We start from the raw sequence: 54,564 nt of genomic DNA on the forward strand, positions 1-54,564 counted from the left end.
GACCGGGGCTTCCCAATTGCCGGCCAGCCCGCTACTTCGGTCGCAGACAAACCGGGGGAACCTGCATGCCAATACGCCCGATCCTTCGCTTTCCCGACGCACGGCTGCGCGCCCGCTGCGCAACCGTGACGCAGTTCGACGACGCGCTCCAGGCGCTGGCGAACGACCTTGCCGAGACGATGCGCGCAGCTCCCGGCATCGGCATCACCGCCGCCCATGTCGGCGAACTGCTGCGGCTGGCGGTGATCGAACTCGACGGGCCGACCTCGACACGCATCTACGTCAACCCCGAGATCGCGTGGTTCTCCGGGGAAACCCGCCGGCACGTCGAGGGCAGCGTGTCGATGCCGGGCCTGACCGAGGAAGTCGAACGCCCGGCAAGGATCAGGATCAGCTACCAGTCTCTCTCGGGCGATCATCTGACCGAGGAAGCCGACGACCTCCTGTCCGTCTGCCTCCAACACGAGATCGACCAGATGGACGGCATCTTCTGGATCGACCGGCTGTCGCGTCTGAAGCGCGAGCGCATCGTCAAGAAGTTCCGCAAGCTGCATCCCTGAGCGTCGGGAAGAGACCAGCCGGCCGCTTCGATTCTCGATGTCAGTTTAGATTTTTAGCAAAACTACTGATATCTATTACTTACTGCCAATTCATCCTGCAAGTTCACGGCCGCGCTGCTCACATCGACCGGCAAGCACGCAAGCGGTCGGCGAAGATGGTGCCAGGCCCGGACTGTCCGGCTAATCCGGCATCCCGCCCCTACGTCAAAATCCCGGGGACTACCTCCAGGTGTACAACTCCTGATCGAGGCCGTGCATATGACCGGGGCCTGCGGGCAGAATGCAACCTACGCACTAAGACGAATCCCGCCTACGACCATTGTTCGGTTAGACGCGACTGACCTTTGTGCGCAGAAAATATATTCTTTCTTTGTCAAGTATTGCCCCCGCTTCAAGAGGTGAACTCATGAACATGGCAGGCGTTGTAAACAGAGTCATGGCCCACGATTTGTCTTATGTGCTCGGGCGATTTCGCACCGTTCGCAGCGCCTACGGATCCGTCCGTCGTGCACTGGAATCTATACAGCCGGCATCCCGCGCCATATCGCGGAATGCTTCAACCCTCTTTCCCGATGCCGACGTGAACGGCATCATCCGCGCTATTCGCGAGGAGGCCGTGTTCATCGGCCTCGACCTGCCGCCCAAAAGCATCGAGGCGATCAAGGCCTTTGCGCTGACGGAGCCCCTGCATGCGATCTACGATCCGAAGGGGCCGACCTTCCGCTATGCGGACGTCTCGAACGGCGTGGCGGCCGACGGGCGGAAGATGCCGATCGGTGGCATTGCCGATCCGGCCCGCTGCCCCGAGGTTCGGGAGATCATCAACGATCCCGTCCTGCGCGCGATCATTCGCGGCTACCTCGGACACGAGCCGCGCAAGATAACGACGATCCTCGACTGGAGCTTCGGCTCCTCGATGAGCGACGAGGAGCGGCGCCAGCTGAAGCATCACGTCATCGACTATCACTACGACGTCGGCGGCTTCGATTTCCTCTACGCCAGCTTCTACATCACCGACACCGATCGCCATTCCGGCGCCCATGTCATGATCAAGCGTTCGCACAAGAGCAAGCCGCTCAGGATGCTGCTGGGCTCCGCCCGTGCGAGCCAGGAGGCCGTCTACAAGGAATTCGGACGCGAGAACGAACTCGTCATCGAGGGGCCGGCCGGAACCGGCTTCGTCGAGGACACCTCCTGTTATCACCGCGCATCCCCGCCCACCCGCAGCGATCGGTTGATGCTGGCAATTCGCTTCATCAATTGAGACCCGCCGATCGCCGCAGCACGCCTACGGGAGATGCGGACTTCTACGGAAGATGCGGACTGGCAGATCCTGCGCGAGCAACCTGCCTGCGATCGACCTGATCGAACCGCAAGGCCGGTGGCGGGCATGCCCCGGTGTCGCAAGGGCAGGACCGGATCGCGCGCGTACGGCCCGGCCTGTCGCAGGCCCAAGTGACGGCCTGTCTTTGGCTGGCTGCCGCCTTCTCCCGGCGGATGCGATCGCACACGAAAGGTGATATCGTCACCCCATCATGAGACTACCGGCGCCCGTTGAGGACATCACATGGCGAAGGGCTATTTCTCCAAGCGCAGGAATTTTCTCTACTACAGATACGTCGAACAGATCGTGTCTGTGCTGGCGTCCGACGCAAGGTCCTATCTCGATGTCGGCAGTTCCAATGCCGAGTACATCGAGCGTTTCCGCTGGATTCCCGTCCGCCACACGATCGACATCCGCCATCCCTATTCATCGCCGAATGTGGTCGGCTTCGAGCAGGACTTCTTCACCTTTCAACCGGAGGAGAAATATGACTTCGTGTCCTGCTTCCAGGTTCTCGAGCATATTCCCGACGCGACCGCCTTCGCGCAGCACCTGATGCAGATGGCGGACCGGGTGCTCGTATCCGTCCCCTTTCTGTGGCCGAAGGGCAGCTGCAGGCATCATGTGCACGACCCGGTCGATCTTGAGAAACTGAGCCGCTGGTTCGGCCGGACGCCCGACTACAGCATCGTCGTGGAGGAGCCGCTGCGCAAGCTTGCCAAGGGCCGGCGCCTGATCGCCTACTACCACAATGCCGGAGAGATGCCGACCTATGCCGATCTGCGCAAGAACCAGCGAAAGGCCACAACCCGTAAGTATCCCGCGGCGGCGGCAAAAACGGAAGCGTAGCCGGGGCGCAGAGAGCCATATCGGGCCGCCAACCAGCCTGCGCGAAAGCGCGCGCCTCCGCAAGGAGACAGCAAACTTCAAATCGCTGAATAAAAACAAAAAACCCGGCGTGAGCCGGGTTCTTGGTGCGGTCGAGAAGACTCGAACTTCCACGGGTTGCCCCACAGCGACCTCAACGCTGCGCGTCTACCAATTCCGCCACGACCGCATCGTGGTAGGTGCCGATTTGCGCCGGCGGGGCTGCATGTAGCAAAAGCCCTGTGGGTGCACAAGGCCATTGCAACAGAAATCTGACTGCAAAGACAACAATTTCAACAGCCCCTCCGAACGGGCGATTTCAGCCCTCAAAACCTTGCATCGGTCGGCCTATATTGGCAGAGAAGTGCCTGAAGGACCGCACCATGCAACGCGCAGAACTCGAAAGATCCATGCACGCCGCGAAAGGCTCGCCGCCGATCCGCTGGCGCATCGAATCCGGGCTCGTCCCCTACGACGTGGCCGTGGAGACGATGGAGCGCGAGGCCGCGGCCATTGCCACAGGCGAGGCCGACGAACTCGTCTGGCTGGTCGAGCATCCGCCGCTCTATACCGCCGGAACCAGCGCCGATGGTGCGGACCTGGTCGATCCGGATCGCTTTCCCGTGTTCCAGACCGGGCGCGGCGGCGAATACACCTATCATGGCCCGGGGCAAAGGGTCGTCTACGTCATGCTCGACCTGAAGCGACGGCGGCAGGACGTGCGGGCCTTCGTGGCCGCCCTCGAGGAGGTCGTCATCGAGACGCTGGCGCAGATGAACGTCAGGGGTGAGCGCCGCGAGGACCGCGTCGGCGTCTGGGTGCGGCGTCCGGAGCGCCCGCCCCTGCCCGACGGCTCGCCGGCCGAGGATAAGATCGCGGCGATCGGCATCCGCCTGCGCCGCTGGGTCAGCTTCCACGGCCTGTCGCTGAACGTTGATCCGGAGCTGGACCATTTCGGCGGCATCGTCCCCTGCGGCATTCGCGGCTACGGCGTCACCAGCCTCGTCGACCTCGGCCTTCCCGTCACGATGAGCGACGTCGACTTCCTCCTGAAGGGCGCTTTCGAGACGGTGTTCGGCCCAGTGGCCGAGCTTCCCCCGCACGGCCGGTAGTTCGCCCCACGACGCGGGCGCAATGGGCGAGGCGCTCCTGCCCCTGCGCCGTCACGTCGCTTACCTCAAGGGTGCGCAGGATCGGGTTTCCCGTCCTGTCCACATGCGATAGGCCTGCCGGACCCGGCCATCGCCGGTCCGCGTGCTGGAAAGGACGGAGTGGTGCCAGTCCGAACATCTGCCTCAATCCGGCGCAGCCGGACCGGCATTTCTCGCGGCCGTCCGCTCCCGCCAGATGATGAACAGGCCGGAGCCGACGATGATGGCGATGCCGACCCATTTCCAGAAATTGGGAAAATCGCCGAACAGGGCATAGCCGAGGATCGTCGCCGAAATGATCTCGAAATACTGGAATGGCGCCAGCAGCGAAAGCGGCGCCATCCGGAAGGCGCGCACGACCAGAAGGTGGGCATATCCGGAAAGCGAGCCGAGGATCAGCAGCAGTCCCAGCGCCAACGGCGTTTGCGGCAGCGACAGCTCGAAGTTCTGAAGCCCCGCGCCGTTTCCGACCGCAAGCGCGCCGGCCATGAACATCATGCCGCCGAAGCCGGAGATTGTCTGCATCGTCAGGGGGGAATCGCCCTCCCCGATCGCCCGGTTCAGGAACAGGTAGAGCGAATAGAGAAAGGCGCAGGCGACCGGCAGCAGCGCGGTCAGGCCGAAGATCGCAAAACTCGGCTGGATGACGATCAGCGCGCCTCCGAAGCCGACTGCGATCGCCAGCCATCGCCGCCAGCCGACACGTTCGCCGAGGAAGACGGCCGACATCGCCGTCAGCATGAACGGCTCGACGAAGTAGATGGCAAAGACGTCCGCGAGCGGCATGTACTTCACGGCGACGAAGAACAGGAGGCTCGCCGCCCCGTGCAGCACCCCGCGCAAGAGGTTCATCCATGGCCGCTTCGCCCGGAACGCATCGCGTCCCATCACCGTCAGCAGCAGCGGCAGCGTGCACACGAGCTGGAAGAAGAACCGGTAGAACGTCACCTGCCCCGGCGACATGCCCTCGTAGGTCGCCATGTACTTGGCGATCGCGTCCATGCCGGGAAGGATCGTCATGGCGAACGCCATCAACGCCATCCCCTGCATCGTGTGCTGCCTGAAATGTTCCGTCGTTGACGATTGCATGGATGAACCCTGGAGCGACGCGACGGGGCAACGTGTAGACGCAACCGGTGCCGGAATCGCGTGCGCGATTTTCGGTCTGTTTCAACAGCATCGCACGCCGCACGGTCAAGTGGTCCCGGGCGCTGCGGCGGGACGCGACGCAATTGGGGTAGCCAGGCGGCGCATCCATCCTTAGGGTCAGGACCTGAGGTTTCGCTGAAGAAAACGGAGGCCGTCATGGCAAAATCCGGTGACGACAACACCATCCCATTCCGCTCGCCCCGCGCCGATGGCGACACGCTCGGCGGCCGGATCTGGCGTGCGCGCGACGCGCTCGACCTGTCGCTCGGCGAACTTGCGGCACGGATGGGACTTCCGGAGGAGACAGTCGGCGACTGGGAGCGCGACCATGCCGAGCCGCGCACGCAGGCCCTGTTCATGCTGGCCGGCGTCCTTGGCGTGTCGCCGTCCTGGCTGATCGCCGGGATCGGCCAGGCGCCTTCCGAGACAGGCCCGGAGGCGTCCACCCATCCGCTTTTCGAGCGGCTGGAGGAGATCCGTCGCTTGCATATCCAGACCGGCGAGGCGATCGACGCGCTCGAGGCCGAGATCGCCCGGCTGGGCCTCCGCGGTCGTCGAAGCGACGATTGAACACGCCCGGCCTTGAGATGGACTTGAGTGCCCGCCCGGGCTCTGCAATGGTCCGCATCGAATCAGATTCCGTTGGAAGTTAAGGAGAGAGATCATGGACGTACGCGCCGCTGTCGCCGTTCAGGCTGGAAAGCCGCTGGAAGTCATGACCGTGCAACTCGAGGGCCCGCGGGCCGGCGAGGTGCTGGTCGAGGTCAAGGCCACCGGCATCTGCCACACCGATGATTTCACCCTCTCCGGCGCCGATCCGGAGGGCCTGTTCCCCGCCATCCTCGGCCACGAGGGCGCCGGCATCGTCGTCGACGTCGGCCCCGGCGTCACCTCCGTGAAGAAGGGCGACCACGTCATCCCGCTCTACACGCCGGAATGCCGCGAATGCTATTCCTGCCTGTCGCGCAAGACCAACCTCTGTACCTCGATCCGCGCCACCCAGGGCCAGGGCCTGATGCCGGACGGCACGAGCCGTTTCTCGATCGGCAAAGACAAGATCCACCACTACATGGGCTGCTCCACCTTCGCCAATTTCACCGTTCTGCCTGAAATCGCACTGGCCAAGGTCAACCCCGACGCGCCCTTCGACAAGATCTGCTACATCGGCTGCGGCGTCACCACCGGCATCGGTGCCGTCATCAACACCGCCAAGGTCGAGATCGGCTCCACGGCGATCGTCTTCGGTCTTGGCGGCATCGGGCTCAACGTTCTGCAGGGTCTTCGTCTGGCCGGCGCCGACATGATCATCGGCGTCGACCTCAACAACGACCGCAAGGAGTGGGGCGAGAAGTTCGGCATGACGCATTTCGTCAATCCGAAGGACGTCGGCGACGACATCGTGCCCTATCTGGTCAACATGACCAAGCGCAACGGCGACCTCATCGGCGGCGCGGACTACACCTTCGACTGCACCGGCAACACCAAGGTCATGCGCCAGGCGCTGGAGAGCTCGCATCGCGGCTGGGGCAAGTCGGTGATTATCGGCGTCGCCGGCGCGGGCCAGGAAATCTCCACCCGTCCGTTCCAGCTGGTCACCGGCCGCAACTGGATGGGCACGGCCTTCGGCGGCGCGCGTGGCCGCACCGACGTGCCGAAGATCGTCGACTGGTACATGGAGGGCAAGATCCAGATCGACCCGATGATCACCCACACCATGCCGCTCGAGGACATCAACAATGGCTTCGAGCTGATGCACAAGGGCGAGAGCATCCGCGGCGTGGTGGTCTATTGACAGCTTCACCCGCCTATACGGTCGACGTGCGGAGGCTGGAGGCGTTCTCCGCCGTCGATCTCTACGCAATGCTGAAGATGCGCGTCGACGTGTTCGTGGTGGAGCAGAGCTGCCCCTACCCCGAGCTCGACGGCAGAGATCCGGACTGCCAGCATCTGCGCCTGCTCGACGGCAAGGACCTGCTCGCCTGCGCAAGGCTCTGGCGCCCGGTGGCCGATGCGCATCCGCGGATCGGGCGCGTCGCCGTGTCGCCGGACCATCGCGGCAAGCGCCTGGGCGAGGCGCTGATGCGCGAGGCGATCACGGCCTGCGAGCGCCTTTACCCGAACGAGGCGATCGCGCTGTCCGCGCAGAGCCACTTGATGCACTTCTACGAAGCCTTTGGCTTTTCTCCGACTTCGGAGGAATATCTGGAAGACGGCATCCCGCATGTCGACATGCTGCGGCCGCCGTCGCCCGGAAACGCCTGAAGAACACCAGAAGCCAGTAAGCCATGATCTACGTCGATGCCGATGCCTGCCCGGTCAAGCCGGAAATCCTCAAGGTCGCCGAGCGCCACGGGATCGGGGTCACCTTCGTGGCCAATTCCGGGCTCAGGCCGTCGCGCGACCCGATGGTGAAGAACGTGATCGTCTCGGGAAGCTTCGACGCCGCCGACGACTGGATCGTCGAGCACGTTGAGCCCGCAGACATCGTCGTCACCGCCGACGTGCCGCTCGCAGGTAGGTGCGTGGGCAAGGATGCCTTCGTCACCGGGCCGACCGGGCGGATCTTCGACAAGACCAACATCGGCATGGCGAGCGCCATGCGCGACCTCGGCCAGCACCTGCGCGAGACCGGTGAAAGCAAGGGCTACAACGCCGCCTTTTCGCCGCGCGACCGCTCGGCCTTTCTCGAAACGCTCGACCGCTTGTGCCGCCGCGCGAAATCTTCGGGCGCAGCACAATGAGCACGCAGGCGGCAAAGACAACGGCGGGGCACAGCCGCCATCGCCCGTTCTACATTGCCGCCATCGTCGCCCTTCTGGTCCTGCCCGCGGCCCTCTGGCTGCGGATGCGGGTTGCAGCACAGCTGGGCGGCATCACCTTCTTCACGCTCTACCTGCTGATGATCGGACAGCGCCTGCCCTATCTCACCGGCGGCTACCTCAAGAAGCATGCCGTCGACACCGATACACCGGCACCGATCATCCTGCTGGTGACGGTCGGCGCCTTCGCCATCTCCCTCGCCTCCCTCTTCATCGTCCTCAACGAGGGCGACGTGGTCGAGCCACTGGACCTGATCCTCTCCTTCGCATCGGTGGTGCTCGGCTGGTTCACGATCCACACGATGGCCGCGGTCCACTATGCCCATGTCTACTGGCGCCCGCATGGCGGCAAGCCGCTGCAGCCCGAAGAGCGCGGGCTGGACTTCCCGCAGGCCGACATGCCCGGCATCTTCGATTTCCTCTACTTCGCCTTCGTCATAGGAATGACCGCGCAGACCTCGGACGTGGCCGTCACCACCACGCAGATGCGCAAGCTCAACCTCGTGCATGCGATCATTTCCTTCTTCTTCAACACCGTGCTCGTCGCAGCCGCCGTCAATGCGGCGGTGGCGCTTGCGTCGTGACCGCCACCACCTCGATGGAGTTTCCCATGAAAGTGCTATCCCAGAACCAGGCCTTCGGCGGCATGCAGGGCGTGTTCGCCCATGATTCGCTCGCCACCAATTGCGAGATGACCTTCGCCGTCTTCGTGCCGCCGAAGGCGGTCCAGGAGCCCTGCCCGGTCGTCTGGTATCTCTCCGGCCTGACCTGCACCCATGCCAACGTCATGGAAAAGGGCGAGTACCGCCGCATGGCCGCCGAGCTCGGCCTCATCGTCGTCTGCCCCGACACCAGCCCCCGCGGCAACGACGTACCGGACGAGCTGACCAACTGGCAGATGGGCAAGGGCGCGGGCTTCTACCTCGACGCCACCGAGAAGCCCTGGGCCGAACACTACCAGATGTACACCTACATCACCGAGGAACTGCCGGCCTTCGTCGCCCAGCATTTCCGCGTCGACATGGACCGCCAGGGCATCTTCGGCCACTCGATGGGCGGACATGGCGCCATGACGATCGCGCTGAAGAACCCGGACCGCTTCAGGAGCTGCTCCGCCTTCGCGCCCATCGTCGAGCCCTCGACCGCCGACTGGTCCTCCGGCTCGTTCGAGAAGTACCTCGGCCCCGACCGGGCCAACTGGCGGCAGTACGACGCCTGCGCGCTGGTGGAAGACGGCGCACGCTTCCCGGAGTTCCTGATCGACCAGGGCAAGGCTGACGGTTTCCTGGAAGATGGCCTTCGCCCCTGGCTGTTCGAGGAGGCGATCCAGGGCACCGGGATCGGCCTGACGCTGCGCATGCAGGAGCGCTACGACCACTCCTACTACTTCATCTCCACCTTCATGGACGGTCACCTGAAGTGGCACGCCGAGCGACTCGGCTGACGCACGCCGCACCGTTGCCGACGGAGCGCTCGCATGGCTGGTCTGCGCGGGCGCCTCTTGATTTTCGGGCCGTCTGTTGCGATATCGGGGGAAGGCAGACGACTGCCGCCGCTGAAAATCGGCGGTGACGACCGCGGGGACGGCCCCGCTCCTTTCAAATGGAGCAGGACATGTCCTGGACTTTGCTCGTACTCGCCGGCCTCTTTGAAATCGGCTGGGCGATTGGCCTGAAATACACCGAAGGCTTCACCAGACCGCTGCCCACTGCGCTGACCGTCGGCGCGATGGTGATCAGCATCGCCCTTCTCGGCCTTGCCGTCCGCCACCTGCCGATGGGGACCGCCTATGCCATCTGGACCGGCATCGGCACGGTCGGCACCGTCATCCTCGGCATCGTGCTCTTCGCCGAGCCGGTCACGGCCCTGCGCCTCGGCTGCATCGCCCTGATCGTCACCGGCATCATGGGCCTGAAGTTCGCGGCCTGATCCGATCTCAGCTTCGCCGGTTGTCGAGCGCGAACGCGCCCGGCCCGGCGAAGACGAGATAGAGGAAGATGAAGCAGAACGAGATCGCCGCATCGCCGCGATTGTTCACCGGCCAGAAGTCCATCGGCATGTGCGCCATGAAATAGGCCACCGCCATGAAGCCGCTGAGGACGAAGGCAGCAGGTCGCGTGAACAGGCCGATGAGGACCAGCCCCCCGCCGACGATTTCCAGCAGGCCCGCGACGCCGATCAGGAGCGTCAGTTCGCCGAACGGCTCGGCGGCCGGCGGAAAATTGAAGAACTTCTGCGTGCCGTGCTCGATGAACTGCAGCGCCGTCATGATCCTGAGCGCGGCAAGCGCCTGGGGTCGATAGAGCGACAGGCGTTCGGACATGGACATGTTCGTCTCCCTGCATGATGCGGCGATTCACCCGCCAGTGGCGGGATTATCGCGCCTCGCCGGCCCTGCAATCAAGTTCGCATTGGTCGGGATGTCGATCCGGCCGCAACATACCAGGGATGGTGCAACAGGCTCGCCTGTTGCACCCTGTGCGAATCACAGAATCGTCAGTTGCAGCTCGTGGTCGCCGTGACCACGCAGGGCGCGGGCGTCTTCGCGGCGCTGGCTTCCGTCTTCGGCTTGCGCACGCGCGGCTTGACTGTCAGCGCGGCTTCGCTCGGGATGATCACCGGATCGGCTGCCGGGCCGGAAGCCTGTTCTGCCGCCTGTGGGGCCGTTTTCTGACGGGCTGCGGGCTGCTGCTTCCGATAAGCCTTCGCGCTCCCCCGCGATCCGGCGGATACGGCCCTCACCGGCGCCAGGCTGTAGGTCACGGCGATGCGTTGCGAGATCGCGTTGGCAAGCGCCCTGTCGGCCGCCTTGCCCGTCATGAAGCTGTTGACGGTGAAGCGCTGGCTTTCGACCGGCGCCCCCGACCCGCCGCGAAGCAGCACGGTCACCTCTGCCGAGTTGCGGCCGGCCTGTGCGCCTGCGCCGCGGATCTCATTGGCGAGATGCACTTCCATCGCCACCTTCGGCAGCGCCACCGGCCGCCGTGTCGACCGAGCCGAGCGTTTCAGCTGCTGGCCCGTCAACGCCACCACGTCCTTTGAGACCGAACCGTCGCCGGCAACCGAAACCTTGCGGATATCCTTGAGCGTCCCGGCCTGGGCGGCAAGGCACATCGCCGCCATCGCAAGTGCGACGAGCGGCACGCGGAGAAAGGTCATCAGCATGAAATTGCATCCGTAATTCAATAGTTGCCGGGAAACCGAATCGGCCCGGCCCATGCCATCGCCATGACACGAACCGGAGCGCCGGGGCAACCCCGTGATGCAATCCATGGTAAATGTGACGGCCTGAGGACGCCGCGTGCCTTAGTGCGCGGTCGCGTCGCCGAATACCGCGGCTGCGACCTCGAGCTCCTGCCGGCGCAGTTCCCGGCGCCGGAACGCCTCCTCGTCCGTGCCCCACTGCTCGATCTGCCAGTCCTCATCGACATGGGCGAGTTTCCAGACAGTCTCGGCGTCCAGCCGGCCATGGGCGAAGGCGAGCGCCAGGATGGCCGAACCGGTCAGCGTGGTGACCGTGTGGATGCAGGAGAGTTCGAGCGGCGAGCGGAATTTTTCCAGCGCGGCGGCAAAGGCTGCTATCGCCTGCGACGGCTGCTCTTGGTGGATGACGCCTTCCGCCAGGATGAAGCGCGCGCCGAGCGCACCCGCCGCCCATTCGAGCACCGGATCCCATGCCTCCTGCTGGATCGCCACCAGCCGTTCCGGACTGTCGGCCCGGTAGCAGATCATGTCGGTGCCGGCGAAGCGGACGATCTCGTCCAGGACCGCATCCGCATTGTCGGCGACGCCGTCGAGTGCGGTGTTGACGAGGCGCGTCACCGGCATCTTTGCCGGGTCGATCACGTCTGCCTGCGCGTCCCATTCGGCCCTCAGCCGTTCGGCGAGGCCTGCCGAGGCCACGGCGAGCGGCCGCTTGGCCGGGGTGCGGACGGGACGGCCATCGAGCAGGACGGTCAAACCGCCCTCGCCCTCGCCGATCGAGACGTCCTTGTAGAACCGCTTCGGCAGCGGCCGCTTCATCTGGATCTGCGCCCGGCGTACCGGATCGGGATCGCTCATGGCATCGGAAAGATCTGTGAGAATGTCACGCATCGGCAAGTTCCAGCCATTGAAGCAGTTCGGCCGGCTCCCTGAGAATATGGTCCGCTCCCGCCTCGACGAGTTCGGGCACGCTGGCATAGCCCCAGGCGACACCGACGGCTCGCGCGCCGGCCGCCTTGGCCATCTGCATATCGTAGATCGCATCGCCGATGACAACCGTCCGGGCCGCATCGATGCCGGTCTCGGTGCAACATTCGCTGACCATGGCCGGATGCGGCTTGGACGGGCAGTCGTCGGCTGTGCGCGAAACGAGGAAGGTCTTCTCCAGACCGTGCGTCACCCGGATCGCATCGAGCCCGCGCCGGGATTTGCCCGTCACCGCGCCGATCAGCATGTCGCCCTCACGCTCGAGCCGGCGTATCAGCGGCTCGATCCCCGGAAACAGCGGCTCCTGGTAGCCCGGCTCCGCCCGCACGCCCATGAAGATCTCCTTGTAGCGCGCCGTCATCGCCAGCGCCTCCTCGTCCACATGCGCCTTGCCCCGCAGCCGGGCAATGGCGATGTCGAGGGTCAGGCCGATGATGCTCTTGGTGGCGGCAAGCTCGAGACGTGCATGCCCGAAATCCTCGAACGTACGCGCCATCACCTCGTGGATCAGATGCGCGCTGTCGACCAGCGTGCCGTCGCAATCGAACAGAACGAGCCGCATCACTCGTCCCCTTCCGCCGCCCGCTGGTCGAAACCGAAGACGTTCCAGGTCTGCACCATGTGCTGCGGCAGCGGCGCGGTCACGCGCAGGCGTCCGCCGGAAGGGTGCGGAATGTCGATATGGCGGGCATGCAGGTGCAGCCGGTTCTGTATGCCGCCCGGAAAGGTCCAGTTGGTGTCGTCATCGAAATACTTCGGGTCACCAAGGATCGGGTGGCCGATATGCGCGGCATGGACGCGCAGCTGGTGGGTCCGGCCGGTATAGGGCTCCATCTCCAGCCAGGCGAAGTTCTGCCCGGCCTGCTCGACGACGCGGTAGTAGGAGACCGCGTGATCGGCGCCGTCTTCGCCGTGCCTGGCGATGCGCATGCGGTCGCCGTCAGGCGTCTGCTCCTTGACGAGCCAGGTGGAGACCTTGTCGTCGCGCTTGCGCGGCACACCCTTGACGATCGCCCAGTAGGTCTTCTTCGTGTCGCGCTCGCGGAAAGCGGCCGTCAGCTTCTGCGCCGCGCCGCGCGTGCGGGCGATCACGAGCACGCCGGACGTGTCGCGGTCGAGACGGTGGACGAGGCGCGGCTTCTCGCCCTTCGGGCTGGTCCAGGCCTCCAGCATCTTGTCGATATGCCTGGTCACGCCGGAGCCGCCCTGCACGGCGATGCCGGCCGGCTTGTTCAGCACAAACACCTTGTCGTCCTCGTGCAGAAGCATGCGCGACAAAAGCTCGCCATCGGGAGAATGCTTCAGGTCGCGGCCGCCGATCGGGCCGGACTTGGTTTCCTTCGCGTCCACGTTCATCGGCGGGATGCGCACGGTCTGGCCCGGCTGCACGCGCATGTCGGTCTTGGCGCGGCCGCCATCGACGCGCACCTGGCCCGAGCGCAGCAATTTCTGAAGCTGGCCGAAGCCGAGCCCCGGATAGTGGACCTTGAACCAGCGGTCGAGCCGCATGCCCGCCTCGTCGTGGTCCACCTGCCTGTGTTCGATACCTGCCATCTTCGCCTTCTCTCTTTGGGCCGTGCTTTAGCGCATGTCCCGGCAAAGGGGAAGTTGCAGGGGCGCGGGTCAGAATGCCCGGAAGGTCAGCGTGGTCAGCGAACGGACGATGCCGGGGATCGAGGCGATGTGGTCGTTGATGAACTTGCCGATATCCTCCTCGGCCTCGACATAGACCTTCAGGAGCAGGTCGTATTCGCCGCTGGTGGAATAGAGTTCGGAGATCAGTTCGGTGGCGTAGAGTGCATCGGCGACCTCGTAGGTCTTGCCGGGAGCGCATTGCAGTTGCACGAATATCGGTTTCATCGGCTCACTCCGCGCGCCGCAACAAGCGGCGATTGTCCAGCCGGCCGGGCCCGGCCGTCATGTGCGGTCTTATGGCGGAGATCGCCTCCGCGACGCAAGAGGCACGTAGGATTTTGCCCGGCGCGACCAACGCACACCCGACGAAACACTAAAATTCGATTAAAAACGAACTGCCCGCGTTACATTTTGCGCAAGTCGATTGTGTTAACAAGAGACTGTTGGAAACCAGAAATTGCAAAAGACGACATGGCGCAGATCGTAACCGTATCCCCCGCAACCGCCGCCTATGCCTCGCAGGCATACAAGGCGACCACCCGGCCGACCACGCTCTTCGAACAGAAGATCGAGGCATGGGCGGATGCTGCCCGGATCGGCGACAATTTCCAGCTCCGCGGTTTCCTGACCGTCGTGCAGCCGCCGGCCCTGGCACTCGCGCTGCTGACGATGGAGCGCCAGACCGATACGACCTTCGGGGCGGCGGCACGTTCTTATGCCGAAAACGGCGGCGAGGGTGATCTGGTCGCAGCCCCCGAGGGCATGCCCTCGCGCGAGGACTGACCCGGACCACGGCCGTCCGCCATGCCACTATCGAGGGCTCCCGCGTTTGCGGGAGCCTTTTTCGTTTGGGCCGGTGGAATGGACGACATGACGGCAGGCGACAAATATTTGTTCAGCCGCGACGCTTCGCTCTTGCCAAATTCCGGCCGACGCATTTATGTGGCGAAGACCTCGCTGGGAGAAACCGGTTTCGAACCGGTGCCGAAGGAGCAACCGCCCCCGGAAACTCTCAGGCAAAAGGACCAGCAAGGTGCCGACAGGACTCTGGAGAGTGGCGTTCACGCGCCCGCCGAAGGGATAACAATCTCAGGCGACAAGGACAGAGGGGGCTCATGAAAGCGGCGCGAAAGCGCCAGTGATGGGCCGGCGCGCGAGCGCCACAGGACTGGAGGGGCACCTTGGACGTTTCGTCTGACCTCAAGAAGACACCCTTGCACGACCTCAACGTTTCGCTCGGCGCGCGCATGGTGCCGTTTGCGGGCTATGAGATGCCGGTGCAGTTTCCCGCAGGCGTGATGAAGGAGCACCTGCATACCCGCACGGCTGCCGGTCTCTTCGACGTCTCCCACATGGGCCAGGTGATCGTGCGCGCCCGCTCCGGCGACAACGCCGATGCGGCGCTGGCGCTCGAGCGCCTCGTGCCCGTAGACGTCGCGGGCCTGCCCGAGGGACGCCAGCGCTACGCGCTGTTCACCGCCGGGGACGGCGGCATCCTCGACGACCTGATGATCGCCAACCTCGGCGACCACTTCTTCGTCGTCGTCAACGCCGCGTGCAAGGATGCGGATCTCGCCCACCTCGAAAAGCATATCGGCGACACCTGTGAGCTGACGATGCTCACCGACCGCGCGCTCATCGCCCTGCAGGGACCGCACGCGCAATCGGTGCTGGCGGAACTCTGGGCCGACATCGCCGGCATGCGCTTCATGGACGTGCGCGCCTGCGACCTGCACGACGCCGACTGCATCGTCTCCCGCTCCGGCTACACCGGCGAGGACGGCTTCGAGATCTCCATCCCCGCCGACAGGGCGGAAAAGGTCTGTCGCCATCTGCTCGATCATCCGGACGTGATGCCGATCGGGCTCGGCGCGCGCGATTCGCTGCGGCTCGAGGCAGGTCTCTGCCTCTACGGCAACGACATCGACACGACCACGACCCCGGTCGAGGCCGCCCTCGAATGGGCGATCCAGAAGGTTCGACGCACCGGTGGAGAACGCGAAGGCGGCTTCCCGGGCGCTGAAGCCATCCTCGGCCAGTTCGCTTCCGGTGCCGCCCGCCGCCGTGTCGGCCTCAAGGTCGAGGGCAAGGCCCCGGTCCGCCCTCCGGCCAGGCTCTATGCCGATGCCGAGGGCAAGACCGAAGTCGGCCACGTCACCTCCGGCGGCTTCGGCCCCAGCATCGAGGCCCCCGTCGCCATGGGCTACGTGCCGGTCGCGCTCGCAGCCCCGGGGACCCCGCTGTTCGCCGAGGTCCGCGGCAAGTACCTGCCCGTCACCGTGACCGCCCTGCCCTTCGTCGCCAATACCTTCAAGCGCTGAACCATGTTGACCGCTGCCCCTCACCCGGCTGCCGCCACCTTCTCCCCGCAAGCGGGGAAAGGCCCCGGCAGAGGATGACGGGCACTCGCACAGTTTCTGAATCTTCCAGAGAGGAACAAAAATGTTGAAATTCACCGCAGAACACGAATGGCTCAAGATCGATGGCGATGTCGCCACCGTCGGCATCACCACGCACGCCGCCGAACAGCTCGGCGACCTCGTCTTCGTCGAACTGCCCGAAGTGGGCGGCACCTCTTTCAAGGGCGGCGATGCCGCGACCGTCGAGAGCGTCAAGGCCGCCTCCGACGTCTACTGCCCGCTCGACGGCGAGATCGTCGAGGTCAACCAGGCGATCGTCGACGATCCGTCCCTCGTCAACAGCGACCCGCAGGGCGCCGGCTGGTTCTTCAAGCTGAAGCTTAACAACAAGGCCGACGCCGATGCGCTGCTGGACGAAGCCGCCTACAAGGAGCTCGTCGGCTGATGAACCTGCCCAAGGACTTCACCTTCACCGACTACCAGCCCTACGACTTTGCCAACCGTCGCCACATCGGCCCCTCGCCGGCCGAGATGGAGGCGATGCTGAAGGTGGTCGGCTATGACAGCCTCGATGCGCTGATCGACGACACCGTGCCGCAGTCGATCCGCCAGAAGACGCCGCTTCAGTGGGGTGCGCCGATGTCGGAGCGCGAGGCGCTCGACAAGCTGCGCGAGACGGCCAACCGGAACCGGAAGCTCGTTTCCCTGATCGGCCAGGGCTATTACGGCACCATCACCCCGCCGGTGATCCAGCGCAACATCCTGGAAAACCCCGCCTGGTACACGGCCTACACGCCCTACCAGCCAGAAATCAGCCAGGGCCGGCTCGAGGCGCTGCTCAACTACCAGACCATGGTCTGCGACCTGACCGGCCTCGACATCGCCAACGCCTCGCTGCTCGACGAGGCGACCGCCGCAGCCGAAGCGATGGCGATGGCCGAACGCGTGTCGAAGTCGAAGGCCACCACCTTCTTCGTCGACGAGAACTGCCACCCGCAGACGATCGCGCTGCTCAAGACCCGTTCCGAGCCGCTCGGCTGGACGATCAGGGTCGGCGATCCCATGAAGGACCTGGTCGCCGCCGAGGTCTTCGGCGCGATCTTCCAGTATCCCGGCACCTACGGCCACGTGCACGACTTCACCGACGCCATCGCCGGCCTGCATGCCGATGGCGCGATCGCCGTCGTCGCCGCCGATCCGCTGGCGTTGGCGCTCCTGAAGTCGCCCGGCGACATGGACGCCGACATCGCCGTCGGCAGCACCCAGCGCTTCGGCGTGCCCGTCGGCTATGGCGGCCCGCACGCCGCCTACATGGCGGTCAAGGACGCCTACAAGCGCAACATGCCGGGCCGCCTCGTCGGCGTCTCCGTCGATGCGCGCGGCAACCGCGCCTACCGCCTGTCGCTGCAGACCCGCGAACAGCACATTCGCCGCGAAAAGGCGACGTCGAACATCTGCACCGCGCAGGTGCTGCTCGCCGTCATGGCGTCGATGTATGCCGTCTTCCACGGCCCGCAGGGCATCAAGGCAATCGCCCAGCAGGTTCATCGCAAGGCCGTGCTGACGGCCAAGGGTCTGGAGAAACTCGGCTATACCGTCGAGCCCGACGTGTTCTTCGACACGATCACCGTCCATGTCGGCAAGCTGCAGGGCATCATCCTCAGGACGGCGGTCGCCGAGGAGGTCAACCTGCGCAAGATCGGCGAGGACCGGATCGGCATCAGCCTCGACGAGCGCTCGCGCCCGGTGACGCTGGAAGCCGTGTGGCGGGCCTTCGGCGGCGACTTCAAGGTTTCGGATTTCGAGCCCGACTACCGCCTTCCCGAGAAGATGTTGCGCACCAGTGCCTACCTGACGCATCCGATCTTCCACATGAACCGCGCCGAAAGCGAGATGACGCGCTATATCCGCAGGCTGGCCGACCGTGACCTGGCGCTCGACCGCTCGATGATCCCGCTCGGCTCCTGCACGATGAAGCTGAACGCGACCGCCGAGATGCTGCCGATCACCTGGCCGGAATTCGCCGAGATCCATCCCTTCGTGCCTGCCGACCAGGCGGAAGGCTACAAGGAAGTGATCGACGACCTTTCCGCCAAGCTCTGCGCCGTCACCGGCTACGACGCCGTCTCGATGCAACCGAACTCCGGTGCCCAGGGCGAATACGCGGGCCTGCTGACCATTCGCGACTACCACATCGCCAACGGCAATCCGCACCGCGACGTCTGCCTGATCCCGACCTCCGCCCACGGCACCAACCCGGCTTCCGCGCAGATGGCGGGCATGAAGGTCGTGGTCGTCAAGGCGAGCGACAACGGCGACATCGACATGGACGATTTCCGTGCGAAGGCAGAGCAGTACGGCGAAAACCTCTCGTGCTGCATGATCACCTATCCCTCGACCCACGGGGTGTTCGAGGAGAACGTGCGCGAGGTCTGCGAGATCGTCCACGAGCACGGCGGCCAAGTCTATCTCGACGGCGCCAACATGAACGCCATGGTCGGCCTCGCCCGCCCCGGCGACATCGGCTCCGACGTCAGCCACCTGAACCTGCACAAGACCTTCTGCATCCCCCATGGCGGCGGCGGTCCCGGCATGGGCCCGATCGGCGTCAAGGCGCACCTGGCACCCTTCCTGCCGAAGGATCCACGCACGGCGGAAGCCGGCGCCGTTTCGGCCGCTCCTTTCGGCTCGGCCTCGATCCTGCCGATCTCCTGGAGCTACTGCCTGATGATGGGCGGCGAAGGCCTGACACAGGCGACGAAGGTGGCGATCCTCAACGCCAACTACATCGCGGCCCGCCTGAAGGGCGCCTACGACGTGCTCTACAAGTCCGCCAAGGGCCGCGTGGCTCACGAGTGCATCATCGACACGCGCCCGTTGGTCGACAGCGCCGGCGTAACGGTGGACGACGTCGCCAAGCGGCTGATCGACTGCGGCTTTCACGCGCCGACCATGAGCTGGCCGGTGGCGGGCACGCTGATGATCGAGCCGACCGAATCGGAGACGAAGGCCGAACTCGACCGCTTCTGCGAGGCGATGCTGGCGATCCGCGAGGAGGCCCGCGCCATCGAGGAAGGCCGGATGGACAAGGTCAACAACCCGCTGAAGAACGCCCCGCACACGGTGGAAGACCTGGTCGGCGAATGGGACCGCCCCTACAGCCGCGAGCAGGCCTGCTACCCGCCCGGCGCCTTCCGCGTCGACAAGTACTGGTCGCCCGTAAACCGCGTCGACAACGTCTACGGCGACCGCAACCTCGTCTGCTCCTGCCCGCCCCTGGAGGACTACGCTGAGGCGGCGGAGTAGCCCCTGGAACCCGTGCCGGCGCCTCGCCTTGGGACGCCGGCACAACGACCCGGTCAGGCGTCACCCGGGGGGGGGGGACGCCGTGGGATCCCCAACCTAATTCCCCCGTCAAAGCGCCGCGATGACGTTGTTCAGCCTGGGCTGCAGGGGAAATACATAGGCATAATCGGGCGGCGCGCCGCCGAACAGGATGCCGCACGCGACGATACTGGCGCCTTCGCCCCGGCACAGGATAGCCCCGGAATGACCGGGTGTAACCGCGCCACGAACCGCACGAAGCCCCCAGAAGCCGGTGTAGCGGTACCAATGTCCGTCGACCAGCATCGGCACCGATTGATTGGCAGGCAGCGGCTCCGGTCTCACGCAGGTGACGCGCGCACCCCGGGTCGAGTACCAGTATGTCTCATCGAGATGGGAGGCGAAGCCGCTGAAGGCGGAAATAGGGCTCGCTTCGCCGTAGATGAACCAATCGTCCACAACGAGACCGGGGACTTCCACGACTGCAAGGTCCTCATTGGTGATGGCGCCCTCCGGAAACTGGCTTATGTACCGGACCGGCCCCAAGGGGAAATTCTTCGCCGTCGCCGGTTCCTGAACCGCGAGCGAGGCGTCCAGGCGCCGGGTCCGGACGTCGCCGACCACATGGGCATTGGTTGCAATGAAGCCGGTTCCGTCCTTCCGGAACGCGATGCAGCCGGTCCCGAATTCGCTCGACGTGTAGATCAGATCGCCGCCCCGCACGCCGAGAAGGCGCGGGGCGCTCGGAAGCTCGACGACATCCGTCGCCAGTTCGCGCGACTGCACCCTGACCGACGGCGGGACCTCGTAGGCCCTGCCGACGGCATGCTTCCGGTACACATAGGTGATGAGCGCGCGCTGGCTGGTCGGCACACCACCCTTGCATTTTCGTCCCAGCGTGACGTGCGAGACGTTCGGGAGCTGGCATATGTCGGCAGCGACGTCCGAGACCGCAGAGGCCGTCCTGCTCAGCCAGCGCGCGGATATACGACCCTTGGCCATCCCCTCCGGTTCCCGTCACTTGATCGTTGGCGGAGGGCTGCTGCCCGTCCCAGACTTGTTTTCGGGAACACTCTCAAATTTTCCGCCAACGCCCCCGCCGCTCGCACCGCTGCTGGCAACCGGGATCAGCAGAAGGTCCTTGGCATGCACCAGCGGCACCAGGCTCACGTTGTCGTCAGGAGAAAAGCGAACATCAAAGACCTGGAACGGCACCCTGCCAGAAGCCGAACTGCTGATGACCGGGCTGGACGCTGCTGCACCCGACGGCAATCGGTCTTCGGCCAGCTTCTGGAAGAATGAAATAAGAGCGAGGGGTATCGCCGTATTGTCCATCTCGCTGTCGACCGCGGTCAGCGCCCCGCAGCTGTCGAAGTTGGTCTTGAAATGATGCTTGGCCAGGAACGCACCGAACTGCAGCGCCACGGAGCGGTCGTTGTTGCAAACCCACATGACGGAGACGTTTGAGCCCATGACGACGATCAGCGGCTTTCTCTCCGGCAGCCTGATGCCCTGGACCGTGTCGGCGTTCCTTTCGGTGACCGGAATTGCGGTGACATTGGCGCATCCCGCCAACGAGACCGCGCACCAAATCAATAGCATGCACGAGATGTGACGCTTCATGCGGCGTTCCCCGTTATACAATCTAGGATTTATATTTAACAGCGATACACTCTAAAATAGAATATGCTAAATTGTCCAGATGCATTTTCGACCCGGCGAATGTCGAAGCTGGCGGGCCGGATGGGCGCGGTCACGGGCCTGCTCGACAGCATGGTGCCGCTCCGGCAATGGAGCCGTGAGCCCTTCTGCCGTTCTATTGGGAGTGAGGTGGTTTCAGGGTTCGCAACGGCGAAACGACGGAGATCAGGCCCGTGGCAGGGTCACCACGAAACGGGCGCCGTCGCGGTAGCTCGTGTCGAGCGAAACGGTGCCCGAATGGCTTTCGACGATCCGCTTGGCCAGCGCCAGTCCGATGCCGGTGCCGCCATACTGTTTCTCGTCCTGGTGCAGCCGCTGGAACAGCCCGAACACGACCTCCGCATGTTTGGGCTCGATGCCGATTCCCTCGTCCTCGACGACGAACCGCACGCCGTCTGCGGTCGTCTCGCCATAGATCCGCACCCGCGGCGCCCGGTCGGGATGTCGATACTTGATGGCATTGCCGATCAGGTTCTGCATCAGCCGCCGCAGCAGTTCTGGATCACCCTTGACCGAGGGCAGCGGCAGGACGTCGATCTCGGCGTTCGCCTCGCGAACGTGGCCAGCCAGCACCGTCATCGCGTCGCCGATGACGGCGTCGAGGGAGACCGGCTCCACATGCCGGATCCTGTAGGCGATCTGCGCATATTCCAGCAGGCGTTCGACCAACCGTTGCATGCGCCGGGCCGCCTGCCGCACATAGTCGGCATGCATCGCGAGATCGTCCAGTTCACCACGCTGCACGTCCTCGGCGATCATCTCGGCGAACGAGACCATGTGCCTGATGGGCGCCTTCAGGTCGTGCGACACCGTTGCCGTGAACTGGTTCAGCGCCTCGTTCTTGCGCTGCAACTCGAGCGCCTGTTCCTCCAGACGTTCATGCTGCCGCCTGGCCTCGGTCACGTCGCGACCGACAGCGACGAACTCCACCGGCCGAGCCCCTTCGAAGGTCGCGGTCGCAGTCCACAGGATCCAGCGTTCCTCACCCTCTGAATCCGGCATCCTGAACTCGCCCGTCAGGACTGGAACCTCCGGCGTGATCCGCATGAGTGCCCTGAGAGCAGCGCTCTGGTTTTCTTCCTCCGCAATCTCCCTCAGGCTGCGCCCGATCAGCGTCTCCGGCGTCGTGCCGCGAAAACTGGCATACCGTTCATTGCAGAACCGGATGATCATGTCCTTGTCGGCGCGCACGATCTGGTCCGGAAGCAGCCGCAGCAGTTCCGCGTACTGGCGTTGCCTTGCGTCGAGCGCCTGTTCGATGGCCTTCAGGTCGGTAACGTCGATTCGCAGCCCGATCACCTCGCCACTGTCGGTCGCGTGGCATTCCGAGCGGATCCAGCGCCCGTCGCCCGTCGCAAAGATCGTCGGCGCGCCGCTCTGCTCGCGGTGATGGGCCAGGCGGGCCTGTACCACCGCCTCGGCTTCCGAGGTGCCTTCCTCTATGCCCTTGTAGATCCCCTCCCTGACGTTGGCCCTGAGGATGTTCTCTAGGGTGACGCCGACGCGCACGGCATACTTTGCGGCACCGCAACTCTCGCGAAACGCGCGATTGAAGACCACCACTCTTTCATTGTTGTCGTAGATCACGACGCCCTCGGGAATCTTGTCCAGCGCGGAATATATCCGGCTGCCGAGCATGACCTGCTCGCCATGGCTTCCGCCGGTGGACAGGCTTCGCAACAGCAGCGCAAAGCCGCCTACCCGATCGGCTCCGTCGAGAGCGATCACATGCGCCGACGCCTCGAACTCGGAACCATCGGCCCGACAGAACGGCATAGTATGGCTATGGCCGCGGCCGGAGACGGCAAGGCCCTGCAGCAGTTGCGCGACGTCGTCACTGCACAGCACCGTGGACAACGCCTCGTGCTCGCCCCCCTTGCCCTCCCATCCGAGCGTCCGGCGCCCTGCCTCGTTGAGAAAGAAGCGCGCAGCTTCAATATCCGTGACGATGACCGGGAAGGGCAGGAGTTCGTAGAGCGATTCGGAAAAGTCCCGAGGCGATTGCATGCTGGTGGATGCCACCTCCCGATATCGTCGAAATATCGCAAGAAAAGCGCGCCGGCGGCGGGCGGTCAAGGGCTATGAATGGGGTCTTTTCGCTAGCGCTCGTTCAACTCGACCATGGCGCCGCGCTGCCCGCATATCCGCTGCAGCTCAGGCAGAATATCCATGGTCCGTGCTGTGCGGCTTCAGCCGACCCGCACCGTCGCGCCACCGGCAGCCGCCAGCGCCGCCAGGTCGGCGGGCTTCAGTTCGACCGATTCGCCGCAGCCGCAGGCAGATGTCTGGTTGGGGTTGTTGAAAGTGAAGCCCGAGCGCAGCGTCGTCACCTCGAAATCCATCTGCGTCCCGAGCAGGTAGAGCACCGCCTCCGGCGCCACCCAGACGCGGGCGCCCGCATGCTCGACGAGATCGTCCTTGGCGTTCGGCTCGGTGACGAGATCAACGGAGTACTCCATCCCCGCGCAGCCGCCCTTCTTGATGCCGACGCGGATGCCCCTGGCGTCGCCGCCGGCATTGTCCACGATCGCCTTGACGCGATCTGCGGCGGCATTGGTGAGCGTCATTACTGCAAAGGCCATGGGCCGTTTCTCCTTCGCCGACCGGGTTCAAGGCCCGGCGGTTTCCGACTCCAATGTAATGGGGGCGTCCGGCGCGATCAATAGCGCGATATCGCAAGCGATCCGGTCAGTACCAGCCGACGGCGACCTGCGCCTCTTCCGACATGCGGTCCGGCGTCCACGGCGGATCGAAGACCATCCTGACCTCGACGCCCGAAACGCCCTCGACCGCGCCGACGGCGTTCTCCACCCAGCCCGGCATCTCGCCGGCGACAGGGCAGCCGGGTGCCGTCAGGGTCATGTCGATCTTCACCATCCGGTCGTCCTCGATGTCGATCTTGTAGATCAGCCCGAGCTCGAAGATGTCGGAGGGGATTTCCGGATCGTAGACCGTCTTCAGCGCGGCGATCACGTCGTCGCTGAGACGGGCCAGTTCGTCGGCGGGGATGGCCGAGTGGACGATCCCTTCGCGGACATCGATCTTGTCTTCGGTGGCTTCGACAGACATTTCAAACTCCTCAGGCGAAGAACTTGCGGGCATGGTCGAGCGCGTCGGCCAGCACATCGACTTCGGCGCGCGTATTGTACATGCCGAACGATGCCCGGCATGTGGAGGTCACGCCGAAGCGTTTCAAGAGCGGCTGGGCGCAATGGGTGCCGGCACGGACGGCAACGCCGGACCGGTCGATCACCATCGAGACGTCGTGGGAATGGATGCCCTCGAGTTCGAAGGCGAAGATCGAGCCCTTGCCGGGCGCCGTACCGAAGATGCGCAGCGAGTTGATGGAAGACAAACGCTCGAGCGCATAGGCCGCCAGGTCTGCCTCATGGGCCGAAATCGCCGCGCGGCCGATCTTTTCCATGTAGTCGAGCGCATAGCCGAGCCCGATCGCCTGGACGATCGGCGGCGTGCCTGCCTCGAAGCGGTGCGGCGGGTCGTTATAGGTGACGATGTCCTCGGTCACTTCCACGATCATCTCGCCACCGCCCTGGAACGGCCGCATCTCGCGCAGCCGCTCCTTCTTGCCGTAGAGCACGCCGATGCCGGAGGGACCGTAGAGCTTGTGGCCGGTCATCACGTACCAGTCGCAATCGATGTCCTGCACGTCGACCGGCAGGTGCACGGCCCCCTGCGAGCCATCGACCAAGACGGGTATGCCGCGTTCGCGAGCGATGCGGCAGATCTCCTTGACCGGCACGATCGTGCCGAGCGCGTTGGACATGTGCGTGATCGCGATCAGCTTCGTCTTCTCCGTCAGGCACTTGACGAAGTCCTCGACATGGAAGGCGCCGCTGTCGTCCACCGGCGCCCAGACGAGCTTCGCCCCCTGCCGTTCGCGGATGAAATGCCAGGGCACGATATTGGAATGGTGCTCCATGATCGACAGCACGATCTCGTCGCCCTCGCCGATCTTCGGCATACCGTAGCCGAAGGCGACGGTATTGATCGCCTCGGTGGAGGACTTGGTGAAGACGATGTCGTCGACCGAGGGAGCATTCAGGAAGCGCCGCACTTTCTCGCGCGCCGCCTCGTAGGCTTCCGTCGCCGCATTGGAAAGGAAGTGCAGGCCGCGATGCACGTTCGCATACTCGTTGGAATAGGCCTGCGAGATCGCGTCGATCACCACCTGCGGCTTCTGCGCCGAGGCACCGTTGTCGAGATAGACCAGCGGCTTGCCGTAGACCTGCCGCGACAGGATCGGAAAGTCCCGCCGAATCGCTTCGACGTCGTAGGCGGAAACCGGCTTGATCTGGTTCATCTCGACAATCCCATTACGCGTGTGTTTCCAGCCAGTCGGAGATCACGCCTTCCAGCGCTTCGACCAGCGTCTCGTCTTCCAGTTCCTCGACAATCTCGGCGACGAAGGCATTGACCAGCATCGCGCGCGCCTTGTTCTCCGGAACGCCGCGCGCCATCAGGTAGAACAGCTGCGTATGGTCGATGTCGATCACCGTCGCACCGTGGCCGCACTGGACGTCGTCGGCGAAGATCTCCAGTTCCGGCTTGGCGGAGAATTCCGCATCGTCGGAGAGAAGAAGCGTGTTGCACGACATCTTCGCGTCGGTCTTCTGCGCATCCTGCGCAACCCGGATCTGCCCCTGGAACACGCCGCGGGCGCGGTCGAACACGACGTTGCGGATGACCTCCGTCGAGGTGGTGTGCGCAACGTCGTGGCCGACGTTGAAGGTGACGTCCGTATGGCTTTCGCCGCCGAGCAGGTTGATGCCGCGCAGCGTCAGGTCGGAGCCTTCGCCGGTGACGGCAACATCGATCTCCTGGCGCACCAGCTTGCCGCCGGCGTTGATGACGTAGAGCCTCAGCCTCGCATTGGCCCCGAGTTCGGCCTTGAACTGCGCCAGGTGCGTGTCGGCCTCGCCCTCGGACTGGAAGATGATCCAGGTGACCTCGGCGCCATCGGCAAGCGTCACGTCGGTGACGGAGGTGACGAGCGCCGCCTCCTTGCCCACGGCGAGATGCCGTTCGATCACGGTCGCCTTGGAGCCCGCGCCGAAGCGGACCGGAAAGCGGGTGTTGACCTGGCCGCAATTCTGCACCGACTGGATCTCGACCGGCGACTCGACCACGAGCCCGTCTTCAAAGTCGATCGAAAGCCCGTCGCGGACGAAGGAACCGTTGATGCGGCCGATCACGTCGTCGCTGTCACGAGCCACGAGGTCGCCCGCAGCCGAACCATCGAGCAGGGCCTCGCCGTAGGAGCGGACGGTGATGCCTTCCTGCATCACGCGGGCATGCGCCTTGCCGTTGACGACCGACAGCACGGCCGAGCCCGGCACGATCGGATCGACGCGGCCGGCATCGGCGCCGAGCACGAAGGCCGGTACGGCCCTGAGCAGCGCCTTGAGGTCGGTGTAGTGCCAGGCCTCGATCCGGCGGGTCGGCAGACCGGCCTTCTTCAGGTCGCTGAGCAGCGTATCGCGGGCGAGCAGCGTCGCGCCGTCGCCGGGCAGATCGCCCAGTTGCTCGTTGTAGGTGTCGACCAGCGCCGCTTCCGCCGCCGTCAACTTGATCCCTGCTTGCATGTTCATGGATCGCGTCCTTCCCGGCTCAGGCGGCCGCCTCGATGATGTCGGCATAGCCGTTGGCTTCGAGCTCGTGCGCCAGCGTCTTGTCGCCCGACTTGATCACCTGGCCCTTGTAGAGCACGTGGACGGTGTCCGGCACGATGTAGTCGAGCAGGCGCTGGTAGTGGGTGATGACGACGACGGAGCGGTCCGGAGAGCGCAGAGCGTTGACGCCGTCGGCAACGATCTTCAGCGCATCGATGTCGAGGCCGCTGTCGGTCTCATCGAGAACGCAGAGCTTCGGCTCCAGCAGTGCCATCTGCAGGATTTCCGCACGCTTCTTCTCGCCACCGGAAAAACCGACGTTGAGCGGACGGCGCAGCATCTCGGGCGAGATCTGCAGCCCGGCTGCGGCTTCCTTGACGCGGCGCATGAAGTCCGGCGTCGAAAGTTCGTCCTCGCCGCGCGCCTTGCGCTGCTCGTTCATCGCCACCTTGAGGAACTGCATGGTGGCGACGCCCGGGATTTCGACCGGGTACTGGAACGCCAGGAAGATGCCCTTGGTCGCGCGCTCGGCCGGATCGAGCTCGAGGATACTCTCGCCGTTGTAGAGGATGTCGCCTTCGGTGACTTCATACTCCTCGCGGCCGGCGAGGATATAGGACAGCGTCGACTTGCCGGAACCGTTCGGCCCCATGATCGCGGCGACCTCGCCGTCGTTGACGGTCAGATTCAAACCACGGATGATCTCGGTGCCGTCCTCGGCGATGCGTGCGTGCAGGTTTCTGATTTCAAGCATAGATGTATCCTTTGAAGGATCGAATGGGACATGGCGCGCGCAGGCACGCCCGATTTCTCAACAATGGCGCTAGCCGACCGAACCTTCCAGCGAGATGCTGATCAGCTTCTGCGCCTCGACGGCGAATTCCATCGGCAGCTCCTGGATCACTTCCTTGACGAAGCCGTTGACGATCAGCGCGATCGCCGCCTCTTCCGGAATGCCGCGCTGCAGGCAGTAGAACAGCTGGTCTTCGGAGATCTTCGACGTGGTCGCCTCGTGCTCGAACTGGGCAGACGCGTTCCGCGCCTCGATGTAGGGCACGGTATGCGCGCCGCAGCGGTCGCCGATCAAAAGCGAATCGCACTGGGTGAAGTTGCGCGCGTTCTCCGCCTTGCGATGGGTCGAGACCTGGCCGCGATAGGTGTTCTGTGAGACGCCCGCGGCGATGCCCTTGGAGATGATGCGGCTCGACGTATTCTTGCCGAGATGGATCATCTTGGTGCCCGAGTCGATCTGCTGGTGGCCGTTCGAGACCGCGATCGAGTAGAACTCGCCGCGCGAACCGTCGCCGCGCAGGATGCAGGACGGATACTTCCAGGTGATCGCCGAGCCGGTTTCCACCTGCGTCCAGGAGATCTTGGAGTTCTTGCCGCGGCAGTCGCCACGCTTGGTGACGAAGTTGTAGATGCCGCCCTTGCCTTCCTTGTCGCCCGGATACCAGTTCTGGACGGTGGAATACTTGATCTCGGCATCATCCAGCGCAACCAGTTCGACGACCGCCGCATGCAGCTGGTTCTCGTCGCGCTGCGGCGCGGTGCAGCCTTCGAGGTAGGACACGTACGCGCCCTCTTCCGCGATGATCAGCGTGCGCTCGAACTGGCCGGTGTTCTTCTCGTTGATGCGGAAATAGGTCGAAAGCTCCATCGGGCAGCGCACGCCCTTCGGCACGAACACGAACGACCCGTCGGTGAAGACCGCCGAATTCAGCGTCGCATAGAAATTGTCGGTCGTCGGCACGACGGTGCCGAGATACTTCTTCACCAGCTCCGGATATTCGCGGATCGCCTCCGAGATCGACATGAAGATCACGCCGGCCTTCTTCAGTTCCTCCTTGAAGGTGGTGACGACCGAGACGGAATCGAACACGGCGTCGACAGCGATCTTCGACGTCTTGACGCCGGCCAGGATCTCCTGCTCGCGCAGCGGAATGCCGAGCTTCTCGTAGGTCTTGAGAATTTCCGGATCGACGTCGTCGATCGACATCGGACCGCTCTGGTTCTTCGGCGCGGCATAGTAGTAGAGGTCGTTGAAGTCGATCTTCGGATAGTCGACGCGCGCCCAGGTCGGCTCCTCGAGCGTCAGCCAGCGCTGGTAGGCCTCGAGCCGCCACGCCAGCATCCACTCGGGTTCGTTCTTCTTGGCCGAGATGAAACGGATGATGTCCTCGGAGAGGCCCTTCGGCGCCTTCTCCATCTCGATCGTGGTCTCGAAGCCGTATTTGTACTGGTCGACGTCTATCAGACGGACCTGATCGATCGTTTCCTGCACAGCAGGCATGTCGTTCTCCAATCTCGCCGGATCCAAGGTCCGGCAGCTTGTCAACGTGTGGCGGGTATCCGCCGGTTATGTAGTCGCCAGAAGGAGCTTTTCACACCTTTTGGCAAGCAGAAAACTTGCGCTTTCGCAACTTTCCGTCAGGCGGCCGCGACGCCCTGCCGCCGCCGTCCCGCAATCCGGCCGAAAGCCTGAAGGAAGCGCTCCACCTCGACTTCCGACGTCGCCGGTCCGAGCGAGACGCGCAACGCCCCGAGCCCGGCATCGAAACCCATCGCCGTCAGCACGTGGCTGGCGCCCACCTTGCCCGACGAGCAGGCGGAGCCGGCCGACAGCGCGATACCCTCGAGGTCGAAGGCGATCTGCCCCGTCTCCGCCTTCAGTCCCGGTAGACTGAAAAAGGTCGTGTTGCACAGGCGCGAAACGTCGCGGCCGTGAATGATGACGTCGGCAGCGATCTCCGCCATCCGCGCCTCCATCCGGTCGCGCGACTGCGCGATCGCGGCATTGCGCGCCGCCATGTCCTCGATCGCCGTTCTCGCTGCCGCGGCAAAGCCGGCGATCGCGATTGCGTTCTCCGTGCCGGAGCGGTGGCCCTTTTCCTGCCCGCCGCCATGGATCAGCGGCCTCGGCATCAGCACCTCGCCGCGCGACACGAGCGCGCCCGCGCCCTTCGGCCCGCCCATCTTGTGCGCCGACAGGATGAGGAAGTCCGCATCAAGTCCGGCCATCGACAGCGGCAGCCGGCCCGCACCCTGCACGGCATCGACGACCAGGAGCCCGCCGCGCTTGTGCACGATCGCCGCCGCCTCGGCCACCGGCTGGACGATACCGGTTTCGTTGTTGGCGAGCATGAGGGCGACCATCGGCAGGCCGGATGACGTGTCGTGGGCGTCCAGCAGTGCCTCCAGCGACGAAAGATCGACGACGCCTGCCGGCGTCACCGCGATCTCCGCGACCTGGTCCTTGGTGAACCTGCCGCCTTCGCGCACCGCCGGATGCTCGATCGCCGAGACATAGAGCCGGCCGATCGAAAGCGGCGTGCGACCCATGCGGAAATCCGGTGTCAGCACCGTGTTGGCCGCCTCGGTCGCGCCGCTGGTGAAGGTGACGTGCGCCGCCTCCGCGCCGGACAGTGCGGCGATGTCGCGCCGCGCGCCGTCGATCAGCGCCCGCGCCGCCCGGCCCTCGCCGTGGACGGAGGACGGATTGCCCTGAAGCTCGAGCGCGGCCAGCACGGCCTGGCGGGCGGCAGCCGAAAGCGGCGCCGTCGCGTTCCAGTCCAGATATGTCCTCACCCTTTCAGGCATGATCGAAATGGCTCCGATAGCGTCTTAGGCAGTGCGGCGAGCATTTTTCTTGAAATTTCCGCCGGGCTTGCCGTATGAGACGAACCTCAGGCACGCAGACAGCGTAGCAAAGTTTCGAACGGTTCTAAACTGGTTTCTAGAAAAGCTGACTGGTTTCGTCAAGACTTCCAGCGCCATCGAAACAGTTTTTGATCCTCAAAAGAACGTCTCGGAGTACGAATGCCCGAAATCATCTTCAACGGACCCGCCGGTCGCCTCGAAGGCCGCTACCAGCCTTCCAAGCAGAAGAACGCCCCGATCGCGATCGTCCTGCACCCGCACCCGCAGTTCGGCGGCACGATGAACAACCAGATCGTCTACCAGCTGTTCTACATGTTCCAGAAGCGCGGCTTCACCACGCTCCGCTTCAACTTCCGCGGCATCGGCCGCAGCCAGGGCGAATTCGACCATGGCGCGGGCGAGTTGTCGGACGCGGCCTCCGCGCTCGACTGGGTCCAGAGCCTGCATCCGGATTCCAAGAGCTGCTGGGTCGCCGGCTATTCCTTCGGCGCCTGGATCGGCATGCAGCTCTTGATGCGCCGTCCGGAGATCGAGGGCTTCATGTCGATCGCCCCGCAGCCGAACATCTACGACTTCTCCTTCCTCGCCCCCTGCCCGTCCTCCGGCCTGATCATCAACGGCGACAGTGACAAGGTCGCACCGGAGAAGGACGTCAACGGCCTGGTCGAGAAGCTAAAAGCCCAGAAGGGTATCCTGATCACCCACAAGATCGTCCCCGGCGCCAACCACTTCTTCAACGGCCAGACGGAGGACCTGATGGCCGAATGCGAGGACTACCTCGACCGCCGCCTCGCCGGCGAACTGACCCCGGAGCCGGCCGCCAAGCGGATCCGGTAAGCGTCAGGCGCCCGCTTACACACACGGTCGTCATCCTCGGGCTCTACAACAAGCCCGAGGATGACGAAAACATCGGGCGCCCGTGGTCAAAGCAGCCGGCGCCGACATCTTCACCACAGTTGGCGATGCCGGATGAGCGCCGCGCGTTGTAAAAATTGTCCGGCTGGCTCATGGTTCATCTCGGAAGACACGCATTGCGGAGAAGGTGAATGCCGAAATCTCCTGTCACCGTGCCCGAGCCGCTTGCGGGTGACATCGAACGATCTGCGAGCGTGGATATTACAGAGCGCGAGAGCGCTGCTGAGCAACTGAGCGTCCTTCTGGCCGAGGCAGAGGCGACCGGTGTCAGCGACCGCACGCTGGACGAAATCCTTGCCCACATCCGTAGCGGCCAACTGCGCCCACCAGCCGACATCGATCTTCTCAGGCGTCGCTGACCGCACCTCGTTCGGCCTTCGCCACCACCCCGCCGCTCACCGGCGCCCGCACGCCCGTCGTTCCCGGAAACGTCAGCGGCAGACCGTCCAACGCGCGCACCGCCAGATAGGCCCAGGCCTCCGCCTCCAAGCTGTCGCCGTCCAGCCCCGCGGCTTCCGCCGGGATCACCTTCGCGCCTCGATCCGAAGCCAGCCCGGCGAGATCGCCCATGATGACCTGGTTCAGCCGCCCGCCACCGCAGACCACATAGGTCTTCGGGCGCTCCGGCAGGTGGCCGGCGGACTTCAGGATGGCGGCTGCGGTGACATGCGCCAGCGTCCGCGCCCCGTCCTCCAGCGTCGCCTCCCCGCCCGCCGGCGGCGAGAAGTCGTTGCGATCGAGCGAGCGGCGCTCAGGCGCCGTGAAGAACGGATGGTCGAGATAGCGCGCCGCAAGGCCGGCAACGGCCCGGCCCTCGCTCGCGATCATCCCCCCCTGGTCGAAGGGAATGCCGGCCTGCGCCTCGACCCACTGGTCGATCAGCGTGTTGCCGGGACCGCTGTCGAAGGCGACGATGGCGCCGTCAGGTCCAATGTAGGTGAGGTTCGAAATCCCGCCGATATTGACGAAGACGACCGGAAAGGCGCAGTCGGCCGGCAGGTTGCGGGCGAGTGCCGCATGATAGACGGGAATGAGCGGCGCGCCTTGTCCGCCATGGGCCATGTCGTTTGCCCGCATGTCGTAGACGACGTCGATGCCGCTCTCGCCTGCAAGCAGCCCCCCGTCGCCGAGTTGCACCGTCAGACCCTGTTCCGGCCGGTGCAACACCGTCTGCCCATGGAAGCCGATCACGTCGACATCGGCTTTCGTCAGGCCGTTGGCGTCGAGGAACGAGGCGATAGCCGCCGCATGGCGCAGCGTCAGGTCGCGCTCGACATCGGCGAGATCGCCCGGGCGCTCCTCTCGGCGCGCGATCGTCTTTGCCGTCTCCAGCGCCGCCTGCAGCCGCTTGCGGAAAGCCGGATCGTAGGCGACGCCCACAGCCGGCCCCCGCTCGACGACACCCTCGCCATCCGTCTTCACCAGCGCGACGTCGATGCCGTCCATGCTGGTGCCGCTCATCAGTCCGATCGCGGTTCGTATCCGTCCCATGGTCAAATTCCAGAATCACTTTTGGAGTGATTATGCGCACAAACAGTGCTAGATGCCCCGCCATTCGTTCGAATACCTCCCCTGTAAGAGAGAAGACCAATGTCGGGTTTCAAGTCAGATTTCCTTCGCACGCTCAGCGAGCGCGGCTACATCCACCAGATTTCGGATGAAACCGGCCTCGACGACCTGCTCTGCAAGGAGACCGTGACGGCCTATATCGGCTTCGACCCGACCGCACCCAGCCTGCATGCCGGCGGCCTGATCCAGATCATGATGCTGCACTGGCTGCAGCAGACCGGCCACCGCGCGATCTCGCTAATGGGCGGCGGCACCGGCATGGTCGGCGATCCGTCCTTCAAGGACGAGGCGCGCCAGTTGATGACGCCGGAGACGATCGCCTCCAACATCGCCTCGATCAAGAAGGTGTTCTCGAACTACCTGGCCTATGGCGAGGGTTCGAAGGACGCCCTGATGATCAACAATGCCGACTGGCTGCTCGGCATCAACTACCTGGAATTCCTGCGCGACGTCGGCCGCCACTTCTCGGTCAACCGCATGCTGTCCTTCGATAGCGTCAAGATGCGGCTGGACCGTGAACAGTCGCTGTCCTTCCTCGAATTCAACTACATGATCCTGCAGGCCTACGACTTCGTCGAGTTGAACAAGCGCTATGGCACGCGCCTGCAGATGGGCGGTTCCGACCAGTGGGGCAACATCATCAACGGCATCGACCTCGGCCATCGCATGGGCACGCCGCAGCTCTACGCGCTGACTTCGCCGCTCTTGACGACCGCCTCGGGCGCCAAGATGGGCAAGTCGCTCTCCGGTGCGGTGTGGCTGAACCCGGAGATGCTCTCGGCCTATGATTTCTGGCAGTACTGGCGCAATACCGAGGATGCCGACGTCTCCCGCTTCCTGAAGCTCTACACAACGCTGCCGATGGACGAGATCGCACGGCTTTCGGCGCTCGGCGGCTCGGAGATCAACGAGGTGAAGAAGATCCTCGCTACCGAGATCACCGCCATGCTGCACGGCCGCGAGAATGCCGAGCAGGCAGCCGAAACCGCGCGCAAGACCTTCGAGGAAGGCGCCCTCGCCGAGAACCTGCCCTCGATTGAGGTCCCGGCCGGTGAACTGGAAGGCGGCATCGGCCTCCTCGCTCTGATCGTCCGCGCCGGCCTAGCCGCCTCCAACGGCGAAGCCCGCCGCCACGTGCAAGGGGGCGCCGTGCGCATCAACGACAACGCTGTCAGCGACGAGCGCATGACGATCGGCACCGGCGAGGTGACGGCCGACGGCGTCGTCAAGCTCTCGCTCGGCAAGAAGAAGCACATCCTGGTCCGGCCTGCCTGAGGCGAGCCTTTCGGCAGCCCATAGTTCCCTCTTCTCCCCTCGGGGAGAAGGTGGCCCGCAGGGCCGGATGAGGGGGTGTCCCAACCTCGAAGTTGGCGGCTGCTGCCCCCCTCATCGCCTCGCTTCGCTCCGGCACTTCTCCCCGATGGGGAGAAGAGGCAAGCCGCCCGCAGACTGCCCTATCGAGCGGACAGAATGAACTGATCGCCGGCGCTTTCGCAGCGCGCTCCGCCCCCGCCCTCAAAACTCGAAGATGTTCCGGAACACGCCCGGCGCGATGATCGACAGCGGGTTGACCATCATCCGCGGCTGCTCGAACGGACCGGTGAGCTTGAAGGTGATGCCGATCAGGCCGCGGTCGCTGCCGTTGCCGAGGATGAAGCCGATCAGCGGCAGCTCCGCGAACAGCCGGTTGAGCCCGTAGGCCGGCATGAAGGTGCCGGTCAATTCCATCAGGCCCTTGGCGTTTCGCACCATGCCCTGGAAGGTGGCCCCGACCGCATCGCCCCGGACCACGCCGTTTTCGACCCGCAGCGTGCCGTCCTTCGAGACGACGAAGGCAAATCCGCGCTCGAACCGCATCGAAGTCGTGTCGATCTCGCTTCGAACCGCCTCGTTGAGGCTCTTTCCGCCGGCAGGGGTCGTCACGATCGAGCGAAGCTTCTCTTCGCCCTCCAGCCGGAACTGGCGGATGTCGACCGGACCGCGCCAGGCGCCGTCGGCCCCGCCCTTCAGCTTCATGTTCAACAGCCCGCCACCCATGTGCCGGTAGAGGTTCGCGAGTCGGGCGACCGCGCCGGCATCGCCGGAAGTCACCTCCAGCGTTTGTTCCGCGCCGCCCTTTTCGAGCTTCGCCACGACGGCCTGGCCGCTGCCGGTCACCCCTGTGAGGTCGAGGCCGGAAAGCCGGGTGCCGTCGTGCGCATAGGCGAGCTTGAAGCTCTTGAGCGCCTCCCCGTTGAAGCCGACGACCCGGCCGATGTCGGCGCGAACGGAGACGGAAACGCCGCCGGATTTTCCACCCGATCCACCCGGACCGGACTTCAGTCGGGCGAGCACGGGCCGCGCATCGGCCATGTCCCCCTCCACCTTGACGACATAGCCCGATCGGGTCCGCTCCAGGTTGAGGGCGTAGCGATCCTGCGCCGAGAGGCGAACCTGGTCGAACCGGGCGGCACTGAGACCGCCGCCCTTGAGCGAAAGATCGCCCGTGACGGCAAAGCCGTCGCCGGAGAAATCGAAGTCGGAAAGACGCGTCACGCCGTCCTCCGGTTTGCCCAGCGCGAAACTCGCCTTGGCCGGGACGCCCGCGCCCTTCTCCCAGCCGATCCAAGGTAGCTGCACGAGGCTCTTGCCGAGATCCGTCACAACCTTCTGGCTGCCGTCGGGCTGCGTCGTGACGGCGATCCCGACGGGACCGGCGACGAGATCGGCCAGCCCCGGAAACAGCCGTGTCCGGTCCTTCTCCGAGATCGTGCCGGTCACTGTCAGGTCGCGCTTCAAACCGGCCGTCTGGCTGACGGGCTCGACCAGCACGACATCGAGCGGCACCCCGTCGATCCGCGCCTCGGCCTTGAGATCGGCCCGCACCGGAGTAACAACGAGGTTGCCCTCTACCTCCGTGATCGTGCGGCCGGCAATCGGCTTCTTCAGGTCGACGCCGAGCAGGTCGATATCGGCCGTCCATTGCGGCGGCGGCGGGTTCTGGTCGCGCACCATCCCGAACCGCGCCTTGACGTTCGCCTTCACCGGACCGGAAAAGTCGTCGGGTACGAAGGGCGTCTTCCTGAGCACGTCGATCGGCCGGTAGGTGATCAGTTCGGCGATCGCGTCGCCCGCCCCGGAAATGTCGAGGTCTATCTCCGCCATCAGCGGCCGCGAGTAGGTGTCCGGCAGTCGGAACGTGCCGCCGGTGACCGCCACCGACCGGCCCGATCCCATGAAGGCGGTGCCCCCGGTCAGCGCGATATCGAGATGTTGCCCATGCAGTTCGAAGTGGCCCGCCGCGTCGCGCAGTGGCGGGATGTCGCCGGCGATGTTGAGGCGCGTGTCGGTGATGTCGAAGGTGATGGTCAGTTCGCCTTCGCGCAGTTGCAGGCGGCCGTCCGGGTTCGGTTCCCGGTCCGCGGCCATCGACACCTCGATGCGCCCGTTCGTCACAGTGCCGCCGTAGATGTTGGCGATCACCCACTGGCGTGCCCGCCGGCCGAGCCAGTAGGGCCAGAACTGCTTGACGGTGGTGGCGTCCAGCGTGTCGCCGACCATGGCGAAGTTCACGGCGGGACTCTTGCCCCCGAGCGTGATTCCGAGCGAACCGGCAAGCGAACCGCGCGGCGTCGAGATGCCGAGTTCATCGAACAGGATCTGCTTCGTCTGCGGCAGCAGCCGGCCGGAGGCCTTGGCCTCGAAACGGACGGGCGTAGCACCGGTGTCGCTCGGCGCACTGACCGCGTCCTCCACGAGAACGTCGATGCCGAAGCCCTTCCCCGTCTGGCCCGGCAGGCGGTCCAGGTCGATGAGCCCGCCGGTGAAGGGGAAGGAGGAGGCGCCGACATGCAACTCGGACTTGCCGATCTCGACCGCACGACGCTCATAGTCGTAGTAGGCGACGACCCGGCTCGGTTCGACCGCCGCCGCCCCGCCACCGAGATAGAGCGTCCCGCCTTCGGTGGAAACGGCCAGGTCCAGCCGGGGTTTGCTCCCCTCGCCGCCGCGCGTTGCCGACACGGAGACGGTCGCCTGCGCGTCCACGCCGGAGCGGATTTCGCCCTCCGCCGTACGTTGCAGGGTGAAGCCGCCGGTGGGAATGCCTGAGATCTCGCCGCTGATCTCGCCCTTTGGCCCCGTACCGCTGGCGATCAGATCGATCTGGCCTTCCCTGCCGTCGAGTTGATAGAGCCCCTCGATCGACAGGTCTCCACCCTTGTCGCGGGCGAAGGTGAGGCGTTCGATCGCGAGCGTCAGCGGCCGCCCTTCGGCCCCGGTGACCGGCAACGACAGGTTTGTGACGCGGACGCGCGACAGGCCGGAGCCAGCGACCATGGCCCTGAACGTCTCCAGACCCTCGAAGGCCGCTTCCTGGTAGGACGGCACCGCATCGAGCCGCATCGTGGAAAGATCGATCGCGGGCCCCTTGGGCAGCATCGCCGGGTTGAACATCGCCCCGTCTATGTCCAGCCGCGAAGGCGCGATCCGGCCGGTCAGGAGCGCCAGCGGGTCCAGCACGATTCCCACCGCGCTGGCATTGGTGACGTTGTCGCCGCCATCCTTGCGATCGAAGGACACGTTCTCCGCTCGCAGCGCCAGCCCGCCGAAGCTGGAGAAGCGGATCACCGTCTTCTCCACCTCGGCCGTGTAGTTGGGGCCGACCGCGCGGTTGAGGGCTGCCAGCGCCCGGGTGTTGAGCGTGCGGTCGACCAGTCCGCTTTCCACCGTGGCCACGATCAGCAGCAAGACAAGCGCGGTGATGCCGGCGATGCAGGCGAGCAACCGCGTCAGCACGGCGAAATGGCTGGGCCGGTCGGTGCAATGAAGAATGACCGGCTCGTGCGCCTGCGCAGACGGCAGCGCGTGCAGGGACACGATATCGTCCCGGCCAAACCTCACCTTCTCGCCGCGGATGTCGCTCATGTCGCGGTTGTTCCGTTCATCGTGTCGACGCGCCGACTTCACCTCGCCCGCCAAACGCCCCGCCGGCCGAATGCGACTGGACGATTCCTGCTGGCACTATATACCGGGGATCGGCTCCGCATGACCCAAAAACCTGTCCAAAGAAAGGAAATACCATGGCGGAATTGTCTCCGGGCGCGCCCGCGCCGGAATTCGCCCTTCCCGCCGACGGCGGCGGCGAGGTGTCGCTGGCCGGACTGCGCGGAAAGCCGGTGGTTCTCTTCTTCTATCCCAAGGACGACACGGAGGGCTGCACTGTGGAAAACGTCGCCTTCTCCGCGCTGATCGGCGATTTCGAGGACGCGGGCGTGGCGGTTCTGGGCGTCTCGCCGGACCCGGTCCGCAAGCACGACCGCTTCAAGGCCAAGCACGACCTGAAGGTGAGGCTGCTGTCGGACGAGGACCATCACGTGCTTCAGGCCTATGGCGTCTGGAAGGAAAAGAGCATGTACGGCCGCACCTACATGGGCGTGGAGCGCACCACGTTCCTGATCGGCAAGGACGGGAAGATCGCCGAGATCTGGCCGAAGGTGAAGGTGGCGGGCCACGCGGAAGCCGTGCTGGCACGCGCGAAAGAACTTTAGGAAAATGCCATATACTGCTGAAACGATTCCAATTCCTTCAATCGAAAGCCTGCGCGGCGGCGCCACGCTGGCGATCCTCTCTGCCGATCTCGACGCCAAGACGACGCTGACGCAGGAGACGGCGCGGCGCTGGTTCGCCCGCACGCTCTCCGTCCGCTCCCCGCTCGATCCGCCCCTTCCCGATCGCCCCGGCCGGCCGGTGCGGCCGGAACTGGTGCCGCCGAAGAACATGAAGAAGCGTTCGCTGCACACGCTGAAGGGCCGCATCGCGCTCCTGCACGCGCTGGCGCACATCGAGCTCAACGCCATCGATCTCGCGCTCGACATCGTCGCGCGCTTCACGACCAAAGGCGTGCCCCATTCCTTCTTCGACGGCTGGATGCAGGTGGCCTTCGAGGAGGCCAAGCACTTCCGCCTGATCCGCGACAGGCTGCGCGCGCTCGGCGCCGATTATGGCGATCTCCCGGCCCATGACGGGCTCTGGCAGGCCGCCCACAGCACCCGCAACGACCTGACCGCCCGCCTCGCCGTCGTACCGCTGATCCTCGAGGCGCGCGGACTGGACGTCACCCCCGGTGCTGCAGGAGAAGATGCGCGAGACCGGCGACCTCGAGAGCGCCGACATTCTCGACGTCATCTACAACGACGAGAAGGGCCATGTCGCTGTCGGCGCCAAGTGGTTTCGCTTCCTCTGCGCCCGCGAAAGGAAGGATCCCGCGGCGACCTTCCAGCAACTCGTGCGCGTCAATTTCCGCGGTGCGCTCAAGGCGCCATTCAACGACGTGGCCCGTGCCGAAGCCGGACTGACCCCGGCCTTCTATCGCAGCCTTGTTTCCGTCAGCCAGAGTTAACGATCCGCCACCGTCTCGCAAAGCTTTGTTAACCTTAACGGTGTGTAATTCCGGGTAAGGGGCAGTGCACTGGTTGTCGGGGGTTATGGTGGCGGATCGTCCGGAAAATCGCGTCTTCGGCAAGAAGGAGCAGCAGCACATTATCATCCTCGCTTCCGGGGACCGCATCCGTCACATGACTATCCGCCCCTGGATGCTCGCCGTCGCCTTCTGCTTTGCCGGGATGTTCACAGTCGGATACCTGGCCGCCACCTCCTACCTGGTGCTGCGCGACGGCCTGATCGGCGCCACCATGGCCCGGCAGGCCCGTATGCAACACGACTACGAGGATCGCATCTCCGCACTCCGCGCCCAGGTCGACCGGGTGACGAGCCGCCAGCTGCTGGACCAGCAGGTGGTCGAAGAGAAGGTCGAGAAACTCTTCCAGCAGCAACTGGCGCTGACCGAACGCAACGGCAAGCTCGACACGCTGTTGAACAGGGCTGGCGACGCCGGCCTCTCCGGCACGGCCGAACCCGACCAGCAGCCCGCCGAACTGGGCTACGGGCGCCGCGCCGACTCGGCCCCTGGCCTGAAGGCGATCGATCGATTGCTCGGCAGGAGCACGGCCGCAGCCGCACCGCGGCAGGCATCCGCTGCGGCCGTGGCCTATGCGGCACCCGGCGAATCGGTCGCCGACCGCACCGACCGGATGTTCTCCAGGGTGACGCTGTCGCTGAAGGACATTGAACGCCAGCAGCTATCACGAATTACGTCCCTGACCGCGGGCGCCTCCGAGACATCCGACGCGATCGAACAGATCCTGGCCCGCAACGACATCGACGTGCAGGCCGCAGGCGGCACGGAAGCGGCCGTGGACGCGATCGGCGGTCCCTTCGTCGAGCCGGAAACCGGCGACAGCTTCGAGACCTCGCTGGGACAGTTGGATACGGCCCTCAACCGGCTCGAACTGGTGCGTGGAACGGTGCGCCGGCTTCCCTTCGCCAACCCCTCCCCCGGCAGCCAGGTGACGAGCCGCTTCGGCAACCGTACCGATCCCTTCGTCGGCCGCCTGGCCCTGCACGCGGGCATCGACTTCCGGCTTCCCGTCGGCAGCGCCGTCCAGGCCACCGGTTCGGGCACGGTCGTGACCGCGGGCCGCACCGGCGGCTACGGCAATCTCGTCGAGATCGACCACGGCAGCGGCCTGACGACCCGTTACGCCCACCTGTCGCGGGTGCTGGTCAAGGCCGGCGACAAGGTGGACACCGGCGATGCGATCGGCCTTTCCGGCTCCACCGGCCGCTCGACCGGTCCGCATCTGCACTACGAGGTCCGGCGCGACGGTCGCGCCAGCGATCCCGCCCGCTTTCTTTCGGCCGGCCGCAAGCTCTCCACCTACATGAATTGAGGGGGCAGGCGTGAACCTACAGGCGGCCTTAACCGTCGCTTCACCTGCCGATCCGCAAGAATCGGCCGTTTCCTTGACTTTCCGGCGCTTTCGGACTATGTGCGCTGCATCCAGCGGGCATCCCTTCAGCTGAAACCCTAAGCGTTCGCAAGAACCGGAACGGAAACAGATCTCCCTTTGACCACTTTTTCAGATCTTGGCCTGAGCCAAAAGGTACTTTCCGCAGTCACCGACGCGGGCTACACGATCCCCACTCCGATCCAGGAGGGCGCAATTCCGCCCGCCCTGCAGCGTCGCGATATCCTCGGAATCGCACAGACCGGAACCGGCAAGACGGCATCCTTCGTGCTGCCGATGCTGACCCTGCTCGAAAAGGGACGGGCTCGAGCGCGGATGCCGCGCACGCTCATCCTGGAGCCGACGCGCGAACTGGCCGCCCAGGTCGCCGAGAACTTCGAAAAGTACGGCAAGAATCACAAGCTCAACGTAGCACTTCTGATCGGCGGTGTTTCCTTCGACGAGCAGGACCGCAAGCTCGAGCGCGGCGCAGACGTGCTGATCTGCACGCCGGGCCGGCTGCTCGACCATTGCGAGCGCGGCAAGCTCCTGATGACCGGCGTCGAAGTCCTCGTCATCGACGAGGCGGACCGCATGCTCGATATGGGCTTCATCCCCGACATCGAGCGCATCGCCAAGCTCATTCCCTTCACCCGCCAGACGCTGTTCTTCTCGGCCACCATGCCGCCGGAAATCCAGAAGCTGGCCGACCGCTTCCTGCAGAACCCCGAGCGCATCGAAGTGGCCCGTCCCGCCTCCACTGCCATAACGGTAACGCAGCGGTTCGTCGCCACCCATGCGAAGGACTACGAGAAGCGTTCAAAGCTTCGTGACTTGGTCCGCGCGCAGGAAGATCTGAAGAACGCCATCATCTTCTGCAACCGCAAGAAGGACGTCGCCGACCTCTTCCGCTCGCTCGACCGCCACGGCTTCTCCGTCGGTGCGCTGCATGGCGACATGGACCAGCGTTCCCGCATGGCCATGCTGGCGAACTTCAAGGACGGCAACATCCAACTCCTGGTCGCCTCCGACGTCGCCGCCCGCGGCCTCGACATCCCCGACGTCAGCCACGTCTTCAACTTCGACGTTCCGATCCATGCGGAGGACTATGTCCACCGCATCGGCCGCACGGGCCGCGCCGGTCGCTCGGGTGCCGCCTTCACACTCGTCACCAAGCGCGACACCAAGTTCTCCGACGCCATCGAGAAGCTGATCGACAAGAAGGTCGAATGGCTGGACGGCGACCTTGCCAGCCTGCCCGCACTCGTCGAGAGCGACGAGCGCGAGAAGCCGCGCAGGGGCCGCGGCCGTGAGCGTGGCGAGCGTGACCGCAGCGATCGCGGTGAGCGCAGTGAGCGCAGCGCCGAACGGGATCGTGGTGATCGCGATCGCGCAAACAGTCATAAAAGCGACAACCGTCGCGACGACAATGGCAAGGAAGCCATCGTGGCGGACAGAGGGAGCGATGCCGTGAAAGCCGACCGACACAACGACACGAGGCCGAGCCAGCCGGTACGCAACCAGCGCCCTGCCAACGATGACAACCGCGATCGGCGCAGCCGCTATCGCCGCGACGAGGACGACGGCCCGACGCCGGTCGGCTTCGGCGACGACATCCCTGCCTTCATGCTGATCGCCGGCAAGGCCTGATCCGCATCCATGCCCGTTCCAGGCTCCGAAGTTCCCGGTGTCGGCTGCGGCCTCGCCGTGGTCCGTGACGGCAGGCTGCTGCTCTATCGCCGCACGCGTCCGCCGGAAGCCGGCCACTGGAACATCGTCGGCGGCAAGGTCGAGCACATGGAGCATTCGCGCGAGGCAGCCCGTCGCGAGGCCGAGGAAGAGACAGGTCTCACCTTCGGCCGCCTCGATTTCCTTTGCCTGTCGGAACAGATCATCGAGGCGGAAAACCAGCACTGGCTGTCGCTGATCTACGTGACCGGGGACTTTTCCGGCGAGCCGCAGGTGATGGAGCCGGAGAAGCTGCCGGAATTCGGCTGGTTCGCCGTGAACGACCTGCCCCAGCCCCTGTCGCGCTTCACCGCCGCTGCTGCCGCCGCACTCCGCGCGCGGTAATATCGCCTCATTTTTTCGGGCCGGCGCGAACGGCCGCCTCGAGCGCCAGCTTGACCCAGCAGGTCATCAGGTCCGGATCGTCGAAGGCGTCGTCGGGAATGGTCCAGTAGGGCATGCGCAACGGCGCGCCGGTCTTCTTCCCCTCATAGACCCACTGCCGGCAGCCGGAGAGCTCGAATTCGGGGATCGTCACCTCGTCGGCCTTGAGCAGCACCTCTCCGTGCACCTCGAGCGCGACGATCAGGTCGCCGACATAGATCCCCTTGCCGCCGAACATGCGCCTGATGGTCACCGGTCCCAGCGACTGGAACATCTCCTCGATCGCATCATTGTCCATCGCCTATCCCTTCAGGACGCCGCCGGCATCGGCGATCGCTTCCGGCGTGTCCACGTCCAGATGCGCGGCAGGCCCGATCTCGACGTCGATGATGTCGAGCCCGGACGTCTCGATGATCTGGCGAGCACCCACGTCCCCGGAAAGCGCACGGACGGCCGGAAACGTCGCGCGCGGCAGGATCACGGGATTGCCGCGCTTGCCGGCCGAGACGGCCCGCACGATGGCATTGCCGCCGGCTGCGGCAAAAGCCTCCATCAGCCTGCGCAGGTCCGCCGCGCTCACGCCCGGCATGTCGGCGAGATGGACCAGCACGCCGTCGCAATCGGTGCCCGCCGCGTCGAGGCCGGCATTCAGCGACGTGGACATGCCCTCCCCGTACAGCGGATTGCGCACGACGGCAGCCGGCAGGCCGACAACGGCAGCCTCGATCTCCTGTGCCCGATGGCCGGTGACGAGCACGACCCGCGACGGCGCCGCCGCGATGGCAGCAGAAACCGACCTGCGCACCAACGGCACGGCATCGAACTCGGCGAGCAGCTTGTGGCGCCCGCCGACGCCCATCCGTCGCGCCTGCCCGGCGGCAAGGACGACGACCGCGACGTTTTGCGCAGCATCGTTGCCGCCGCGGCGCTCGCCCTTCAGTTCGCGCGGCCGCGGCCGGGTCGGGATCTCGGCCAGCAACCCGCCGACGCCCATGCCTGTCAGTTCCGCCCGTCCCGGCGTCTCGCCGGCCAGGATGCGGGCAAGCACCCAGTCGAAACCGTTCTCCTTGGGACTGCGCGCGCAGCCCGGCGCGCCGATCACCGGTGTCTCGCCGATATGGCCGAGGACGAGCAGGTTGCCAGGATCGACGGGCAGTCCCACCTGTTCGACGCGGCCGCCGGCCATCCGGATCGCAGCCGGGATCACGTCGCCCGTATCGGAGACGGCCGACGCCCCGAAGACGATCACGAGTTCGTTGTCGCGCGACGCCGGCCCGAGCGCCTGGGCAAGCGCAGCCGTCTCGTGCGCCACGCGCACCTCACCGCTGAGCGTGCTTCCCGACGGCGACAGCCGGTGTTCCAGAAGCAGCCTCGTCTTGTCCATCACGCTCGGCTTCAGCGACGGCAGGACGGTGGCGATCAGGCCGACCCGACGCGCCGCAAAGGGCTTGACCAAGAGCGCGCCGACACTGGCGAGCTCCAACGCTGCCCGTTCGACCGCGTCTTCGGCCACCGCCAGTGGAATGATCTTGATCGTCGCCACCATGTCGCCAGGGCGCACGGTCGCGTGATCGGCCAAGGTTGCGATCGTGATCGCGGGATCGATGCGGTTGAAACGGTCGATCACGGCCCGGTCGGCGCTCAAAAGTCCGTCGACGGCGGCATGAATATTGACGCGGCCGGTCGCCGGCGTGGTGAAGGTCAGGTGATCCGGGCCGATCGCTGCGGCCAGCCGGGCGGCGGCGGCATCCTCGTCGAGGTCGCCGGACTCAAGGCGAACGGCGATGACGTTTTCGACGCCCGCCTCCTGCAACTGCCGACAGTCCCCCTCCGAGAGCCTGTGCCCCTTGGAGAAGGAGACGCCATCTCTGCGCACGCCGTGTGCCAGGATCGCTCCGGCCGCCGCCCCGGCGGACATCTCGCCGAAGATCATGCCGACGCCCCCCGATGCAGTTCCCGCCGGCGGAACGCCTGGATGACCTCCGCGAGAATCGCGACGGCAATCTCGGCCGGGCTTGCCGCGCCGATGTCGAGGCCGATGGGTGCGCGGATGCGCTCGATCGCCGCCTGATCGACGCCCACCGCCAGCAGCCGCTCCACGCGCCTGGCGTGCGTCTTGCGGCTGCCGAGCGCGCCGACGTAGAAACAGCTCGCCTCGAGGGCGGCACGGATCGGGAAATCATCGATCTTCGGGTCGTGCGTCACCGCCACCAGCGCCGTATAGGCATCGAGCGGCCGCTGCTTCAGGACGTCCTCCGGCCAGTCGGCGACGAGATCGGCGCCGGCAAAGCGCTCCTCGGTAGCAAAGGCGGTCCGCGGATCGACGATCGACAGATCGAAGCCCGCAACCTTCGCCATCGCCGCCAGCGCTTGGCTGATGTGGACCGCACCGATCACGACGATGCGCGGCGGCGGCAGGTGCACGTTGAGGAAATAGCTGCGGCCTTCGACCTCGACCACGCCCGACTTGCCGGAGCGGAACGCAGCCGCGATCGCCTCGCCGAGCGGCCCGACGACGGCGTCCGCCTCGCGCACGATCCGGTCGCGTCCGTCGCCGAGGTCCGTCAGGTACACCACGGCGCGGCGGGCACGGCGATCGGCGTTGAGCTTGCGAAGAATGTGCGGATCCATCAGCCGAGCCGCTCCAGGTAGACGCGGATGCGGCCGCCGCAGGAGAGCCCGACCCGCCACGCCGTCTCGTCGGCGACGCCGAACTCGAGCATCCTCGGTTCGCCGCTGCCGATCACGTCGAACGCCTCGGTAATGACCGCGCCTTCGACACAGCCGCCCGACACCGAGCCGTGGAAATTGCCCTCGGCGTCGATGACGAGGTGGCTGCCGACCGGGCGCGGCGCCGAGCCCCAGGTCTCGACCACGGTGGCGACCGCGACGTCGCGGCCGTCATCCATCCAGCGCTCCGCCACGGCGAGCGGATCGAGGGTGTCAGTCGCGTCGTCCATGGCAGTCTCCTTCATGTCTGCGCGGCGAGAAACCGCCGTGGATCCGCACGCCCGCCACTTTCGCCGGAAAGCGCTGCGACGAGATCCTCGATGGCTTCTAGATTGTGCACGGCGCGCAGTTCGTCAACATGCGGCAGCATGGCGAGCACACCCCGCGCCCGCGCCTCGAAGCCTTCGAAGCGCAAGAGCGGGTTCAACCAGACGAGACGCCGGCAGGAACGATGCAGCCGGTCGATCTCCGCCTCCAGCGTCCCGATATCCTCACGCTCCAGCCCGTCGGTGATCAACAGCACGACGGCGCCCTGCCCGAGCACGCGCCGGGACCAGAGCCTGTTGAACGCCTTCAGCGTCTCGCCGATCCGCGTCCCGCCGGACCAGTCCTCCACGGCGCGCGCGCACTCCTCGACGGCCTCGTCGGGATCGCGGTGACGCATCTGCCGGGTGACGTTGGTGAGCCGCGTTCCGAACAGGAACGTATGCACGCGCCGCCTGCGGTCGGTCAGCGCATGCAGGAAATGCAGGAAGACGCGGGTGTACTGGCTCATGGAACCGGAAATGTCCGCGAGCACCACGAGTGGCGGATGCACCATCCTGGCCTCGCGGTAGCGCGGCAGGATTAGCGCCCCGCCAGTGCGCATCGCCCGGCGCATCGTCGCACGCGGGTCCACCTTCGAGCGGCCCGTGCTCGGCTGGAAACGGCGCGTCCTGACTGCGTCCATCGGCAAGGTCAGGCCGACAATCGCCCGCTTCGCCCGGCGCAGTTCGGACGCGCTCATCTGCGCGAAATCCATCCGGCGCAGCACCTCGCTGACCGAGGCGGTGAAGCGGGCGTCGATCTCCACGTCCGGCTCCTCGCGCGGCGGTCGCCGGTCCTCGGGCGCGGCGAACAGCGCATCGGCGATCCGCCTCTCCCCCGCCTTCTTGCGCTCCTTCTCCGCCTCCCGGCGCACGACCGGCGACATCATTGCGATCATCTTCTGGACGAGATCGCGCGATCGCCAGAACAGCCGGAACGCTTCGTCGAAGATCGCCTGGTCCTCGTGGCGCGTGACCAGCGTGCAGTGGAGTGCTGTATGAAATTCCGCGCGATCGCCGATGCCGATCGCCTGGACCGCCTCGATCGCATCGGCGACGGCGGCCGGCCCGATGCGCAGGCCGGCCTTGCGCAACGCGCGGGCGAAGTGGACGATGTTGTCGGCCAGCCGGCCGTCTTCGGGTGGCCGCTTTCCGACGCCCTCGTCCGTGCCCGCCCCGGTCATTGTCATGGTCAGCCCGCCGCGCGCAGTTCGGACCTCACCTCATCGAGGAGCTTTCGGCCCTCGCTGCCTTCGATCCGGGCAATGTCGTCCTGGTATTTCAGAAGCGTTCCGAGCGTGTCGGCGATCGTCTCCGGGTCGAGCGCGGTGCGATCGAGCTCGGTCAGCGCCGTGGCCCAGTCGATCGTCTCCGCCACGCCCGGATTCTTGAACAGATCCATCGTCCTCAGTCTCTGGACATAGGCGACGATCTCGCGCGACAGCGCCGCATTGCAGCCCGGCGCCTTTCGCCGGATGATCTCCAGTTCCTGTGCAGCCGCGGGATAGTCGACCCAATGGTAGAGGCATCGGCGCTTCAGCGCATCGTGCACCTCGCGGGTCCGGTTCGTGGTGATGATGACGATCGGCGGTTCGGCCGCGCGGATCGTGCCGAGCTCGGGCACGGTCACCTGGAAATCGGACAGTACCTCGAGCAGGAACGCCTCGAAAGCCTCGTCGGTCCGGTCGAGCTCGTCGATCAAAAAGACCGGCGCCCGCCCGTCGGGCGAGGACAGCGCCTGCAGCACCGGCCTGCGGATCAGGTAGCGGTCGGAGAAGATGTCGGATTCGATGCGATCGCGGTCGGTCGTGCCGGCAGCCTCCGCCAACCGGATTTCCAGCATCTGCGCGGGATAGTTCCACTCGTAGACCGCCGACGAGACGTCCAGCCCCTCATAGCACTGCAGGCGGATCAGCGGCCGGTCCAGCGCCTTCGCCAGCACCTTGGCGACCTCGGTCTTGCCGACGCCGGCCTCGCCTTCGAGAAACAGCGGCCTCTTCATCTTCAAAGACAGGAACAGGACGGTCGCAAGCGCGCGGCCGGCCAGATAGTTCTCCGACGCCAGCATCTCCGAGGTCTCTTCGATCGACCGGGGAACAGATCCCTTCCTGTAGGCTGCCATGCTTCCTCCGCTTTCAGGCGAGGTTACAGCGAGCGGTAGCCCCGGTCCATATAGATGAGGGCCGGTTTCTGCGCACCGTAGACGACCCCGAGCACCTCGCCGAACAGGATCATGTGCGTCGACATCACCTTGACCTCCATCAGGCGGCAATCGAACGATGCCAGTGCGCCTTCCAAAATCGGCGCCCCGGTGACGAGCTCGCCCCATTGGCCCTCGGTGAAACGGTCTCCGGGTATCGAGGGATCGCGGCCGGAGAAGACGTTGGCGAGTTCCGCCTGGTCGGCGGCCAGCGCGTTCAGCGCAAAATGCCCGCTCTTGCGGAAGATCTCGTTGCGAGGGTTGGAAGCGTTCAGGCAGGCCAGCACCATGGCCGGATTGTCGGAAACCGAACAGGCCGCGGTGATCGTCACGCCGCGCTTTTCGCCCTCGAATGCCGTCGTGACGATCTGGACGTGCCCGGCGTATCGGCTCATGGCGTCGCGATAGAGCGGCGGGTCCAGCATCAATCGGTCCAACACAAAGATCTCCCTTGTTGTAAAAGGGAGATAGATGGAAACAATGAAGAAAAATGTAAGCGCCGCAATGGCGTTTTCCAATCTCTTGAACCCGGGGATGGCGACGTCCGCATTGGGTCAGCCACGGAGCCGAACGGAATGGGTGAATGTAATGGGTCCTGACTAGCCTTCAATGCGAAATTTGACCGGAGGCAATCCGGTTGTGCAAACATGCAGCGAAACGACACTGGTGAATTCATGCTCCGCCGCCTTCTTCTCGGCATCCTCCCGCTGATTGCGCTGGCCGACCCCGCTGTGGCCGCCGGCCCCAGGATCGCGGTGGTCGCGCCCGCTTCCGGCCCGCTCGCCATCCTCGGCGAACAGGTCCGCGCCGGTGCACGCGTCGCGGCCAGGGCCAGCGGCGCCGAACTTGTCGAGATCGGCGAGGCCTGCAGCGAGCAGGGCGACAGCGCAATCGCGCCCGCCATCGTCTCGGCAAAGGCTGTGGCCGCGATCGGCTTTCTGTGCACCGAGGACCTCCAGTCCGTCCTTCCCGCACTTGCCGAAGCCGGCATCCCCGTGCTGACCCTTTCCGCACGGTCCGGCGTCCTGATGGAGGACGCGCTGAAGCGGAACTGGCCCCTTTTCCGGCTCGCACCTGCGCCGGGGATGGAAGCGCAGAAGGCGGTCGACGTGATCGCAGCGGAATGGGCGACGGAGCCCTTCGCGCTCATCGACGACGGCACGATCCACGCCCGGGAACTCGTCGAGGCCGTCCGGCTGAAGCTCGAGGAACGCGGAATGAAGCCCGTGTTCGTCGACACTTACCGTCCGGCCCAGGAGCAGCAGATCGGGCTGGTCCGGCGACTGGTGCGGGCCGGGGCGACACGCGTCTTCGTCGGCGGCGACCGCGGCGACATGGCCATCATCCTGCGAGACGCCAGGGCGGAGCGCCTGCCGCTGTCCTTCATGGGCGGAGAGATGCTGATGGCGGCCGATGCCCAGATCAAGCTCGCCAACGGTGCGCAGGCGATCGTTCTGCCGGCGGACGGGGTCACACCGGAAGGCATCGCTCTGGCGGCGGCGATGAAGGAGACGGGCATTATCGCCGAGGGCTACGTCTTCCCCGCCCACGCCGCCGTCACCGTCGTCAGCCGCGCCGCGGCGGCCGCCAGCGCCGCAAACCAGCCGCTGGACGTCCTGCTTCGGCAACAGACCTTTCCCACCGTCCTCGGCGCGATCGGCTTCGGGGAGAACCACGAATTGCGCGACAATCCCTACAGGCGGATGGAGTGGCGGGACGGCCGCTTCCAGCCGCTCGGCAACGCCACGGCAGGCGAGTGAGATGAAGCCCGGACCGCGCAACCTCATCACCGACGTCGGCGGCCTCCTGGTCGGCAACGCCTCGGATGCACGGCTGAAATCCGGCGTCACCGTCGTGCTGTGCGACAAGCCCGCCGTTGCCGCCGTCCAGGTGCTGGGCGGCGCGCCCGGCACGCGGGAGACGGATCTTTTGGAGGCCCACAACACCGTCCAGACGATCGATGCGATCTGCCTCTCGGGCGGCTCTGCCTACGGACTGGACGCCGCCTCGGGCGTGCAGGCGGCGCTGCGCGAGATGGGGCGCGGCTTTGCCGTCGGCCCCCACCTCGTTCCGATCGTCCCGGCGGCGATCCTCTTCGACCTCACCAATGGCGGCGACAAGGATTGGGGGCGGTATCCGCCCTACCGGGAACTCGGCCACACAGCAACGCTGGCAGCCGCAGCCGATTTCGCCACCGGCACGGCCGGCGCTGGGACCGGTGCTACGACGGCGACCTTCAAGGGCGGCATCGGCTCCGCCTCGACGGTGCTCGGAAGCGGTGTCACCGTCGGCGCGCTGGTCGCCGTCAATGCGCTCGGCTCGCCGACCATCGGCCCTTCCCGCCATTTCTGGGCCGCAGCCTTCGAGGAGGGCAACGAGTTCGGCGGGCTCGGCCTGCCGCAGGCGATCCCCGCCGAAGCACGACAGCCGCGGACCAAGCTCGGCGGCGCGACTGCGGCCCCCACCAATACGACGATCGCCGTGATCGCCACGGACGCCGTCCTGACCAAGGCGGAGGCCAGGCGGCTCGCCATCTCCGCGCATGACGGCTTCAGCCGGGCGTTGTGGCCGGCCCACACAGCACTCGACGGCGACCTGGTCTTCGCGATCGCGACCGGGACCAGCGGCAGGACGGTAACGCTGGAGGGTTTCATCGAACTCTGCGCCGCAGCCGCCTCGACGATGGCCCGCGCGATCGCCCGCGGCGTCCACGACGCCACGCCGGAGGCAGGCGACCTCGTGGCCTGCTGGCGCGACGCGAGCGACGGGCAACCGCGCTGATCGGGTTCCGGCCGTGCCCAGCCCCTCGCCTGCCCCGCACGATCCCTCGTTGTCCGATACCGCCGGCAATGCTATGGGCACGGCAGCACAACATGCCTCGGAGCCCGACATGACCCGCCCCATCCGGATCGCCCCCTCCATTCTCGCCGCCGACTACGCCAGGCTCGGCCAGGAGGTGCGCGACGTCGTCGCGGCCGGCGCCGACTGGGTCCACCTCGACATCATGGACGGGCATTTCGTTCCCAACATCTCCTTCGGTCCTGATGTCATCAAGGCGCTGCGCCCGCATACCGACGCCTTCTTCGATTGCCACCTGATGATCGCGCCCGCCGATCCCTATCTCGAAGCCTTCGCCAAGGCCGGTTGCGACGGCATCACGGTCCATGCCGAGGCCGGCCCGCATCTCGACCGCTCCATCCAGGCGATCAAGGCGATGGGCAAGAAGGCCGGCGTCTCGATCAATCCGGCCACGCCGGAAGCGGTGCTGGAGTATCTACTCGACAAGCTCGACCTTATCCTCGTCATGACGGTCAATCCCGGCTTCGGCGGCCAGAAGTTCATTCCGGCGATGGAAGAGAAGATCAGGCGCGTGCGCAGGATGATCGGCGAGCGTCCGATCGAGCTGCAGGTCGACGGTGGCATCGCGCTCGACACGATCGCGCTTCCGGCATCTGCCGGCGCCAACGTCTTCGTCGCCGGTTCCGCCATCTTCGGTGGCGGCCATGTTGACGCCTATCGCAAAACGATTGAAACTCTGCGGGCGAACGCGGAAGGGGCACGCGCTTGACGACAACCGGCAAAATCGCCGCTGTGATAATCGCTGCATGGCTTGCGCCGATGTCGGCATCGGCGGGCGACTTTGCGCAGGTGCGCCCGATCGGCTTTTCCCTCGACGGCAAGATCTTCGCCTACGAGGAATTCGGCATCCAGGACGGTTCGGGATCCGCCTATTCCAACATCTTTTTCATCGACACCGCCAAGGACGAGTACCTCCCCGGCTCGCCCATCCGCGTGCAGGCGCCGGAAAACGATTCCAGCCTGCGCAGGGTGCGCGCCGAGGCGGCGGCCAAGGCGAGCCCCGCGATCGCTCACTACAGTCTCAACGACCGTCCGGGCCAATTGGTCGCACTCAATCTCTACAGCGAAGTCGGCCCGGCCGCCGATACCTTGCGCTACTACGCCTTTCCGGCAGAACCGAGGGTCGGTCAACCCTACACGCTGCGGCTGACCGAAACGCCGGCACCGGTGCCGGCATCATGCGAAGGCCTGGTCGAAAAGGGCGTGGGCTTCACGCTCGCGTTTGCGGAAAAGTCAGGCGAGCCCGCCGACGAGATCGTCCACTCGGAGGAGCGGACGCCGCAGAGCCGCGGCTGCCCGACCGGCTATCGCATCGCCGGCGTCGTCACCTACGACGCGCCGCAGCAGCCGATCCACATGGCGCTCGTCATGGTCCTCCGCCTCGGCTTCGAGGGCCTCGACGGACGGTGGCTCGCCGTGCCGCTGAAACCTTGACGATGGCAGCAGAACGCCGGCGATTGCGGCTCCGGGGCACGGCGTCACCGGTGCCCCTGTTTCCGTCGCTGGCGGCACTCGGGGCCGGTTCCCTCGTCTGGGGCATGTTGATGGCCACTTCGGCGGTCGTATCCCTCTATCTCCGCAACCGGCTCGAGACCGATCATCTCGCCCAATTGCTGGCGCTCTACCTTGCCGGCGGGATGCTTGCCTGGCCGTTCGTCGTTCTCGCCGCCCGTCTCGTCGCCCGAAACGCCCGGCTGGAAACCCGCTTCGCCGCCTGCCTGGTGCTGCTTGCCACAGGCACCGTCGCGATGACGGCCTTCCTGTTTGCCATGGATTACCGGCTCTTCTACGCGCAATGGCACCAGCCGCTGCTGACGAAGACCGGGATACGACAGGTCTTCGGCACGTTTACGTCCGCAGTCTACCAGTTCGCCGTGCTGGGGCTCGGGCTCTATCTCCCGGTCGGCCTGCCCGTGCTTGCGGCCGTGAGCCTATGGCTCGCGAAAGCCATGCGTTGAGCTTTCGGGCCTTTCTTGATAGAGGGGCGCCAACGCCCCCTTGAAAGAAAGATCGAAGCCGATGATCCCCCGCTATTCCCGTCCGGACATGGTCGCCATCTGGTCGCCCGAAACGAAGTTCCGCATCTGGTTCGAGATCGAGGCGCACGCCTGCGACGCGCTGGCCGAACTCGGCGTCATCCCGAAGGAAGCGGCCCGGACCATCTGGGACAAGGGCGGCAAGGCCGTCTTCGACGTCGCCCGGATCGACGAGATCGAGGCGGTCACCAAGCACGATGTCATCGCGTTTCTGACCCACCTTGCCGAGATCGTCGGCCCCGACGCTCGCTTCGTCCACCAGGGCATGACCTCTTCGGATGTGCTCGACACGACGTTCAACATCCAGCTCGTACGCGCATCCGACATCCTGCTTGCCGGCGTCGAGCGCGTGCTGGCCGCACTGAAGACGCGCGCCTTCGAGCACAAGGACACCGTCCGCATCGGCCGCAGCCACGGCATCCATGCCGAACCGACGACGATGGGCCTGACGCTTGCCCGCTTCTATGCCGAGATGGACCGCAACTGCGCCCGTCTCGTCGCAGCGCGCGCGGAAATCGCCACCGGCGCGATCTCTGGGGCCGTCGGCACCTTCGCCAACATCGACCCGCAGGTCGAGGAACACGTCTGCGCCGCTCTCGGTCTCGTTCCCGAGCCCGTCTCCACCCAGGTCATCCCGCGCGACCGCCACGCCATGTTCTTCGCCACGCTCGGCGTCATCGCGTCCTCGATCGAGAACGTCGCGACCGAGATCCGCCACATGCAGCGCACCGAGGTACTGGAGGCCGAGGAGTTCTTCTCCCCCGGCCAGAAGGGTTCCTCGGCCATGCCACACAAGCGCAACCCGGTGCTGACCGAGAACCTGACGGGCCTCGCCCGCCTCGTGCGCATGTCGGTCGTCCCCGCCATGGAGAACGTCGCCCTCTGGCACGAGCGCGACATCAGCCATTCCAGCGTCGAGCGCGCCATCGGCCCCGACACGACGGTGACCCTCGACTTCGCCTTGAACCGGCTCGCCGGCGTCATCGAGAAGCTCGTCGTCTACCCGCAGAACATGGAGAAGAACCTCAACAAGTTCCGCGGCCTTGTTCATTCGCAGCGCGTGCTGCTGGCGCTGACGCAGGCAGGCGTATCGCGCGAGGACAGCTACCGGCTCGTCCAGCGCAACGCCATGAAGGTCTGGGAAGAAGGCAAGGACTTCCTGGAAGAGCTGCTCGCCGATAGGGAAGTGCGCGCAGCGCTTTCGGAAGAGCAGATCCGCGAGAAGTTCGATCTGGGATACCACACCAAGCACGTGGACACGATCTTCAGGCGGGTCTTCGGCGAAGCCTGAGCCGGTCTTGATACGAAGAAAGGCGCGGCCGGGACCGCGCCTTTCTCTTTGTCGGCGTCAAGCGACCGGCCGTGAAGGCGGTCGCAGGACCGGATCTCAGTTGTTCTGCACCTGCTCGATCGCCACGCCGAGCAGCTCGATCATCTGGCGGCGAATGTCGTCTTCGCTTTTGGCGACGCCGCCGGCATCGAAATCCGCCTTGACCTTGCGCACCACGTCCTCATGGCCGGCTTCCTCGAAATCGGCCGCCACGACTTCCTTCGCATAGGCGTCGAGGTCGCTCTTGCCGAGCAGTTCGCCGGCCCACAGGCCGAGAAGCTTGTTGCGCCGCGCCTCCGCCCTGAAGCGAA

55 protein-coding genes, 1 tRNA gene, 1 pseudogene and 1 riboswitch (1 of these 58 cut by a window edge) are annotated in these 54,564 nt (G+C 65.5%); of the genes and pseudogenes, 29 read left to right on the top strand and 28 right to left on the bottom strand.

Annotation, left to right across the window (positions count from 1 at the left end; translation table 11 throughout):
• Window positions 1-65: 65 nt before the first annotated feature.
• The 3 genes from GGQ64_RS00815 to GGQ64_RS00825 all read left to right on the top strand — a co-directional run bounded on the left by GGQ64_RS00815 (window position 66) and on the right by GGQ64_RS00825 (window position 2,733).
• Window positions 66-560, top strand: a complete 495-nt coding sequence (locus tag GGQ64_RS00815) for a peptide deformylase (RefSeq protein ID WP_183797893.1) — start codon at window positions 66-68, stop codon at window positions 558-560.
• A 580-nt stretch (window positions 561-1,140) separates the two neighbouring features.
• Window positions 1,141-1,824: a phytanoyl-CoA dioxygenase family protein gene (locus GGQ64_RS00820; protein ID WP_246422224.1), complete on the top strand. Its 684-nt coding sequence runs from the start codon at window positions 1,141-1,143 to the stop codon at window positions 1,822-1,824.
• A gap of 303 nt (window positions 1,825-2,127) precedes the next feature.
• Entirely contained in the window at window positions 2,128-2,733 is a 606-nt protein-coding gene (locus tag GGQ64_RS00825; protein ID WP_183797897.1) for a methyltransferase domain-containing protein, read from the top strand.
• Between the two features lie 123 nt (window positions 2,734-2,856).
• Here GGQ64_RS00825 and GGQ64_RS00830 read toward each other — a convergent pair.
• Window positions 2,857-2,941 (bottom strand) — tRNA-Leu (locus tag GGQ64_RS00830).
• A gap of 193 nt (window positions 2,942-3,134) precedes the next feature.
• Between GGQ64_RS00830 and lipB the strand changes: the two genes are divergently transcribed.
• Window positions 3,135-3,863, top strand: a complete 729-nt coding sequence (lipB, locus tag GGQ64_RS00835; protein WP_183797899.1) for a lipoyl(octanoyl) transferase LipB — start codon at window positions 3,135-3,137, stop codon at window positions 3,861-3,863.
• Window positions 3,864-4,046: 183 nt separating this feature from the next.
• On the opposite strand, the gene GGQ64_RS00840 is transcribed toward lipB, so the two are convergent.
• Window positions 4,047-4,991 carry a DMT family transporter gene (locus tag GGQ64_RS00840; protein ID WP_183797901.1) on the bottom strand — a complete coding sequence of 315 codons (945 nt, stop codon included), beginning with the start codon at window positions 4,989-4,991 and terminating at the stop codon, window positions 4,047-4,049.
• Window positions 4,992-5,207: 216 nt separating this feature from the next.
• On the opposite strand from GGQ64_RS00840, the gene GGQ64_RS00845 reads away from it, so the two are divergent.
• From GGQ64_RS00845 to sugE, 7 genes are all read left to right on the top strand, one after another.
• Entirely contained in the window at window positions 5,208-5,621 is a 414-nt protein-coding gene (locus tag GGQ64_RS00845) for a helix-turn-helix domain-containing protein (protein WP_183797903.1), read from the top strand.
• A 94-nt stretch (window positions 5,622-5,715) separates the two neighbouring features.
• On the top strand, window positions 5,716-6,843 hold the full coding sequence (locus tag GGQ64_RS00850; RefSeq protein WP_183797905.1) for an S-(hydroxymethyl)glutathione dehydrogenase/class III alcohol dehydrogenase: 1,128 nt from the start codon (window positions 5,716-5,718) through the stop codon (window positions 6,841-6,843).
• A complete protein-coding gene (locus GGQ64_RS00855; protein ID WP_246422226.1) occupies window positions 6,840-7,313 on the top strand; it encodes a GNAT family N-acetyltransferase in 474 nt (157 codons plus the stop codon). The genes GGQ64_RS00850 and GGQ64_RS00855 overlap by 4 nt, the downstream gene beginning before the upstream one ends.
• Window positions 7,314-7,336: 23 nt before the next feature.
• Window positions 7,337-7,792 carry a YaiI/YqxD family protein gene (locus tag GGQ64_RS00860; protein ID WP_183797907.1) on the top strand — a complete coding sequence of 152 codons (456 nt, stop codon included), beginning with the start codon at window positions 7,337-7,339 and terminating at the stop codon, window positions 7,790-7,792.
• Complete coding sequence (locus GGQ64_RS00865; protein ID WP_183797909.1) at window positions 7,789-8,454, top strand: DUF1345 domain-containing protein; 666 nt, start codon at window positions 7,789-7,791, stop codon at window positions 8,452-8,454. The genes GGQ64_RS00860 and GGQ64_RS00865 overlap by 4 nt, the downstream gene beginning before the upstream one ends.
• Before the next feature lie 26 nt (window positions 8,455-8,480).
• Window positions 8,481-9,314 carry an S-formylglutathione hydrolase gene (gene fghA, locus GGQ64_RS00870; RefSeq protein ID WP_183797911.1) on the top strand — a complete coding sequence of 278 codons (834 nt, stop codon included), beginning with the start codon at window positions 8,481-8,483 and terminating at the stop codon, window positions 9,312-9,314.
• Window positions 9,315-9,484: 170 nt separating this feature from the next.
• A complete protein-coding gene (gene sugE, locus GGQ64_RS00875) occupies window positions 9,485-9,799 on the top strand; it encodes a quaternary ammonium compound efflux SMR transporter SugE (protein ID WP_183797913.1) in 315 nt (104 codons plus the stop codon).
• Window positions 9,800-9,806: 7 nt separating this feature from the next.
• Here sugE and GGQ64_RS00880 read toward each other — a convergent pair whose 3' ends face one another.
• The 6 genes from GGQ64_RS00880 to GGQ64_RS00905 form a co-directional block, all read right to left on the bottom strand.
• Complete coding sequence (locus GGQ64_RS00880) at window positions 9,807-10,199, bottom strand: DoxX family protein (protein ID WP_183797915.1); 393 nt, start codon at window positions 10,197-10,199, stop codon at window positions 9,807-9,809.
• 167 nt (window positions 10,200-10,366) lie between these two features.
• Window positions 10,367-11,035, bottom strand: a complete 669-nt coding sequence (locus GGQ64_RS00885) for a hypothetical protein (protein ID WP_183797917.1) — start codon at window positions 11,033-11,035, stop codon at window positions 10,367-10,369.
• Window positions 11,036-11,176: 141 nt separating this feature from the next.
• On the bottom strand, window positions 11,177-11,965 hold the full coding sequence (locus GGQ64_RS00890; RefSeq protein ID WP_183797919.1) for an ATP12 family chaperone protein: 789 nt from the start codon (window positions 11,963-11,965) through the stop codon (window positions 11,177-11,179).
• Window positions 11,958-12,623: an HAD-IA family hydrolase gene (locus tag GGQ64_RS00895; protein ID WP_183797921.1), complete on the bottom strand. Its 666-nt coding sequence runs from the start codon at window positions 12,621-12,623 to the stop codon at window positions 11,958-11,960. Before GGQ64_RS00895 ends, GGQ64_RS00890 begins: the two co-directional genes overlap by 8 nt.
• Window positions 12,623-13,615: an RluA family pseudouridine synthase gene (locus GGQ64_RS00900; protein ID WP_183797923.1), complete on the bottom strand. Its 993-nt coding sequence runs from the start codon at window positions 13,613-13,615 to the stop codon at window positions 12,623-12,625. The genes GGQ64_RS00895 and GGQ64_RS00900 overlap by 1 nt, the downstream gene beginning before the upstream one ends.
• A gap of 69 nt (window positions 13,616-13,684) precedes the next feature.
• Window positions 13,685-13,921 (bottom strand): Lrp/AsnC ligand binding domain-containing protein, encoded by a 237-nt coding sequence (locus GGQ64_RS00905; protein ID WP_183797925.1) that lies wholly within the window; start codon window positions 13,919-13,921, stop codon window positions 13,685-13,687.
• A 246-nt stretch (window positions 13,922-14,167) separates the two neighbouring features.
• Here GGQ64_RS00905 and GGQ64_RS00910 point away from each other — a divergent pair, with 246 nt between their 5' ends.
• The 4 genes from GGQ64_RS00910 (at window position 14,168) to gcvP (ending at window position 19,362) form a co-directional block, all read left to right on the top strand.
• Window positions 14,168-14,479, top strand: coding sequence for a hypothetical protein (locus GGQ64_RS00910; RefSeq protein ID WP_183797927.1), 312 nt, complete (start codon window positions 14,168-14,170; stop codon window positions 14,477-14,479).
• Window positions 14,480-14,644: 165 nt separating this feature from the next.
• Window positions 14,645-14,734: riboswitch (glycine riboswitch) on the top strand.
• Between the two features lie 143 nt (window positions 14,735-14,877).
• Entirely contained in the window at window positions 14,878-16,017 is a 1,140-nt protein-coding gene (gcvT, locus tag GGQ64_RS00915; protein ID WP_183797929.1) for a glycine cleavage system aminomethyltransferase GcvT, read from the top strand.
• Window positions 16,018-16,138: 121 nt separating this feature from the next.
• Window positions 16,139-16,501 carry a glycine cleavage system protein GcvH gene (gcvH, locus tag GGQ64_RS00920; RefSeq protein WP_183797931.1) on the top strand — a complete coding sequence of 121 codons (363 nt, stop codon included), beginning with the start codon at window positions 16,139-16,141 and terminating at the stop codon, window positions 16,499-16,501.
• The gene (gene gcvP / locus GGQ64_RS00925; protein WP_183797933.1) at window positions 16,501-19,362 is read left to right on the top strand and encodes an aminomethyl-transferring glycine dehydrogenase; all 2,862 of its coding nucleotides are present in this window, start codon (window positions 16,501-16,503) and stop codon (window positions 19,360-19,362) included. The genes gcvH and gcvP overlap by 1 nt, the downstream gene beginning before the upstream one ends.
• A gap of 108 nt (window positions 19,363-19,470) precedes the next feature.
• On the opposite strand, the gene GGQ64_RS00930 is transcribed toward gcvP, so the two are convergent.
• From GGQ64_RS00930 to GGQ64_RS00975, 10 genes are all read right to left on the bottom strand, one after another.
• Window positions 19,471-20,382 (bottom strand): hypothetical protein, encoded by a 912-nt coding sequence (locus tag GGQ64_RS00930; protein ID WP_183797935.1) that lies wholly within the window; start codon window positions 20,380-20,382, stop codon window positions 19,471-19,473.
• A 15-nt stretch (window positions 20,383-20,397) separates the two neighbouring features.
• Entirely contained in the window at window positions 20,398-21,003 is a 606-nt protein-coding gene (locus GGQ64_RS00935; protein WP_183797937.1) for a hypothetical protein, read from the bottom strand.
• A 243-nt stretch (window positions 21,004-21,246) separates the two neighbouring features.
• A complete protein-coding gene (locus tag GGQ64_RS00940; protein WP_183797939.1) occupies window positions 21,247-23,088 on the bottom strand; it encodes an ATP-binding protein in 1,842 nt (613 codons plus the stop codon).
• 182 nt (window positions 23,089-23,270) lie between these two features.
• Entirely contained in the window at window positions 23,271-23,663 is a 393-nt protein-coding gene (gene sufA, locus GGQ64_RS00945; RefSeq protein WP_183797941.1) for a Fe-S cluster assembly scaffold SufA, read from the bottom strand.
• Window positions 23,664-23,769: 106 nt separating this feature from the next.
• Complete coding sequence (locus GGQ64_RS00950; RefSeq protein ID WP_183797943.1) at window positions 23,770-24,150, bottom strand: SUF system Fe-S cluster assembly protein; 381 nt, start codon at window positions 24,148-24,150, stop codon at window positions 23,770-23,772.
• A 10-nt stretch (window positions 24,151-24,160) separates the two neighbouring features.
• Complete coding sequence (locus GGQ64_RS00955) at window positions 24,161-25,402, bottom strand: cysteine desulfurase (protein ID WP_183797945.1); 1,242 nt, start codon at window positions 25,400-25,402, stop codon at window positions 24,161-24,163.
• Between the two features lie 13 nt (window positions 25,403-25,415).
• Window positions 25,416-26,690: a Fe-S cluster assembly protein SufD gene (gene sufD / locus GGQ64_RS00960; protein WP_183797947.1), complete on the bottom strand. Its 1,275-nt coding sequence runs from the start codon at window positions 26,688-26,690 to the stop codon at window positions 25,416-25,418.
• A gap of 19 nt (window positions 26,691-26,709) precedes the next feature.
• The gene (gene sufC / locus GGQ64_RS00965) at window positions 26,710-27,465 is read right to left on the bottom strand and encodes a Fe-S cluster assembly ATPase SufC (RefSeq protein WP_183797949.1); all 756 of its coding nucleotides are present in this window, start codon (window positions 27,463-27,465) and stop codon (window positions 26,710-26,712) included.
• Between the two features lie 69 nt (window positions 27,466-27,534).
• Entirely contained in the window at window positions 27,535-29,004 is a 1,470-nt protein-coding gene (gene sufB, locus GGQ64_RS00970; protein ID WP_183797951.1) for a Fe-S cluster assembly protein SufB, read from the bottom strand.
• A 137-nt stretch (window positions 29,005-29,141) separates the two neighbouring features.
• Complete coding sequence (locus GGQ64_RS00975) at window positions 29,142-30,311, bottom strand: cysteine desulfurase family protein (RefSeq protein ID WP_183797953.1); 1,170 nt, start codon at window positions 30,309-30,311, stop codon at window positions 29,142-29,144.
• 219 nt (window positions 30,312-30,530) lie between these two features.
• Here GGQ64_RS00975 and GGQ64_RS00980 point away from each other — a divergent pair, with 219 nt between their 5' ends.
• Window positions 30,531-31,208 (top strand): alpha/beta hydrolase, encoded by a 678-nt coding sequence (locus GGQ64_RS00980; protein WP_183797955.1) that lies wholly within the window; start codon window positions 30,531-30,533, stop codon window positions 31,206-31,208.
• Between the two features lie 209 nt (window positions 31,209-31,417).
• Window positions 31,418-31,645, top strand: a complete 228-nt coding sequence (locus tag GGQ64_RS00985) for a hypothetical protein (RefSeq protein WP_183797957.1) — start codon at window positions 31,418-31,420, stop codon at window positions 31,643-31,645.
• Here GGQ64_RS00985 and GGQ64_RS00990 read toward each other — a convergent pair.
• The gene (locus GGQ64_RS00990; protein ID WP_183797959.1) at window positions 31,632-32,777 is read right to left on the bottom strand and encodes an anhydro-N-acetylmuramic acid kinase; all 1,146 of its coding nucleotides are present in this window, start codon (window positions 32,775-32,777) and stop codon (window positions 31,632-31,634) included. The two genes, GGQ64_RS00985 and GGQ64_RS00990, sit on opposite strands and share 14 nt — an antisense overlap.
• Window positions 32,778-32,876: 99 nt before the next feature.
• Between GGQ64_RS00990 and tyrS the strand changes: the two genes are divergently transcribed.
• Window positions 32,877-34,130 (top strand): tyrosine--tRNA ligase, encoded by a 1,254-nt coding sequence (gene tyrS / locus GGQ64_RS00995; RefSeq protein WP_183797961.1) that lies wholly within the window; start codon window positions 32,877-32,879, stop codon window positions 34,128-34,130.
• A gap of 240 nt (window positions 34,131-34,370) precedes the next feature.
• On the opposite strand, the gene GGQ64_RS01000 is transcribed toward tyrS, so the two are convergent.
• Window positions 34,371-37,760 (bottom strand): YhdP family protein, encoded by a 3,390-nt coding sequence (locus GGQ64_RS01000; RefSeq protein ID WP_183797963.1) that lies wholly within the window; start codon window positions 37,758-37,760, stop codon window positions 34,371-34,373.
• A gap of 155 nt (window positions 37,761-37,915) precedes the next feature.
• On the opposite strand from GGQ64_RS01000, the gene bcp reads away from it, so the two are divergent.
• The 5 genes and pseudogenes from bcp (at window position 37,916) to GGQ64_RS01025 (ending at window position 42,754) form a co-directional block, all read left to right on the top strand.
• Window positions 37,916-38,383 (top strand): thioredoxin-dependent thiol peroxidase, encoded by a 468-nt coding sequence (gene bcp, locus GGQ64_RS01005; RefSeq protein WP_183797965.1) that lies wholly within the window; start codon window positions 37,916-37,918, stop codon window positions 38,381-38,383.
• A gap of 4 nt (window positions 38,384-38,387) precedes the next feature.
• Window positions 38,388-39,234, top strand: a pseudogene (locus tag GGQ64_RS01010) (ferritin-like domain-containing protein).
• A gap of 85 nt (window positions 39,235-39,319) precedes the next feature.
• The gene (locus GGQ64_RS01015; RefSeq protein WP_183799080.1) at window positions 39,320-40,624 is read left to right on the top strand and encodes a M23 family metallopeptidase; all 1,305 of its coding nucleotides are present in this window, start codon (window positions 39,320-39,322) and stop codon (window positions 40,622-40,624) included.
• 177 nt (window positions 40,625-40,801) lie between these two features.
• The gene (locus tag GGQ64_RS01020; protein ID WP_183797967.1) at window positions 40,802-42,331 is read left to right on the top strand and encodes a DEAD/DEAH box helicase; all 1,530 of its coding nucleotides are present in this window, start codon (window positions 40,802-40,804) and stop codon (window positions 42,329-42,331) included.
• Window positions 42,332-42,340: 9 nt separating this feature from the next.
• On the top strand, window positions 42,341-42,754 hold the full coding sequence (locus GGQ64_RS01025; RefSeq protein WP_183797969.1) for an NUDIX domain-containing protein: 414 nt from the start codon (window positions 42,341-42,343) through the stop codon (window positions 42,752-42,754).
• 7 nt (window positions 42,755-42,761) lie between these two features.
• On the opposite strand, the gene GGQ64_RS01030 is transcribed toward GGQ64_RS01025, so the two are convergent.
• Genes GGQ64_RS01030 through GGQ64_RS01060 form a run of 7 tightly spaced genes read right to left on the bottom strand, consistent with a single transcriptional unit; the run spans window position 42,762 to window position 48,468 of the window.
• Window positions 42,762-43,091: a TfoX/Sxy family protein gene (locus GGQ64_RS01030; RefSeq protein WP_183797971.1), complete on the bottom strand. Its 330-nt coding sequence runs from the start codon at window positions 43,089-43,091 to the stop codon at window positions 42,762-42,764.
• Window positions 43,092-43,094: 3 nt separating this feature from the next.
• Complete coding sequence (locus GGQ64_RS01035; protein WP_183797973.1) at window positions 43,095-44,726, bottom strand: NTP transferase domain-containing protein; 1,632 nt, start codon at window positions 44,724-44,726, stop codon at window positions 43,095-43,097.
• Entirely contained in the window at window positions 44,723-45,424 is a 702-nt protein-coding gene (locus GGQ64_RS01040; RefSeq protein ID WP_183797975.1) for an XdhC family protein, read from the bottom strand. The genes GGQ64_RS01035 and GGQ64_RS01040 overlap by 4 nt, the downstream gene beginning before the upstream one ends.
• Window positions 45,424-45,753, bottom strand: coding sequence for an XdhC family protein (locus GGQ64_RS01045; RefSeq protein ID WP_183797976.1), 330 nt, complete (start codon window positions 45,751-45,753; stop codon window positions 45,424-45,426). The genes GGQ64_RS01040 and GGQ64_RS01045 overlap by 1 nt, the downstream gene beginning before the upstream one ends.
• 11 nt (window positions 45,754-45,764) lie before the next feature.
• Window positions 45,765-47,012: a vWA domain-containing protein gene (locus GGQ64_RS01050; protein WP_183799082.1), complete on the bottom strand. Its 1,248-nt coding sequence runs from the start codon at window positions 47,010-47,012 to the stop codon at window positions 45,765-45,767.
• Window positions 47,013-47,020: 8 nt separating this feature from the next.
• Window positions 47,021-47,950, bottom strand: coding sequence for an AAA family ATPase (locus GGQ64_RS01055; protein ID WP_183797978.1), 930 nt, complete (start codon window positions 47,948-47,950; stop codon window positions 47,021-47,023).
• 23 nt (window positions 47,951-47,973) lie between these two features.
• A complete protein-coding gene (locus GGQ64_RS01060) occupies window positions 47,974-48,468 on the bottom strand; it encodes a flavin reductase (protein ID WP_343059378.1) in 495 nt (164 codons plus the stop codon).
• 234 nt (window positions 48,469-48,702) lie between these two features.
• Between GGQ64_RS01060 and GGQ64_RS01065 the strand changes: the two genes are divergently transcribed.
• From GGQ64_RS01065 to purB, 6 genes are all read left to right on the top strand, one after another.
• The gene (locus tag GGQ64_RS01065; protein ID WP_183797980.1) at window positions 48,703-49,788 is read left to right on the top strand and encodes an ABC transporter substrate-binding protein; all 1,086 of its coding nucleotides are present in this window, start codon (window positions 48,703-48,705) and stop codon (window positions 49,786-49,788) included.
• Window position 49,789: 1 nt separating this feature from the next.
• Window positions 49,790-50,809, top strand: a complete 1,020-nt coding sequence (locus tag GGQ64_RS01070) for a P1 family peptidase (RefSeq protein WP_183797982.1) — start codon at window positions 49,790-49,792, stop codon at window positions 50,807-50,809.
• Window positions 50,810-50,918: 109 nt separating this feature from the next.
• On the top strand, window positions 50,919-51,596 hold the full coding sequence (rpe, locus tag GGQ64_RS01075; protein ID WP_183797984.1) for a ribulose-phosphate 3-epimerase: 678 nt from the start codon (window positions 50,919-50,921) through the stop codon (window positions 51,594-51,596).
• 50 nt (window positions 51,597-51,646) lie between these two features.
• Complete coding sequence (locus GGQ64_RS01080) at window positions 51,647-52,321, top strand: DUF2259 domain-containing protein (protein WP_183797987.1); 675 nt, start codon at window positions 51,647-51,649, stop codon at window positions 52,319-52,321.
• A gap of 2 nt (window positions 52,322-52,323) precedes the next feature.
• On the top strand, window positions 52,324-52,845 hold the full coding sequence (locus GGQ64_RS01085; protein ID WP_425488472.1) for a hypothetical protein: 522 nt from the start codon (window positions 52,324-52,326) through the stop codon (window positions 52,843-52,845).
• Between the two features lie 61 nt (window positions 52,846-52,906).
• Window positions 52,907-54,214 carry an adenylosuccinate lyase gene (purB, locus tag GGQ64_RS01090; RefSeq protein ID WP_183797989.1) on the top strand — a complete coding sequence of 436 codons (1,308 nt, stop codon included), beginning with the start codon at window positions 52,907-52,909 and terminating at the stop codon, window positions 54,212-54,214.
• A 96-nt stretch (window positions 54,215-54,310) separates the two neighbouring features.
• Here purB and GGQ64_RS01095 read toward each other — a convergent pair whose 3' ends face one another.
• A protein-coding gene (locus GGQ64_RS01095) for a DUF1476 domain-containing protein (protein ID WP_183797991.1) crosses the window boundary here: on the bottom strand, window positions 54,311-54,564 show its 3' portion. It continues 61 nt past the right edge of the window; the window shows 254 of its 315 coding nt (coding positions 62-315); the start codon falls outside the window, past its right edge — the gene reads right to left on this strand; it ends in the stop codon at window positions 54,311-54,313.

Source organism: Mycoplana azooxidifex (genome assembly GCF_014196765.1).
Classification (GTDB): Bacteria; Pseudomonadota; Alphaproteobacteria; order Rhizobiales; family Rhizobiaceae; genus Mycoplana; species Mycoplana azooxidifex.

What these genes read in the sequence shown, in the direction of transcription:
- GGQ64_RS00815 (WP_183797893.1), top strand. Translation starts at nt 66, where the DNA reads ATGCCAATACGCCCGATCCTTCGCTTTCCCGACGCACGGCTGCGCGCC.
- GGQ64_RS00825 (WP_183797897.1), top strand. Translation starts at nt 2,128, where the DNA reads ATGGCGAAGGGCTATTTCTCCAAGCGCAGGAATTTTCTCTACTACAGA.
- lipB (WP_183797899.1), top strand. Translation starts at nt 3,135, where the DNA reads ATGCAACGCGCAGAACTCGAAAGATCCATGCACGCCGCGAAAGGCTCG.
- GGQ64_RS00840 (WP_183797901.1), bottom strand. Translation starts at nt 4,991, where the DNA reads ATGCAATCGTCAACGACGGAACATTTCAGGCAGCACACGATGCAGGGG.
- GGQ64_RS00845 (WP_183797903.1), top strand. Translation starts at nt 5,208, where the DNA reads ATGGCAAAATCCGGTGACGACAACACCATCCCATTCCGCTCGCCCCGC.
- GGQ64_RS00850 (WP_183797905.1), top strand. Translation starts at nt 5,716, where the DNA reads ATGGACGTACGCGCCGCTGTCGCCGTTCAGGCTGGAAAGCCGCTGGAA.
- GGQ64_RS00860 (WP_183797907.1), top strand. Translation starts at nt 7,337, where the DNA reads ATGATCTACGTCGATGCCGATGCCTGCCCGGTCAAGCCGGAAATCCTC.
- GGQ64_RS00865 (WP_183797909.1), top strand. Translation starts at nt 7,789, where the DNA reads ATGAGCACGCAGGCGGCAAAGACAACGGCGGGGCACAGCCGCCATCGC.
- fghA (WP_183797911.1), top strand. Translation starts at nt 8,481, where the DNA reads ATGAAAGTGCTATCCCAGAACCAGGCCTTCGGCGGCATGCAGGGCGTG.
- sugE (WP_183797913.1), top strand. Translation starts at nt 9,485, where the DNA reads ATGTCCTGGACTTTGCTCGTACTCGCCGGCCTCTTTGAAATCGGCTGG.
- GGQ64_RS00880 (WP_183797915.1), bottom strand. Translation starts at nt 10,199, where the DNA reads ATGTCCATGTCCGAACGCCTGTCGCTCTATCGACCCCAGGCGCTTGCC.
- GGQ64_RS00885 (WP_183797917.1), bottom strand. Translation starts at nt 11,035, where the DNA reads ATGCTGATGACCTTTCTCCGCGTGCCGCTCGTCGCACTTGCGATGGCG.
- GGQ64_RS00890 (WP_183797919.1), bottom strand. Translation starts at nt 11,965, where the DNA reads ATGCGTGACATTCTCACAGATCTTTCCGATGCCATGAGCGATCCCGAT.
- GGQ64_RS00895 (WP_183797921.1), bottom strand. Translation starts at nt 12,623, where the DNA reads ATGCGGCTCGTTCTGTTCGATTGCGACGGCACGCTGGTCGACAGCGCG.
- GGQ64_RS00900 (WP_183797923.1), bottom strand. Translation starts at nt 13,615, where the DNA reads ATGGCAGGTATCGAACACAGGCAGGTGGACCACGACGAGGCGGGCATG.
- GGQ64_RS00905 (WP_183797925.1), bottom strand. Translation starts at nt 13,921, where the DNA reads ATGAAACCGATATTCGTGCAACTGCAATGCGCTCCCGGCAAGACCTAC.
- GGQ64_RS00910 (WP_183797927.1), top strand. Translation starts at nt 14,168, where the DNA reads ATGGCGCAGATCGTAACCGTATCCCCCGCAACCGCCGCCTATGCCTCG.
- gcvH (WP_183797931.1), top strand. Translation starts at nt 16,139, where the DNA reads ATGTTGAAATTCACCGCAGAACACGAATGGCTCAAGATCGATGGCGAT.
- gcvP (WP_183797933.1), top strand. Translation starts at nt 16,501, where the DNA reads ATGAACCTGCCCAAGGACTTCACCTTCACCGACTACCAGCCCTACGAC.
- GGQ64_RS00930 (WP_183797935.1), bottom strand. Translation starts at nt 20,382, where the DNA reads ATGGCCAAGGGTCGTATATCCGCGCGCTGGCTGAGCAGGACGGCCTCT.
- GGQ64_RS00935 (WP_183797937.1), bottom strand. Translation starts at nt 21,003, where the DNA reads ATGAAGCGTCACATCTCGTGCATGCTATTGATTTGGTGCGCGGTCTCG.
- GGQ64_RS00940 (WP_183797939.1), bottom strand. Translation starts at nt 23,088, where the DNA reads ATGCAATCGCCTCGGGACTTTTCCGAATCGCTCTACGAACTCCTGCCC.
- sufA (WP_183797941.1), bottom strand. Translation starts at nt 23,663, where the DNA reads ATGGCCTTTGCAGTAATGACGCTCACCAATGCCGCCGCAGATCGCGTC.
- GGQ64_RS00950 (WP_183797943.1), bottom strand. Translation starts at nt 24,150, where the DNA reads ATGTCTGTCGAAGCCACCGAAGACAAGATCGATGTCCGCGAAGGGATC.
- GGQ64_RS00955 (WP_183797945.1), bottom strand. Translation starts at nt 25,402, where the DNA reads ATGAACCAGATCAAGCCGGTTTCCGCCTACGACGTCGAAGCGATTCGG.
- sufD (WP_183797947.1), bottom strand. Translation starts at nt 26,690, where the DNA reads ATGAACATGCAAGCAGGGATCAAGTTGACGGCGGCGGAAGCGGCGCTG.
- sufC (WP_183797949.1), bottom strand. Translation starts at nt 27,465, where the DNA reads ATGCTTGAAATCAGAAACCTGCACGCACGCATCGCCGAGGACGGCACC.
- sufB (WP_183797951.1), bottom strand. Translation starts at nt 29,004, where the DNA reads ATGCCTGCTGTGCAGGAAACGATCGATCAGGTCCGTCTGATAGACGTC.
- GGQ64_RS00975 (WP_183797953.1), bottom strand. Translation starts at nt 30,311, where the DNA reads ATGCCTGAAAGGGTGAGGACATATCTGGACTGGAACGCGACGGCGCCG.
- GGQ64_RS00980 (WP_183797955.1), top strand. Translation starts at nt 30,531, where the DNA reads ATGCCCGAAATCATCTTCAACGGACCCGCCGGTCGCCTCGAAGGCCGC.
- GGQ64_RS00985 (WP_183797957.1), top strand. Translation starts at nt 31,418, where the DNA reads ATGCCGAAATCTCCTGTCACCGTGCCCGAGCCGCTTGCGGGTGACATC.
- GGQ64_RS00990 (WP_183797959.1), bottom strand. Translation starts at nt 32,777, where the DNA reads ATGGGACGGATACGAACCGCGATCGGACTGATGAGCGGCACCAGCATG.
- tyrS (WP_183797961.1), top strand. Translation starts at nt 32,877, where the DNA reads ATGTCGGGTTTCAAGTCAGATTTCCTTCGCACGCTCAGCGAGCGCGGC.
- GGQ64_RS01000 (WP_183797963.1), bottom strand. Translation starts at nt 37,760, where the DNA reads ATGAGCGACATCCGCGGCGAGAAGGTGAGGTTTGGCCGGGACGATATC.
- bcp (WP_183797965.1), top strand. Translation starts at nt 37,916, where the DNA reads ATGGCGGAATTGTCTCCGGGCGCGCCCGCGCCGGAATTCGCCCTTCCC.
- GGQ64_RS01015 (WP_183799080.1), top strand. Translation starts at nt 39,320, where the DNA reads ATGGTGGCGGATCGTCCGGAAAATCGCGTCTTCGGCAAGAAGGAGCAG.
- GGQ64_RS01025 (WP_183797969.1), top strand. Translation starts at nt 42,341, where the DNA reads ATGCCCGTTCCAGGCTCCGAAGTTCCCGGTGTCGGCTGCGGCCTCGCC.
- GGQ64_RS01030 (WP_183797971.1), bottom strand. Translation starts at nt 43,091, where the DNA reads ATGGACAATGATGCGATCGAGGAGATGTTCCAGTCGCTGGGACCGGTG.
- GGQ64_RS01035 (WP_183797973.1), bottom strand. Translation starts at nt 44,726, where the DNA reads ATGATCTTCGGCGAGATGTCCGCCGGGGCGGCGGCCGGAGCGATCCTG.
- GGQ64_RS01040 (WP_183797975.1), bottom strand. Translation starts at nt 45,424, where the DNA reads ATGGATCCGCACATTCTTCGCAAGCTCAACGCCGATCGCCGTGCCCGC.
- GGQ64_RS01045 (WP_183797976.1), bottom strand. Translation starts at nt 45,753, where the DNA reads ATGGACGACGCGACTGACACCCTCGATCCGCTCGCCGTGGCGGAGCGC.
- GGQ64_RS01050 (WP_183799082.1), bottom strand. Translation starts at nt 47,012, where the DNA reads ATGACCGGGGCGGGCACGGACGAGGGCGTCGGAAAGCGGCCACCCGAA.
- GGQ64_RS01055 (WP_183797978.1), bottom strand. Translation starts at nt 47,950, where the DNA reads ATGGCAGCCTACAGGAAGGGATCTGTTCCCCGGTCGATCGAAGAGACC.
- GGQ64_RS01065 (WP_183797980.1), top strand. Translation starts at nt 48,703, where the DNA reads ATGCTCCGCCGCCTTCTTCTCGGCATCCTCCCGCTGATTGCGCTGGCC.
- GGQ64_RS01070 (WP_183797982.1), top strand. Translation starts at nt 49,790, where the DNA reads ATGAAGCCCGGACCGCGCAACCTCATCACCGACGTCGGCGGCCTCCTG.
- rpe (WP_183797984.1), top strand. Translation starts at nt 50,919, where the DNA reads ATGACCCGCCCCATCCGGATCGCCCCCTCCATTCTCGCCGCCGACTAC.
- GGQ64_RS01080 (WP_183797987.1), top strand. Translation starts at nt 51,647, where the DNA reads ATGTCGGCATCGGCGGGCGACTTTGCGCAGGTGCGCCCGATCGGCTTT.
- GGQ64_RS01085 (WP_425488472.1), top strand. Translation starts at nt 52,324, where the DNA reads ATGGCAGCAGAACGCCGGCGATTGCGGCTCCGGGGCACGGCGTCACCG.
- purB (WP_183797989.1), top strand. Translation starts at nt 52,907, where the DNA reads ATGATCCCCCGCTATTCCCGTCCGGACATGGTCGCCATCTGGTCGCCC.